Source organism: uncultured Aliivibrio sp. (genome assembly GCF_946479765.1).
In the GTDB taxonomy this organism is placed as follows: Bacteria; Pseudomonadota; Gammaproteobacteria; order Enterobacterales; family Vibrionaceae; genus Aliivibrio.
Genome location: NZ_CAMLHO010000013.1, coordinates 1 through 57671, shown reverse-complemented (window position 1 = coordinate 57671; position 57671 = coordinate 1). Strand labels below are relative to the sequence as shown.

General features: G+C 39.0%; 54 protein-coding genes, 1 pseudogene and 1 riboswitch (1 of these 56 running past the window's edge). Of the genes and pseudogenes, 32 read left to right on the top strand and 23 right to left on the bottom strand.

The genetic code is table 11. The features are described 5' to 3' along the window. On the top strand, positions 1–103 hold the end of the coding sequence (locus Q1K78_RS07130) for a tetratricopeptide repeat protein (RefSeq protein WP_300176003.1). Its footprint begins 1061 nt before the window's first position; only the last 103 of its 1164 coding nucleotides appear in the window; its start codon lies off the left edge, out of view; its stop codon occupies positions 101–103. A gap of 63 nt (positions 104–166) precedes the next feature. Here the strand turns inward: Q1K78_RS07130 and Q1K78_RS07125 are convergent, their stop codons facing one another. Further along, a complete protein-coding gene (locus Q1K78_RS07125) occupies positions 167–1051 on the bottom strand; it encodes an endonuclease/exonuclease/phosphatase family protein (protein WP_300176000.1) in 885 nt (294 codons plus the stop codon). 239 nt (positions 1052–1290) lie between these two features. Between Q1K78_RS07125 and nrdD the strand changes: the two genes are divergently transcribed. The 4 genes from nrdD (at position 1291) to Q1K78_RS07105 (ending at position 5910) form a co-directional block, all read left to right on the top strand. After that, positions 1291–3411, top strand: coding sequence for an anaerobic ribonucleoside-triphosphate reductase (nrdD, locus tag Q1K78_RS07120; protein WP_300175997.1), 2121 nt, complete (start codon positions 1291–1293; stop codon positions 3409–3411). Then, on the top strand, positions 3411–3881 hold the full coding sequence (gene nrdG / locus Q1K78_RS07115) for an anaerobic ribonucleoside-triphosphate reductase-activating protein (protein ID WP_300175994.1): 471 nt from the start codon (positions 3411–3413) through the stop codon (positions 3879–3881). The genes nrdD and nrdG overlap by 1 nt, the downstream gene beginning before the upstream one ends. A gap of 90 nt (positions 3882–3971) precedes the next feature. Next, positions 3972–5159 (top strand): amino acid aminotransferase, encoded by a 1188-nt coding sequence (locus Q1K78_RS07110; RefSeq protein WP_300175991.1) that lies wholly within the window; start codon positions 3972–3974, stop codon positions 5157–5159. A gap of 70 nt (positions 5160–5229) precedes the next feature. Then, the gene (locus Q1K78_RS07105) at positions 5230–5910 is read left to right on the top strand and encodes a RimK/LysX family protein (RefSeq protein WP_300175988.1); all 681 of its coding nucleotides are present in this window, start codon (positions 5230–5232) and stop codon (positions 5908–5910) included. Between the two features lie 134 nt (positions 5911–6044). Here Q1K78_RS07105 and Q1K78_RS07100 read toward each other — a convergent pair whose 3' ends face one another. The 3 genes from Q1K78_RS07100 to Q1K78_RS07090 form a co-directional block, all read right to left on the bottom strand. Further along, positions 6045–7454, bottom strand: coding sequence for a lytic transglycosylase F (locus Q1K78_RS07100; RefSeq protein ID WP_300176072.1), 1410 nt, complete (start codon positions 7452–7454; stop codon positions 6045–6047). Between the two features lie 251 nt (positions 7455–7705). Next, positions 7706–8245 (bottom strand): hypothetical protein, encoded by a 540-nt coding sequence (locus Q1K78_RS07095; RefSeq protein WP_300175984.1) that lies wholly within the window; start codon positions 8243–8245, stop codon positions 7706–7708. An 82-nt stretch (positions 8246–8327) separates the two neighbouring features. Further along, entirely contained in the window at positions 8328–8702 is a 375-nt protein-coding gene (locus Q1K78_RS07090) for a YgiW/YdeI family stress tolerance OB fold protein (RefSeq protein WP_300175981.1), read from the bottom strand. 222 nt (positions 8703–8924) lie between these two features. On the opposite strand from Q1K78_RS07090, the gene Q1K78_RS07085 reads away from it, so the two are divergent. From Q1K78_RS07085 to yjjG, 5 genes are read left to right on the top strand one after another with little or no spacing between them, the layout of a single operon-like run. Next, the gene (locus tag Q1K78_RS07085; protein ID WP_300175978.1) at positions 8925–10412 is read left to right on the top strand and encodes a cobyric acid synthase; all 1488 of its coding nucleotides are present in this window, start codon (positions 8925–8927) and stop codon (positions 10410–10412) included. A gap of 14 nt (positions 10413–10426) precedes the next feature. After that, positions 10427–11161, top strand: coding sequence for a molybdate ABC transporter substrate-binding protein (modA, locus tag Q1K78_RS07080; protein WP_300175976.1), 735 nt, complete (start codon positions 10427–10429; stop codon positions 11159–11161). Then, entirely contained in the window at positions 11161–11850 is a 690-nt protein-coding gene (gene modB / locus Q1K78_RS07075) for a molybdate ABC transporter permease subunit (RefSeq protein ID WP_300175973.1), read from the top strand. Before modA ends, modB begins: the two co-directional genes overlap by 1 nt. Positions 11851–11853: 3 nt before the next feature. After that, positions 11854–12948 carry a molybdenum ABC transporter ATP-binding protein ModC gene (gene modC / locus Q1K78_RS07070; protein WP_300175970.1) on the top strand — a complete coding sequence of 365 codons (1095 nt, stop codon included), beginning with the start codon at positions 11854–11856 and terminating at the stop codon, positions 12946–12948. Positions 12949–12994: 46 nt separating this feature from the next. After that, the gene (gene yjjG / locus Q1K78_RS07065) at positions 12995–13675 is read left to right on the top strand and encodes a pyrimidine 5'-nucleotidase (RefSeq protein WP_300175967.1); all 681 of its coding nucleotides are present in this window, start codon (positions 12995–12997) and stop codon (positions 13673–13675) included. Positions 13676–13744: 69 nt separating this feature from the next. Here the strand turns inward: yjjG and Q1K78_RS07060 are convergent, their stop codons facing one another. Both Q1K78_RS07060 and Q1K78_RS07055 read right to left on the bottom strand, forming a co-directional pair. Continuing rightward, positions 13745–13933 carry a DUF2986 domain-containing protein gene (locus Q1K78_RS07060; protein WP_300175964.1) on the bottom strand — a complete coding sequence of 63 codons (189 nt, stop codon included), beginning with the start codon at positions 13931–13933 and terminating at the stop codon, positions 13745–13747. A gap of 4 nt (positions 13934–13937) precedes the next feature. Beyond that, positions 13938–14456, bottom strand: a complete 519-nt coding sequence (locus tag Q1K78_RS07055) for a DUF2058 domain-containing protein (RefSeq protein ID WP_300175961.1) — start codon at positions 14454–14456, stop codon at positions 13938–13940. A gap of 87 nt (positions 14457–14543) precedes the next feature. Here Q1K78_RS07055 and Q1K78_RS07050 point away from each other — a divergent pair, with 87 nt between their 5' ends. From Q1K78_RS07050 to Q1K78_RS07025, 6 genes are all read left to right on the top strand, one after another. Continuing rightward, on the top strand, positions 14544–14852 hold the full coding sequence (locus tag Q1K78_RS07050) for a DUF1289 domain-containing protein (protein WP_300175958.1): 309 nt from the start codon (positions 14544–14546) through the stop codon (positions 14850–14852). 329 nt (positions 14853–15181) lie between these two features. Next, positions 15182–15358, top strand: a complete 177-nt coding sequence (gene torE, locus Q1K78_RS07045) for a trimethylamine N-oxide reductase system protein TorE (RefSeq protein WP_060992256.1) — start codon at positions 15182–15184, stop codon at positions 15356–15358. A gap of 57 nt (positions 15359–15415) precedes the next feature. Beyond that, the gene (torC, locus tag Q1K78_RS07040) at positions 15416–16594 is read left to right on the top strand and encodes a pentaheme c-type cytochrome TorC (protein WP_300175954.1); all 1179 of its coding nucleotides are present in this window, start codon (positions 15416–15418) and stop codon (positions 16592–16594) included. Between the two features lie 23 nt (positions 16595–16617). Beyond that, complete coding sequence (gene torA / locus Q1K78_RS07035) at positions 16618–19080, top strand: trimethylamine-N-oxide reductase TorA (RefSeq protein ID WP_300175951.1); 2463 nt, start codon at positions 16618–16620, stop codon at positions 19078–19080. A gap of 310 nt (positions 19081–19390) precedes the next feature. Further along, a complete protein-coding gene (locus Q1K78_RS07030) occupies positions 19391–21298 on the top strand; it encodes a methyl-accepting chemotaxis protein (protein WP_300175948.1) in 1908 nt (635 codons plus the stop codon). Between the two features lie 185 nt (positions 21299–21483). Further along, positions 21484–23223 carry an alpha-galactosidase gene (locus tag Q1K78_RS07025; protein WP_300175945.1) on the top strand — a complete coding sequence of 580 codons (1740 nt, stop codon included), beginning with the start codon at positions 21484–21486 and terminating at the stop codon, positions 23221–23223. A 77-nt stretch (positions 23224–23300) separates the two neighbouring features. Here the strand turns inward: Q1K78_RS07025 and Q1K78_RS07020 are convergent, their stop codons facing one another. The 6 genes from Q1K78_RS07020 to pspF all read right to left on the bottom strand — a co-directional run bounded on the left by Q1K78_RS07020 (position 23301) and on the right by pspF (position 29684). Continuing rightward, positions 23301–24125, bottom strand: a complete 825-nt coding sequence (locus Q1K78_RS07020) for an ATP-binding cassette domain-containing protein (protein WP_300175942.1) — start codon at positions 24123–24125, stop codon at positions 23301–23303. After that, on the bottom strand, positions 24109–25122 hold the full coding sequence (locus Q1K78_RS07015) for an oligopeptide/dipeptide ABC transporter ATP-binding protein (protein WP_300175939.1): 1014 nt from the start codon (positions 25120–25122) through the stop codon (positions 24109–24111). Before Q1K78_RS07015 ends, Q1K78_RS07020 begins: the two co-directional genes overlap by 17 nt. Next, positions 25122–26009 (bottom strand): putrescine export ABC transporter permease SapC, encoded by an 888-nt coding sequence (sapC, locus tag Q1K78_RS07010; protein ID WP_300175936.1) that lies wholly within the window; start codon positions 26007–26009, stop codon positions 25122–25124. Before sapC ends, Q1K78_RS07015 begins: the two co-directional genes overlap by 1 nt. Further along, a complete protein-coding gene (locus Q1K78_RS07005; protein WP_300175933.1) occupies positions 25996–26958 on the bottom strand; it encodes an ABC transporter permease subunit in 963 nt (320 codons plus the stop codon). The genes sapC and Q1K78_RS07005 overlap by 14 nt, the downstream gene beginning before the upstream one ends. Next, a complete protein-coding gene (gene sapA / locus Q1K78_RS07000; RefSeq protein ID WP_300175930.1) occupies positions 26958–28583 on the bottom strand; it encodes an ABC transporter substrate-binding protein SapA in 1626 nt (541 codons plus the stop codon). The genes Q1K78_RS07005 and sapA overlap by 1 nt, the downstream gene beginning before the upstream one ends. 84 nt (positions 28584–28667) lie before the next feature. Further along, on the bottom strand, positions 28668–29684 hold the full coding sequence (pspF, locus tag Q1K78_RS06995; protein ID WP_300176069.1) for a phage shock protein operon transcriptional activator: 1017 nt from the start codon (positions 29682–29684) through the stop codon (positions 28668–28670). Between the two features lie 207 nt (positions 29685–29891). On the opposite strand from pspF, the gene pspA reads away from it, so the two are divergent. The 12 genes from pspA to thiE all read left to right on the top strand — a co-directional run bounded on the left by pspA (position 29892) and on the right by thiE (position 39669). Then, positions 29892–30557 (top strand): phage shock protein PspA, encoded by a 666-nt coding sequence (pspA, locus tag Q1K78_RS06990; protein ID WP_012551814.1) that lies wholly within the window; start codon positions 29892–29894, stop codon positions 30555–30557. Between the two features lie 46 nt (positions 30558–30603). Then, positions 30604–30828, top strand: a complete 225-nt coding sequence (pspB, locus tag Q1K78_RS06985) for an envelope stress response membrane protein PspB (RefSeq protein WP_012551815.1) — start codon at positions 30604–30606, stop codon at positions 30826–30828. Further along, positions 30828–31214 carry an envelope stress response membrane protein PspC gene (pspC, locus tag Q1K78_RS06980; protein WP_012551816.1) on the top strand — a complete coding sequence of 129 codons (387 nt, stop codon included), beginning with the start codon at positions 30828–30830 and terminating at the stop codon, positions 31212–31214. Before pspB ends, pspC begins: the two co-directional genes overlap by 1 nt. Before the next feature lie 135 nt (positions 31215–31349). After that, positions 31350–32747 carry a YcjX family protein gene (locus Q1K78_RS06975; protein WP_300175909.1) on the top strand — a complete coding sequence of 466 codons (1398 nt, stop codon included), beginning with the start codon at positions 31350–31352 and terminating at the stop codon, positions 32745–32747. Beyond that, on the top strand, positions 32744–33781 hold the full coding sequence (locus Q1K78_RS06970) for a YcjF family protein (RefSeq protein ID WP_300175906.1): 1038 nt from the start codon (positions 32744–32746) through the stop codon (positions 33779–33781). Before Q1K78_RS06975 ends, Q1K78_RS06970 begins: the two co-directional genes overlap by 4 nt. 62 nt (positions 33782–33843) lie before the next feature. Next, positions 33844–33941, top strand: a riboswitch (TPP riboswitch). Positions 33942–34041: 100 nt separating this feature from the next. Next, on the top strand, positions 34042–34896 hold the full coding sequence (gene thiD / locus Q1K78_RS06965; RefSeq protein WP_300175903.1) for a bifunctional hydroxymethylpyrimidine kinase/phosphomethylpyrimidine kinase: 855 nt from the start codon (positions 34042–34044) through the stop codon (positions 34894–34896). Beyond that, on the top strand, positions 34896–35669 hold the full coding sequence (locus Q1K78_RS06960) for an ABC transporter ATP-binding protein (protein WP_300175900.1): 774 nt from the start codon (positions 34896–34898) through the stop codon (positions 35667–35669). Before thiD ends, Q1K78_RS06960 begins: the two co-directional genes overlap by 1 nt. A 55-nt stretch (positions 35670–35724) precedes the next feature. Next, positions 35725–36480 carry an ABC transporter permease gene (locus Q1K78_RS06955; protein ID WP_300176066.1) on the top strand — a complete coding sequence of 252 codons (756 nt, stop codon included), beginning with the start codon at positions 35725–35727 and terminating at the stop codon, positions 36478–36480. Positions 36481–36508: 28 nt separating this feature from the next. Next, on the top strand, positions 36509–37456 hold the full coding sequence (locus tag Q1K78_RS06950; protein WP_300175898.1) for an ABC transporter substrate-binding protein: 948 nt from the start codon (positions 36509–36511) through the stop codon (positions 37454–37456). A gap of 34 nt (positions 37457–37490) precedes the next feature. After that, positions 37491–38153, top strand: coding sequence for a thiaminase II (gene tenA, locus Q1K78_RS06945; protein ID WP_060992276.1), 663 nt, complete (start codon positions 37491–37493; stop codon positions 38151–38153). 54 nt (positions 38154–38207) lie between these two features. Then, positions 38208–39011, top strand: coding sequence for a hydroxyethylthiazole kinase (thiM, locus tag Q1K78_RS06940; RefSeq protein ID WP_300175893.1), 804 nt, complete (start codon positions 38208–38210; stop codon positions 39009–39011). A 10-nt stretch (positions 39012–39021) separates the two neighbouring features. Continuing rightward, entirely contained in the window at positions 39022–39669 is a 648-nt protein-coding gene (gene thiE / locus Q1K78_RS06935; protein WP_300175890.1) for a thiamine phosphate synthase, read from the top strand. A gap of 173 nt (positions 39670–39842) precedes the next feature. On the opposite strand, the gene Q1K78_RS06930 is transcribed toward thiE, so the two are convergent. Genes Q1K78_RS06930 through Q1K78_RS06915 form a run of 4 tightly spaced genes read right to left on the bottom strand, consistent with a single transcriptional unit; the run spans position 39843 to position 43605 of the window. Further along, positions 39843–40571, bottom strand: a complete 729-nt coding sequence (locus Q1K78_RS06930; protein WP_300175887.1) for a DsbA family protein — start codon at positions 40569–40571, stop codon at positions 39843–39845. A 9-nt stretch (positions 40572–40580) separates the two neighbouring features. Next, positions 40581–41117, bottom strand: a complete 537-nt coding sequence (locus tag Q1K78_RS06925; RefSeq protein ID WP_300175884.1) for a protein disulfide oxidoreductase — start codon at positions 41115–41117, stop codon at positions 40581–40583. Continuing rightward, positions 41117–43225: a protein-disulfide reductase DsbD domain-containing protein gene (locus Q1K78_RS06920; RefSeq protein WP_300175881.1), complete on the bottom strand. Its 2109-nt coding sequence runs from the start codon at positions 43223–43225 to the stop codon at positions 41117–41119. Before Q1K78_RS06920 ends, Q1K78_RS06925 begins: the two co-directional genes overlap by 1 nt. Positions 43226–43278: 53 nt before the next feature. Beyond that, positions 43279–43605 (bottom strand): hypothetical protein, encoded by a 327-nt coding sequence (locus tag Q1K78_RS06915; RefSeq protein WP_300175878.1) that lies wholly within the window; start codon positions 43603–43605, stop codon positions 43279–43281. Between the two features lie 268 nt (positions 43606–43873). On the opposite strand from Q1K78_RS06915, the gene Q1K78_RS06910 reads away from it, so the two are divergent. Beyond that, entirely contained in the window at positions 43874–45535 is a 1662-nt protein-coding gene (locus Q1K78_RS06910; protein ID WP_300175875.1) for a methyl-accepting chemotaxis protein, read from the top strand. A 104-nt stretch (positions 45536–45639) separates the two neighbouring features. Here the strand turns inward: Q1K78_RS06910 and Q1K78_RS06905 are convergent, their stop codons facing one another. Then, positions 45640–46338: a metal-dependent hydrolase gene (locus Q1K78_RS06905; RefSeq protein WP_300175872.1), complete on the bottom strand. Its 699-nt coding sequence runs from the start codon at positions 46336–46338 to the stop codon at positions 45640–45642. Positions 46339–46394: 56 nt separating this feature from the next. Between Q1K78_RS06905 and Q1K78_RS06900 the strand changes: the two genes are divergently transcribed. Next, entirely contained in the window at positions 46395–46565 is a 171-nt protein-coding gene (locus Q1K78_RS06900) for a hypothetical protein (RefSeq protein ID WP_300175869.1), read from the top strand. A gap of 193 nt (positions 46566–46758) precedes the next feature. Here the strand turns inward: Q1K78_RS06900 and Q1K78_RS06895 are convergent. Then, positions 46759–46989: pseudogene (locus Q1K78_RS06895) on the bottom strand (OmpA family protein); the annotation flags it as partial. Between the two features lie 97 nt (positions 46990–47086). Beyond that, positions 47087–47554: a MarR family transcriptional regulator gene (locus Q1K78_RS06890; protein ID WP_300175866.1), complete on the bottom strand. Its 468-nt coding sequence runs from the start codon at positions 47552–47554 to the stop codon at positions 47087–47089. Between the two features lie 149 nt (positions 47555–47703). On the opposite strand from Q1K78_RS06890, the gene Q1K78_RS06885 reads away from it, so the two are divergent. Then, positions 47704–48126, top strand: a complete 423-nt coding sequence (locus Q1K78_RS06885) for an organic hydroperoxide resistance protein (protein ID WP_300175863.1) — start codon at positions 47704–47706, stop codon at positions 48124–48126. A gap of 37 nt (positions 48127–48163) precedes the next feature. After that, on the top strand, positions 48164–48559 hold the full coding sequence (locus Q1K78_RS06880; RefSeq protein ID WP_065600407.1) for a DoxX family protein: 396 nt from the start codon (positions 48164–48166) through the stop codon (positions 48557–48559). Between the two features lie 106 nt (positions 48560–48665). On the opposite strand, the gene ygjK is transcribed toward Q1K78_RS06880, so the two are convergent. The 4 genes from ygjK to Q1K78_RS06860 form a co-directional block, all read right to left on the bottom strand. Then, positions 48666–51047 (bottom strand): alpha-glucosidase, encoded by a 2382-nt coding sequence (gene ygjK, locus Q1K78_RS06875; RefSeq protein ID WP_300175856.1) that lies wholly within the window; start codon positions 51045–51047, stop codon positions 48666–48668. A gap of 231 nt (positions 51048–51278) precedes the next feature. Further along, positions 51279–52700 (bottom strand): amino acid permease, encoded by a 1422-nt coding sequence (locus tag Q1K78_RS06870; protein WP_300175853.1) that lies wholly within the window; start codon positions 52698–52700, stop codon positions 51279–51281. A 303-nt stretch (positions 52701–53003) separates the two neighbouring features. After that, complete coding sequence (locus Q1K78_RS06865) at positions 53004–55913, bottom strand: HD domain-containing phosphohydrolase (protein WP_300175850.1); 2910 nt, start codon at positions 55911–55913, stop codon at positions 53004–53006. 161 nt (positions 55914–56074) lie between these two features. Further along, a complete protein-coding gene (locus tag Q1K78_RS06860) occupies positions 56075–57502 on the bottom strand; it encodes an amino acid permease (RefSeq protein WP_300175847.1) in 1428 nt (475 codons plus the stop codon). Positions 57503–57671 lie beyond the last annotated feature (169 nt).

The following is a 57671-nucleotide window of genomic DNA, read 5'->3' as shown; positions in this document are numbered from 1 at the left end:
AGAGAAGTCTTCAGAGGAAGAACACACACAAGCGACTAAAGAAGAAAAGAAAGAGAATGTGAATTTTAGTCAAACAAGAATGGACGGTGGTGCTAAATTTTAACGGCCCGTTTTTTGTGTATTTAGTTTAGATTAGGAAGGAGCACAGTTGGTGCTCCTTTTTTATTTAGTTATATTTAAAAATAACAGGGCAGTGATCGGTCAGTTGGTATTTTTTCACATCAGCTTGTTGGAAAACTTGCTGAGTTACAGTAAATCGTTTCTCAATATCGTTAGTTATGCCATGATCTATTAAGCGAGTATATGTTTTATATTTAGGCCAATCTCGCTTCCATTGTTTAACGGTACAATTTCCTTTTGTGCTCTTGGTTAATAGTATTGGCGCCTCTGTCGTCTGCTTCTTGATGTTTTTCCATAACCAACTTCTAGGATGCGCTAGGGTATGGTTAAAATCTCCCAAAACTAAATAAGTGTCGTTATTTTCTTCGCGTGCATTTATCCAATCAGTTAATTCTTTCGTTTGTGTCTTTAATGTTTCGCAAGCATAGTTATTTTTCTTTTGCCCGAGACATCCTGATTTTAAATGCACAGAAAGAAGGTGAAGAGGCTGCTCATCAACGGTAGCAATCACATAAGTAGCGTAGCGTAATTTACTGCTTTTTTTATTCGGTAGAAGAGATAAATCTCTAGGGTCAGTCACTGGAATTGAGTGATGAATAGCAAATCCTGTGTACTGATTAATATCAGTAAACTGCTTTTTTGGATTTGTAGATCGGTCAGAAAGGAAAATGCGGTAGTCACTTCCCACCACTTTTAGTATCGCTTCTCTCGAATCGACTTCTTGAAATGCTAGAATTTGGCTGTTGGATTGAGAAAAATAAACATTCAGCTGAGAAAAATCGTGTTGGTTTCTTTCTGATGGTCGAAATTTTTCAGAAGGATTAAGTGTTAACCATTCCAAATTCCATGTGGATAATGTGACAGCGTAGCTTGAAAATGAGCTAAAAATAAGTATACAAAAGCTAAGTAAGTGAGTAATTCGTTGATTCATAAGTCCTCCTGAAATCGCAAGCAGTTTAATTAAAAAATTCAAAGATAGCACACAAAAAAATGTTTCATTTTCATACATTGCAACGATTTTGAGAACAAGTTAAAGCAGTGGCGAAACTAGAATCACCCTCAGATTTAACTTGATCTAGATCAAAGCTTTTTATCGGCAGATCGAGCTTAATACACCACATCTTGTGTTAGCGAGCCTAATGCACCCACTATTTAGTATTTGGAGCCACTGTGAACATAACTGTAATCAAACGAGATGGAAGTCGTGCAACCTACCAGAATTCTCGTATTATTGATGCTATAAAAGGCGCGTCAGAGCAGGTAACACCTGAGGTTGAGAGTTATGCGCAGTTAGTGGCTCATGCGGTTGAAGTTGCTTTAAAAGGGCAAGAAGAAGTGGGTATTCGCCAGATCCAAGATTTGGTTGAAAATGAATTAATGCAAGGACCACACAAAGTGTTAGCGCGTGCCTATATTGAGTATCGCCATGACCGTGACATTGCTCGTGAAAAAATCAGTGTACTAAATAAAGAAATTAGCGGCCTGATTGAACAAAGTAATGCTGAATTATTGAATGAAAACGCCAATAAAGACGGCAAAGTTATCCCAACACAGCGTGATTTACTGGCGGGTATTGTGGCTAAGCACTACGCGACGCGTCATATTTTACCGCGTGATATCGTTCAAGCGCATGAACGTGGCGAGATCCATTACCACGATTTAGATTACGCCCCGTTCTTCCCAATGTTCAACTGTATGCTGATTGACTTAAAAGGCATGTTAACAGGTGGCTTTAAAATGGGTAATGCGGAAATCGATACGCCAAAATCCATTGCCACAGCGACAGCCGTAACTGCGCAAATCATTGCTCAAGTTGCAAGTCATATCTACGGTGGAACTACGATTAACCGTATTGATGAAATTCTTGCACCTTATGTAACGGTTAGTTACGAAAAAGCGAAGAAATTGGCTGAGAAATGGAACATTGCGGATGCTGAGGCGTTTGCTCAAGCACAAACAGAAAAAGAATGTTATGACGCATTCCAATCTCTTGAGTACGAAGTAAACACATTACATACCGCGAACGGACAAACACCTTTTGTTACGTTTGGTTTTGGTTTAGGCACAAGCTGGGAATCAAAATTAATTCAACGTTCTATTTTAGCAAACCGTATTGCTGGTTTAGGTAAAAACCGTAAAACAGCGGTATTTCCAAAATTAGTCTTCGCTATTCGTGATGGTTTGAACCATAAAAAATCGGATCCTCATTACGACATTAAAGAACTTGCGCTTGAATGTGCTACAAAACGTATGTATCCAGACATTCTTAACTACGACAAAGTGGTTGAAGTGACGGGGTCATTCAAAACGCCAATGGGGTGTCGCAGCTTCTTAGACGTTTATGAAGAAAACGGTGAACAAATTCATGATGGTCGTAATAACATTGGTGTTATCAGCTTAAATCTTCCTCGCGTTGCGATTGAAGCGAAAGGTGATGTGACTGCATTCTACAAATTGCTTGATGAGCGTCTACTTCTTTGTCGTCGCGCATTAGAAACGCGTATTTCTCGTCTAGAAGGCGTGAAGGCTCGTGTCGCTCCTATCCTCTATATGGAAGGTGCATGTGGTGTTCGTCTGAAACCAGATGATGACATTATTAATATCTTTAAAAATGGCCGAGCTTCTGTATCACTAGGTTACATTGGTGTACATGAAACAATTGAAGCATTGTTCGGTAGTGATGACCACTTATATGATAATGCTGAACTTCAAGCAAAAGCGTTAGAAATTATTCAATACCTAAAAGATGCTGTAGAAGTATGGACAAAAGAAACAGGCTTTGGCTTTAGTCTTTATGGCACACCAAGCGAAAACTTATGCTCACGTTTCTGTAAGCTAGATAACACACTATTTGGTGTTATTGATAAAGTGACAGACAAAGGGTACTACACCAACAGTTTCCACCTTGATGTTCAAAAAGTAGTAAATCCATACGACAAAATTGATTTTGAAATGCCATACCCAGAGATCTCAAGTGGTGGTTTCATTTGTTATGGTGAATTCCCTAACATGCAACGCAACATTGAAGCGTTAGAAAACGTATGGGATTACAGCTACAGCCGTGTGCCTTATTATGGAACAAATACACCAATTGATGAGTGTTACGAGTGTGGTTATACCGGTGAGTTTGAGTGTACAAGCAAAGGTTTTACATGCCCTAAATGTGGCAACCATGACTCGACTAAAGTGTCAGTAACACGTCGTGTTTGTGGTTACTTAGGCAGCCCAGATGCGCGCCCATTTAACTTTGGTAAGCAAGAAGAAGTCCAACGTCGAGTGAAGCATTTATAATGAATTATCACGTCTATCATTCGATTGATGTGATTAACGGACCGGGTACGCGTTGTACCCTGTTTGTTGCTGGTTGTGAGCACAACTGCAAAGGGTGCTACAACAAAGCCACATTAAATCCAAATTCAGGACATCCTTTCTGTCAGCAGTTAGAAGATAAGATCATTGCTGATTTGAACGATACGCGTATTTATCGTCGAGGTTTGTCGTTATCTGGTGGTGATCCCCTGCACCCAATGAATTGTGCAGCAGTACTTAAATTAGTCAAACGCGTTAAGTCTGAATGTAAAAATAAAGACATTTGGATGTGGACAGGTTACGAATTAAACGAGCTTAACGAGACACAAAAAGAGATAGTGGCTCTGATTGATACACTCATTGATGGTCGTTTTGAGCAAGATAAAGCCGATCCGTCATTGGAGTGGCGTGGTTCGAGCAATCAAATTATTCATACAATTAATGTATTGTAAGAAAAATGTGAAAAATTAAACAATAAACCGTGATATTTTCCTGTCTGAATGGTAATTTAAATGCATTACAGATCATAAGGATATGAAAATATGCTGCAAAATATAGCGACTCCTGCTAAAGATCCCATTCTTTCTCTTTCTATTGAATACCGTGCTGACGATCGTGACAACAAAGTCGATCTCGGCATTGGTGTTTACCGTAATGACCAAGGTCAAACTCCAATCATGAAAGCGGTGAGTGATTCAGCAAAAGCCATTGCTGCTGAGCAAACCACAAAAGCGTATGTTGGCCTTGCTGGCTGTGAAGTCTTTAACCAAAGCATGGTTGATCTTCTTCTGCGTGATACCTCTGCATATGAGCGTGTTTCTGCTATTCAAACGCCCGGTGCCAGTGGCGCATTGCGTATGATTGCTGACCTAATTAAATCAACAGAGCCAGGCGCTACGGTTTGGATAAGTAACCCAAGCTACATTAATCATCAACCAGTAATGGAAGCAGCAGGTTTAAAGGTTAAGCATTACACTTATTTCAATCCTGCAACAAAGCAAGTAGATAGTGCCGCTATGATGGCAGATCTAGCCAAAGCTGGACCCAAAGACATAATCTTACTGCACGGTTGCTGTCATAATCCAACAGGAGCGGATATTCGTCTGTCTGATTGGATAGCAATTACTGAGTTGGCGTTGAAAAATGGCTTTATTCCTTTTGTTGATATTGCCTATCAAGGTTTTGGTGATGGCCTAGAGGCTGATGCCGCCGGCTTACGCTTTATGGCTGATCGTGTTCCTCAAATGTTTATTGCAACTTCGTGTTCTAAAAACTTTGGCTTGTACCGCGAACGTACTGGTGCGGCGATGGTAATTGCTGCCAATATTGAAATTGCGATGAATGCAAAAGCTAAATTACTGCAAATGGCACGAGCAACGTACACGATGCCACCCGATCACGGTGCGGCCATTGTCGGACGAATCTTAAACGATGCGGCATTAACATTATCATGGCGTACCGAGTTAGATGAGATGCAAAAACGTTTACTTGGTTTACGTTCGAATCTTTGTGCAGCGCTGCGTGATGAAACGCAATCGACTCAGTTTGATTTTATTGAACAACATAAAGGCATGTTTTCTGTGATTGGCTTCAATGGCGATCAAATGGCAGTATTAAAATCTGAACATGGAATTTATGCGGTAGGGGACGGTCGTATTAATATTGCTGGAATGCAAGAGCAGCATATTGATTATATTGCAAAATCCGTTGCCTCTGTTGCAAATCAGTAACAGAATTTTTTGAGATAGTTACTATACTAATAGAATGAATCATTACAGATAATACAGTAAAGGAAAACGCATGAAGATAACAAAAAAATGGTCAACGTTACTTTTACCTATTTTACTTGCTGGTTGTATGTCGACAACAGCAACGACAACACCAGAAACAGGTACGACTGATAAGCCGGTTGTTGAGCAACCAGTAACACCAGAGACTAAGCCGGCAGTAAAACCAGAAACAAAGCCCGCGGTAAAGCCTGAGCAAAAACCACAAGTTGATCCTAAACCACCAGTGAAGAAGCCAATCGTCACAAATCTAAAAACCGCAGATGGCAAATTGATTTTAGGTGAAGAAGAGTGGATGTACATCAAGGCGATCAACCATAACGTGAAAGCTCGTATAGATACAGGAGCAACAACATCTTCAATCTCAGCCATTGATATTGAAATGTTTGAACGTGATGGAAAAGATTGGGTTAAATTTAAACTGGCTCATGGCGATAGTGTGACAAAAGAATTTGAATACCCCGTAGCTCGTATTGTCACTATTCGTCAATCAAGTACAGAAGAGCGTACTGATCGTCCTGTGATTGAAGCATGGGTACAAATTGGTGATTTGAAAGCAAGAACTGAATTTACGTTGAATGATCGAACGCATATGACATTTCCAGTGTTACTGGGTAGAACTTTTTTTCGTGATATAGCGGTTGTTGATGTAAGTAAGAAGTTTGTTCAACCAAAAGTGAAGTTAGCAAAATAGTCTCAATAAATCATGTTCAAATAAAAACGCCTAAATATCATATTTGGGCGTTTTAGTTTGGTGATTTAAATTGTTATTAACCTTATACCAATTTCAGCTATAAATAGAACATTTAATTAATGCCATCGGTATTACTAAAGTAACTTATAATTGGAGGCGTTTTGATGCTCCCTAAGTGATTGGAGTAACGCGATTTGCTTATAAATAACATAGTAGCGACTTATATTTTTAACATAGTGTACAGGCTCTTTGCTTACGTATTTTCGTGCCATAATTTCTACGTTATTGAACCAAATATTGGGATTATACCCATGCTTAACCGCCATTCTTCTCATTTTTCTTACATTAGCAGGACCAGCATTGTAAGCAGCTAGTGAAAAATACATTTGATTTTCTTTGGTTATTTCTGGTTTTAAGAAATAGCGCTTATGAACAAAACTCATGTATTTTACGCCAGCATGAATATTGGGTTCTAACTTTCTAAAATTCTGGATGTTTATGTAAGGCTCTTTTGCTGTTTTTGGTAAAACTTGCATGATACCAACTGCACCCATATGAGAAACAAGGTGGTTATTAAATCTTGATTCTTGATAAGCTTGCGCTGAAATCATTAACCAATCGAAATCGTACTCTTCAGCATATTGCTCAAATAAAACAGCAAGGTGATTAAATTGCTTAACCGTATCAGGGTTTAACGCATTTTTAAGCCATTTTGTATTATCAAGATACTTGTTATAAATAACATTACCTAAAAATGAGCCTTGTTTTATTTTTTTTGCGTATTGATTGATGGCCGATTTTAACTGAGGGCTATCTTTTCTCATTGCCCAGCCAATGTTGGCATTAGTGCGGATAGGAAGATCTTCATGAATAACGATATTATCCATTATTTTGGTCCATAATTGAGATTTATGGCTGTCAATTACGGTAATAGGTAGAATATCTTGGTTTATCATCTCCATTAGTTCGTAATCTTGTAAGTTCTCTTCTATAAATTGTATATGAATAGGAGGAATGCCATTAGAAGATAATTGCTTGTTAATCTGCTGTAAACTTTCAAAATAACTTGAACTGGCTCGAACCCAGACTTCCTCTCCTGATAAGTTTTCAAAAGAAGTAATTGTTGGTATCGATTTTGAAGTGACTAACCATTCTTGGCTGTTGCTTATGATTGGATCACTAAAATCAACGTATTTTAAGCGCTGTGGTGTAATGGTTAAGTTAGCGACTGCAACATCACCAAAACCAGCCTCGAGTGCATCAAGAAGATCATCTCTTGGTACGGGAATTATTTGAACATTGACGTTAATTTTATTCTTGTGGAGATGTAATTCAAAATGATGAAGGAACTCGGCAATAATCCCTTTTGGTTGTCCTTTTTCAATATAATAAAATCCAAGATCGGCAGAAACAAGAACGCGTACGGTTCCTTTTTTCTTTAATATATTAAGATCGCCGATATAGGGGACTTGTGTCAGAGGTGAAAGCTCAAGCGAGAAAGCGAGAGTGGGTAATAAGGTAAGCAATAAAACACATTTATGCATAAAACGCATGTCGAAATATCCTTTTTAACAATATTGCAACAAGTTAGTGTTAAAAGGAGGTGAAATCAAGTGTTTTTATAAGGATTAACCAAATTCCTATTAATAATGCAAAAAAGCCAGTGAAGAGCGTATAAATACACTGGCTGATTGACTATTCATGCTTACCTCATCCATTACCGTTTTGTACTGCATCTGATATTTGAAGTCGGTATGGTAGAGGTTGAAATATCATTTAACTGTATTTAGTCGAATTAGAATGTAAATCTAGCGGTCAATATCATTTGGCCACCATAAACGCCACCAAATTTAGCTTCAGTACCAACGGAAAGTTGCTCTGTTGAGTGGAATCGAAAATGAAGTCCCCCAATGTCTTTGTGAACATTACTGTTAAATAGCTGACCGTATTGAGCACCAACTTCGATCTGTTGCATTAACCAAACACGGAAACCAAAATTGACTTCGGTTAGCATTTCATCACCAAATTTATCACTGCTTTTGTTTTTTACATTATGCAGAAGGAGTTGACCATAAATGTCAGCAAATTCATTGACAGGGCCATTAAAGCCAATACCACCACTGACATCCCAATCGCCAGAAAATTTAGTATCTACCTTGGCAATAAGGTGAGAATTTTCAGTGAACTGTTGGTTAACTTGTACACCATAAGTTCCTGGACTTGTGCCAATACGAGTCTCAAAAAAAGTGTAAGGGAAGTTATTAGCCATTGCACTTGACGAAGTCAGAGCCGTCGCTAAAAGAAAGGATTTTTTGATGTACTTAATTGATTTCATAACGTAGTTAACCTGATATTCATAAATTTCATCTATGAAAAAGCCTGCAAAAAACAGGCCAGATTATTTATTTTTTTAATTTCTATAGTGTTTGTAAGCGTTCTACTTCAATCTCAGGGGTATTACCACCTTCATATTCACCAAAAATACGTATCTTTGTGGTTTCATTAATTGCGGTAGGTAGATAAATGTCATCATCCAATTCAATTTGGATTTCAGTTGTTCCATCAGAGAATACGTATTTATCTTTGCGGATATGACGAATAATATGGCCATCAACAGTTGCGTCTTGCTCTGTGAACATACTTGTATCTTTTAATAACTCAGCAACAGTCGTAGTGGTTACTGGACCTGTGTAATTAAACTGAGCGTGTTTGTTGTGGTCGCCATTATCAGCTAAAGCGATAGTTGGAGATAAGATTAGGGCAGCTGTAATTGCAATGATTGTCTTTTTCATAATAAATCCTTAATTCGGTTGATTAGGTAATGTTGTTCACTCTGTTTCGATAGCGCTATTAAAACAAAGGTTGGCTGAATCTATCGTGACTAATATATTCATATTCAATTCATCTAGATATTCAGTAGGGGGACGGAGAAATAAGCGGTGGGATAACTAGCCTCTTCACTGGGAACAATGCTAAGATTATCGACTTGATGTATAACGAAATTAGATGGAATTATGACCGCTTTATCCCCGTTAATGGTTCAAGGGACCACCTCTGATGCCGGTAAAACCGTACTTGTGGCAGGCTTATGCCGAGTACTTGCCAACAAAGGGATCCAAGTTGCCCCTTTTAAACCTCAAAATATGGCATTAAATAGTGCGGTAACGGAAGAGGGGGGAGAAATTGGTCGAGCTCAAGCTTTGCAAGCGGATGCGGCAAGGGTAAAGCCTCATGTTCATATGAATCCAATCCTATTGAAACCAAATACAGATATTGGTGCTCAGGTCATTGTTCAAGGTCAGGCAATCGAAACGATGGATGCATGGGGTTTTCAAGATTATAAAAAATTGGCCATGCCTTATGTTTTGGAATCCTTTTCTTATCTGACTGAGCATTATCAGTGCGTTGTTGTTGAAGGAGCGGGAAGTCCTGCTGAGATTAACTTACGTGAAAATGACATAGCTAATATGGGTTTTGCAGAAGCGGCCGATGTTCCAGTGATTATTGTTGCTGATATTGACCGTGGTGGTGTGTTTGCTCATCTCTATGGCACGCTGGCGTTATTGTCTGAATCTGAACAAGCGCGAGTAAAAGGGTTTGTAATTAACCGTTTTCGTGGTGATATCTCTTTATTAGTTCCAGGCCTAGAATGGTTAGAAGAAAAAACGGGCAAACCTGTATTAGGTGTTATTCCTTATCTGCATGGTTTAAATTTAGAGGCAGAAGATGCCATTAAAAGTGAGCAGCAAGAAAAGGGTAAGTTTGTCGTTAAAGTACCGGTGGTTACTCGCATTAGTAATCATACTGATTTTGACCCGTTACGATTACATCCAGAAATTGATCTTCAGTTTGTTGGAAAAGGGCAATCACTCTCTGGGGCTGATTTTATAATTCTTCCGGGCAGTAAATCGGTTCAAGCGGATTTGAATTATCTTAAATCTCAAGGGTGGGATAAAGATATTGAAAGACACCTTCGTTTTGGTGGCAAAGTGATGGGCATTTGTGGTGGCTATCAAATGTTAGGTGAACACCTTTCTGATCCTTTAGGTCTTGAGGGAGAGCCATCGACGATTAATGGGTTAGGTTATTTACCCATTTCGACTGAACTGAAAAAACAAAAACAACTCACCTTGGTTGATGGTGAATTAACGCTTCAGAATCAAATCACCGTGAAAGTAAAAGGGTATGAAATTCATGCAGGAGTAAGTACTCACTCTATTGCGAGTAAATCCCCCATCGTGATTAATAATGAATCGCTTGAAAGGCGAGATGGTACAGTAAATCAAGACGGGTCGATTTTTGGCACTTATCTGCATGGTATTTTTGATGAACCGCAAGCGTTTGAAGCTATTTTAACTTGGGCTGGTTTAAAAGAGAGTAAAGCGATAGATATGAAGGCGATTCAAGAAGAGGCCATTGAACGTATTGCGGCATCGATTGAAGAAAGTTTAGATTTATCTCAATTGTGGCCAAGTTTGTTTGAAAAGAAATCTACATATTAAGGATTGAATTAAATATGTCTCGAATTACGTTATTTTTTGTACTGCTGTTTAGCTCTTTGTCAGCATGGGCTAATGTTACTGTGTATGCTGCTTCATCGTTAACCAATGTGATGAACGATATTGTAGATGCGTATCAGGATGAAACGGGTGAAAGAGTCCGAGTTAGCTATGCTGGCTCCTCTTCATTAGCTCGACAAATTGCGAATGGTGCTCCTGCGGATATCTATCTTTCAGCCAATACCCAATGGATGGATTATTTGATTGAAAAAGATCATATTGAGACTGAGAGCAAAGTGGATTTATTGCGAAATAGTTTGGTATTAATTGCGTCTAAAACAACACCAAAAGAAAATTCGTGGCAGTGGTTTATTGGGCAAAAAGGGCTTCGGTTATCAATGGCAGATCCAAAACATGTACCTGCTGGTATCTATGGGAAACAAAGTTTAGAAAAACAGCATCGTTGGCCTGAAGTCAAAAATCATATCGCCTCAGGCAATAATGTTCGTTCTGCTTTATTGTTTGTCGAGCGTGATGAAGCACCATTAGGGATTGTTTATAAAACCGATGCACTTTTATCAACAGGTGTCACGATTGTTAAAGAATTCCCGACAGACTCTCACGATCCTATAATCTATCCTATGGCAATAGTAAAGAATAAAACCTCAGATAAAGTTTCGCGCTTTTATCAATATTTATTATCTGAAAAATCGAAAAATATATTTATTTCTTATGGGTTTACAACAATTTAATGATATTGACGGATTACGAAGTTGACGCCTTATTACTTAGTCTAAAAATTGCGGGTATTGCCGTCAGCTTTTCTTTACCTATTGGGATCTTGTTAGCCTGGGTGCTTGCTCGTTGTGAGTTTAAAGGAAAGGCGATACTCGATGGATTAATTCATCTGCCTTTAGTGTTACCCCCAGTTGTGATTGGATATTTGTTGCTTATCTCAATGGGGCGACAAGGTATTATTGGTAAATGGCTGTATGAATTATTTGGCTTAACCTTCAGTTTTAATTGGAAAGGCGCGGCGTTGGCCTCTGCGATTGTTGCGCTGCCATTAATGGTTCGTGCCATTCGTTTAGCTTTGGAATCGGTTGACCAAAAATTAGAACAAGCTGCAAGAACTCTAGGCGCTTCACGTACAAAAGTGTTTTCTACCATCACGCTTCCTTTAATGTTACCGGGTATTTTAACGGGGGCAGTATTGGCTTTTGCGCGTAGTTTAGGTGAGTTTGGTGCGACGATCAGCTTTGTATCGAATATAGAAGGTGAGACTCGAACACTTCCTCTTGCCATGTTTAGTTATATTGAGATCCCAGGGGCTGAAATGGAAGCGGCGCGTTTATGTGTTATTTCAATTATTGTCGCTTTAATATCTTTACTACTTTCAGAATGGTTAGCGCGTGCCAGTAAAAAAAGGTTACTGGGTTAATTTATGTTAGTTATTGATATAAAAAAACAATTGGGTGATTTAGACCTTGATGTTCAATTATCGCTTCCATCTTCTGGTATCAGTGCTGTTTTTGGTCGTTCTGGTGCAGGTAAGTCCTCATTAGCTAATTTGATTAGTGGATTAACATCACCAGATAAAGGACGAATTTCACTTAATAATACGGTGCTATTTGATTCGAAGAAAAAGATTTCATTGCCACCAGAGCAGCGACATATTGGCTATGTTTTTCAAGATGCACGTTTGTTCCCTCACTATAAAGTAGAAGGTAATTTACTGTATGGTTGCAATGGAAAAAGAACAAAACGTTTTAGTGATGTCGTGACATTACTCGATATTGAGCCTCTATTACAGCGTTACCCACATTCATTATCGGGTGGTGAAAAACAGAGAGTGGCGATTGGACGTGCAATTTTGTCTGAACCAGCATTGCTTATTATGGATGAGCCATTAGCGTCTTTGGATCTGCCAAGAAAACATGAAGTAATGCCGTATTTAGAGAGATTAGCGAAAGAGATCCAAACGCCGATTATTTATGTATCACACAGTTTAGATGAGATCCTACGATTGGCAGATCACATGGTATTGCTTAATGAAGGCTCGGTAAGCTTATCGGGAGATATTACTTCGGTGTGGGGATCTCCATTAATGCGTCCTTGGCTAAATGCGTCAGAGCATTCTGCGTTATTAGAAGGGACGATAACAGAGCTGCATTCAGAGCATCCGATGACGTTGGTGACATTAAAAAATTCTCAGCAAGGGATTTGGGTAAAATCACCCTGTGACTGCACTGAAGAAGGTCAGAGCATTCGTTTACGTATTCGAGCAAACGATGTGTCATTGATTAAACAACAGCCAGAGTTTAGTTCTATTCGAAATATTCTCCCAGTGGTTATTGAAAGTTTAACTGAAGATGAAGAAAACGACATGGTGGCGGTGAAATTGAATTTATCTGGGCATGTATTGTGGGCAAATATCACTCGCTGGGCAAAAGAAGATCTAGCGTTAGAGTTAGGTCAGCAATGGTTCGCACAAATTAAAGGTGTCAGCGTGACTCAATCAGATCTTTGTCCTAAGTGAAGATAAGAATCGCTTTGAATGACTAAATATTATTAAGGGAATAGAGATGAAGTACCAATGGATATTGTTTGATGCTGATGAAACACTTTTTCATTTTGATGCGTTTGCTGGTTTGCAACGTATGTTTTTAGGCTATGGCATTAACTTTAGTAAAGAGCAGTTTATTGAATATCAGTTGGTAAATAAACCGCTTTGGGTACAATATCAAGATAATGAAATTACGGCTCAGCAACTCCAAGAAACACGATTTGAAGAGTGGGCTAAAAAAGTAGGTGTTACGCCAAAAGCAATGAACAGTGCTTTTATGATGGCAATGGCTGAGATTTGTACGCCATTAGATGGTGCTAGAAAGTTGCTTGATTCATTGTTAGCGAACAATGTAAAAATGGGTATTATTACGAATGGATTTACTGAATTACAGAAGATCCGCTTAGAAAAAACGGAATTTAGTCACTATTTTGAATTGATCACCATTTCAGAGCAAGTCGGTGTTGCCAAACCGGACAAACGTATTTTTGAATATACGTTCTCGATGATGGGTGAGGTTGATTTATCTAAGGTGTTGATGGTAGGTGATAACCCCGGTTCAGATGTTCTTGGCGGCATGAATGCAGGGATTGATACCTGTTGGTTAAATGAAACCGGCCAAGCATGTCCTGAAGAAATTGAACCAACTTACGTGGTTAATTCATTAGCGGCATTACAGGCTGTATTAAAAAACAGCTAACTTAGCGTTATAAAAACCTCATCACTTAGAACAAATGATGAGGTTTTTTTGTATCAGTTAGTAATTAGATTACTCTTCTGATGGTGTTACTTGTTCTGTATTTTCAGATTCTGTTGCTGCTTGTTCAGCTTCAAGCGCCATTTTTTCACGATCAGCTTTACAGATGTACTTTGGCTTATTGTGTGCTCGGCTGTTTTTTGTTTGAGTTCTACGGTGTTTCTTTAAAAGAGTCTCTTTTATTTTGTTTTTACGGCTCATTGTATTACCACATTAAATCATCAGGAATAACGAATTCCGCATACGGATCGTCTTCATCTTGCGCATCTTCCGCTATTACGTTGTTAAGTACAACAACAGATTCATCGCGCAGAGTAATCTTATCAGCAACGCCGGCTGGGACCACTTCATAATCGTCATTAAAATGTACGATAGCTAAACGGCCAGCAACCAATTGAGTTTGCATGATTTTATCAACGTACATTTTTTTGACTAACGTACCATCAGTAAAATTATAACCAATGTCGCCATGAGAGCGACTCAGTTTATTGGCTGAGATAATTTGTTTAATTTGAGCGAGCAACTCTTTCTGATCTTTCTCCGCTTTGTGTTTCAAGCTTAGTTCTTTGTCTTTTTCAGCTTGAGCTGCTTTGTTTAATTCAACCGCTGCTTTTGCTTCACGATTTTGAACGCGAGATTTTTTTGAAGCTTTCTTTGCTTTTGCTACTTTGTTTTGGTTCACTAACCCAGCTTTTAGCATTTGCTCTTGTAAGCTTAGTGCCATAAATAATTCCTAATAATAACGATGTCGAATTCTGACGATTATCCCATGAGTTGTATGGGATTTAAAGGACAATAGAGAGAAGTAGAGATGAAAACACCTTGTATTGCGGCTTGTAAAAATGAAGACGGTATCTGTATTGGTTGTAAACGCACCATTACTGAAATAATTGAATGGAAATCAATGACCGATGATGAAAGAGAGAATGTAATGGATAGGCTGTCAGGGAAATTAGCCACTCATGCTTGCCCTGAATGCACAAAGTCTGTTCAGTGTGACATTAAAATGGGTAAAGAAACGTGTTGGTGTTTTAACGTTGAAACGCGAGATGTCGGTATTGTTTCTGAGAATGAAGAGTGTTTATGTCAACATTGTTTATCAAAGAAACCGATAGCGTGATAATTACATGCTACGCTATAAAATTAGGCTAATAAATTGATGTAGATCAATTGGCGGAGTGATTAAAGTGACCTATTCTTTAATGGTATTTAACATTGTTAACAATTACCGCATAAAATTAATCTGTCATAAGTGTTAATATTCGCACATATTATTTTTCAATTAAATACATGTCTGGATGAACGCAAAAAACTAGTAGATAAAAGGGTTTATCTTGAAAATTTAATTGAAGCACTATTTGTGAGGGATTAAAATCATGTCAGATAGGTTCGACAACTTGTTAACATTTTCTATATTCATAAAGTAGAAAGATAACTAGGAATAAAATTATGAGCAATGCAATAAAGCAAAACGATGGAGCTGAACGTTCATCTGAATGGAAAGCCTTTTTCTTCATCACGGTTGTTCTTTTCCCAATTTTAAGCGTGGGTGTGGTTGGTGCGTATGGTTTCTCTGTATGGTTAATGCAGGCGCTGTTTTTTGGTATGCCAGGTCACGGGGGTTGATTCTTTTAAGAATACAGCCGCTACAACAAATTAGAATTAGATAAAAGAGAAGCAATTATGATGTCATTACTTAAAAGAGCTTGGGCGGTTTTTGCTCGTCCGAGTGTACATATCAGCTTGGGTGTTTTAACCCTTGGTGGTTTCATTGCCGGTGTTATTTTCTGGGGTGGCTTTAACGTTGCGTTAGAAGCTACTAATACAGAAGAGTTTTGTATTAGTTGTCACGCAGATAATATTCAACCTGAATATGCAGGTACTATTCACGATAAAAACCGTTCAGGTGTTCGTGCTACCTGTCCTGATTGTCATGTTCCACATGAATGGACTTCTAAAATTGCTCGTAAGATGCAAGCAAGTAAAGAAGTATTCGCTCACGTATTCGGTTTTATCGATACGCCTGAGAAATTTGAAGAGCGTCGTATCGTTTTAGCCCAGCACGAATGGGACCGTTTTAGCGCTAACAAATCTCTTGAATGTCGTAACTGTCATGACTATGACGGTATGGATTTCTCTAAAATGCAACCTACAGCACGTATTCAAATGCAAGGCGCAAAAGAACGTGATCAAAGTTGTGTAGATTGTCATAAAGGTATTGCTCATAGCCTTCCTGCAAACATGGATAGCTCTGGCGGCATGGTGAGTGAACTGACTCAACTTGCAAGCAACACAAAATATGAAGATGGTCAAACTTACGTATCTGTTCGTCACCTTCCAATGTATGAAGATGAGAAACTAACTGTTGAAGCGGGCCTATTAAATCCTGCCTCTCAAGTCACTGTGCTTGAAGAGAAAGGCGATGCAATGAAAGTTGCGATTGAAGGTTGGCGTAAAGTTAAAGGCTTCGGTCGTGTTATCCAAGAAGATTTTGGTATGAACATTGCGGTTGGTGCTTTACTTAAAGATGCCGCTCAGAACGATGAAGTTGTTCAGAAATTTGAAACGAAAGAAGATGAGCTAACGGGTCTACCTTGGCAGCGTGTAACTGTGAGTCTATGGATGAAGAAAGAAGATTTCTTACCTGACTACACAACGGTTTGGCAGAAAGCTGAAGAGTCATACAAAACAAACTGTTCTGTATGTCATACTCAACCAGCTGAAGGTCACTTCGATTCAAATACATGGCCTGGTATGTTTGACGGTATGATGGCATTCGTTAACTTCGATACAGACAGCAAGTCACTTGTATTGAAATACCTACAAAAACACTCTTCAGATTTTTCTGACGAAAAACACTAAGAATTAATGGAGTAGATAGCATTATGTCTATTAGCAGAAGAAGTTTTCTAAAAGGTGTTGCAACAACAAGTGCAGTATCTCTAGTGGGTCCAAGCCTATTAATGTCTTCAAAAGCCACTGCCGCGGAAACTACGGGTACATGGCGTACGTCTGGTTCACATTGGGGTGCGTTCCGTGCGCACATCTATGGTGGCAAAGTACAAGAAATTACAGCATTAGAAATGGATAAGCATCCAACAGAAATGTTGAATGGTATCAAGGGTATTATTTACAGCCCAAGCCGTGTGCGTTACCCAATGGTTCGTCTGGATTGGTTGAAAAAACATAAGTACTCAACAGAGACTCGTGGTAACAACCGTTTTGTTCGTGTAACTTGGGATGAAGCGTTAGATTTATTCTACCGTGAACTTGAGCGAGTTCAAAAAGATTATGGTCCATGGGCATTGCATGCAGGTCAAACTGGTTGGAACCAAACAGGTTCTTTCCATAACTGTACAGCACATATGCAACGTGCGGTTGGTATGCATGGTAACTTCATCAAGAAAGTAGGTGACTACTCTACGGGTGCTGGCCAAACGATCATGCCTTACGTTCTTGGTTCAACAGAAGTATATGCACAAGGTACTTCTTGGTCTGAGATCATCGAGCATTCAGATAACATTATTTTATGGGCAACGGATCCAGTTAAAAACCTACAAGTAGGTTGGAACTGTGAAACTCATGAATCTTACGCATACCTTGAGCAACTAAAAGAAAAAGTGGCTGCGGGTAAAGTAAATGTGCTTTCTGTTGACCCAGTTAAAAACAAAACACAACGTTTCTTACAAAATGACCACATGTACTTGAATCCACAAACTGATGTGGCGTTCATGTTGGCTGTGGCTTACACTTTGTATACTGAGAACTTGTACGACAAAGCGTTCATCGATACTTACTGCCTAGGTTTTGATGAGTTTATGCAGTATGTTCTTGGTGAGACAAAAGACAAAGTAGTGAAAACTCCTGAGTGGGCTGCTGAGATCTGTGGCGTATCTCCTGAGCAAATTCGTGATTTCGCGAAGATGATGTCTACTGGTCGTACGCAGATCCTATTTGGTTGGTGTATCCAACGTCAACAACACGGTGAGCAGCCATACTGGATGGGCACGGTGCTATCTGCAATGACTGGCCAAATCGGTCTTGCTGGCGGCGGTGTATCTTACAGTCACCACTATTCAAGTGTTGGTGTACCTTCAACTGGTTTCGCTGGTCCTGGTGGTTTCCCACGCAACGTGGACCAAGGTCATGAGCCTAAGTGGAATAACAACGACTTCAATGGTTACAGCAATACTATTCCTGTAGCGCGTTGGATCGACTGTTTATTAGAACCAGGTAAAGAGATCCGTTATAACGGATCTAAAGTTGTACTGCCTGATTTTAAAATGATGGTTATTTCTGGTAACAACCCTTGGCATCACCACCAAGACCGTAACCGTATGAAGCAAGCGTTCCAAAAACTTCAAACGGTTGTAACGATTGATTTTGCTTGGACTGCAACGTGTCGTTTCTCTGACATCGTACTTCCAGCATGTACGCAATGGGAACGTAACGATATTGACCAATACGGTTCATACTCTGCTCGTGGCTTAATTGCAATGCATAAGCTTGTTGATCCTCTATACCAATCAAGATCTGATTTTGAGATCATGACTGAGCTGACTCGCCGCTTTGGTCGTAATAAAGAATATACTCGTGGTATGGATGAGATGGAGTGGGTTCGCTCATTATATGCAGAATGTCGCACAGCAAACGAAGGCAAATTTGAAATGCCTGAGTTTGATGTATTCTGGGAAAAAGGCGTTCTAGACTTCGGTGAAGGTAAACCATGGGTTCGTCACGCTGACTTCCGTAAAGATCCTGAAGTTAATGCATTAGGTACGCCTTCTGGTTTTATTGAAATCACAAGCCGTAAAATTGCACGTTTTGGCTACGAAGAATGTCAAGGTCACCCAATGTGGTTCGAGAAATCGGAACGTTCACACGGTGGTCCTGGCTCTAAGAAACACCCATTCTGGATGCAGTCTTGTCACCCTGATAAGCGTCTGCATTCACAAATGTGTGAATCTGAAGCGCTCCGTGCAACTTACGCTGTTCAAGGTCGTGAGCCTGTATATATTAACCCTCAAGATGCTAAAGAAAAAGGCATTAAAGATGGTGATTTAGTTCGAGTATTCAATGACCGTGGTCAGCTCCTTGCTGGTGCTGTTCTTACTGATAGCTACCCAAGTGGTGTTATTCGTATCGAAGAAGGTGCATGGTACGGTCCATTGAATGAAAAAGTGGGCGCAATCTGTACATACGGCGATCCAAATACACTAACGCAAGATATTCCATCGTCAGAGCTAGCTCAAGCAACATCAGCAAATACATGTTTGGTTGATTTTGAGAAGTTTACAGGTAAAGTTCCACCAGTCACTTCATTTGGCGGTCCAATTATTGTTGAGTAAGACAATAAAGTAACAAGTATTAAACAAAAAAAGCACCTATACTATAGGTGCTTTTTTTTCATATTATGTATATATTCTTATATTAAACTTAATAAACATATTGATCGATATTGGGTTATTTTTAAAAAGATAAATTTTTATTGAAATTATTTTTATTTTTCTATGAGAAAACTTAAAACTGTATTATTCTCGCCAAAAAATTGTTTTGATAAACCTTTTAGGTAGGTACAAGAATGCTGCAAAATTTTTACTTATAAATTTAAAAACAAAATATCAGATTTTAGTTCCAGTAGTAGTAACTATTATTGTCATGATGATTGCTATTCTACTTGTTAATTCTAAATTAGAATCGACTAATAAAAATGTACAAATTTCAGACTATAGAAGTATTCAATTACACAATATATCTGTCGCTGAATCTCGTCTACTTTATTTACGATTAAGCGTATCTGCGGGTTTTAATAATTATGATCTATTAAAATCGATTAATTTTGCAGGTATTACCTCCGAGTTGGATGCTAATTTTAATGGCATGGTAGAACAACAACGATTGCTACAACGCATGAATGCAGTAGTTAAAACACCAGAACAACTCCAATCTGAAACGGATTTATTGCTCTTGCAGTTAGATACCTATAAAAAGTATGCAGAAGATATTTCTATATTTCACGATAAAAAAATAAATGAATGGGGGAACTCATTATATTTGACAAAACCAATTCAGCAAGCGAGTCAATTGATCTTCTCATCAGAAGATGAGGCATCAAAGCAATATTGGGGTGAAGTAGTTGCTGAAATGTACAATAAGGCTGGTAGTATTGAAATTCAGATGACGTCTTTGTTCAATGATGATTTATATACATCGGTAAGTAAAACACCGAGAATTGATATTGTTAAGCGAGATTTTGAATCATTAGATAAACTTATTGCCCCATTAGGTCATAAGAAAGCAAAAGATATTTTACTTTCAGCATTTAAAATACAGTCAAATATGAATTTAGTTCTATGGAATGCGACTGAAAATATCAACAAAAATAAGAAGGCATTAATTGATCTTGGTAACCTTGTTTACCAAGAATTAAATGATGAAAAAGTACGTTTAACAGAAATTAACATGAAAATCTCAGAACAGAACATGAGATTCATAGCAGAAAGTCAAACATTACTATTAACGGCTATTTTTATTACCATGATTATTTCATTATTTATTGGTATATTTATTGCTAGAATAGTCACCAGACCAATTTTGATCCTTCAAGAGCAAATGTCTGACATTTCCAATGGTCGTTTAGATTCATTGAATAACCAATTAAGCGACAATGAAATTGGTGAGTTATGTAAAAATACAGACAGTACCGTTATTCGTCTACAAGAAATGATCAGAAATTTGCGTAATGTAGGTGAAGAAGTGTCTTCTTCTTCGACAGAATTGGCCGCAATTATGGTGCAAAGTGAAGTGAATTCTTCAGATCAAAAATCTCAAGTAGATTTAATTGCGACGGCAATCACTGAATTGGCTGCTTCAGCAAACCAAGTCGATGCATCAGCGAATCAAGCAGACATGAAAGCAAGAGAAGTGCTTGGAATGAGTCGTGATGGGGCGAAATCTGCTTCTGAAGGGGTTAAATTAAGTCAAAATCTTGCGATTCAAATGGATGCTACATCAAGCGAAGTGATGATCCTTAAAGATCAAACCGACCGTATTAGTGAAGTGATCACTGTTATTGATTCTATTTCAGAGCAGACTAACTTATTAGCGCTTAATGCAGCCATTGAAGCAGCACGTGCTGGTGAAAGTGGTAGAGGTTTTGCTGTTGTTGCAGATGAAGTGCGTGTTCTTGCGGCTAAGACTCAGCAATCGACACAGAATATTCAAAATATTATTAATGAGCTACAACAGAAATCATTAAATGTAGTTGATTCTGTTAATCAGTCGATAGAGATGATTAATCAAACTGCACAGATGAGCCTTGATACTAATAACCAACTGTTAAATATTTCTGATTCGATTGAAAGTATTTCTCAAACAAACTCAGAAATGGCAACCGCTGCTAACGAGCAAAGTAGAGCGATTGAATCTATCAGTGAAAACGTAAATGTGATTACTGAGAGTATTAATCAGAATGTCGAAGGCATTAGAGAGTCAACTCAGGCAAGCCAACATTTATCTGAACTTTCTGAAAATCAAAGAGAACAATTATTGTTCTTTAAAGTATAAGTAGAGTAATTTAGTATACCAGGTCAGTATCAATGATAACTGACTTGGTATTTTTAATGTATTAATCCCTCCCTGAACACTCGTCCTTCATCTGTTATTGTTGCTTGTATCTTGAATCGTAGTATTCTATGTAAATTACATAGTTAGCTGATTCATTTTGTACAAAAACCAGCAATAGGAAGCGCATGATGAACCCATTATTTTTATTATGTGGACAGGAAACCATTCCTGTTCAAACTGATTTAGTCTATGAGTTAGAATATGATCAAATTACCATGCGTTTTGCTGGTATTCATAATTCTCTAATTAATGATCACTATCTTATCTTACAATTTCCCACACAGTTAGAACACGATGCTAAAATTTTAGGTGATGGCTTTCAAATGCTGGCTCAAACTACGGGTCAGGTTGATACACCAAAAGACTTAGGTCGCTGTCCAGATAATAGTGCCAGTTATCGTCTGTATTCAGAGAATGCAAAAAAACGATTTTATAACTATTTAGTCATTGAGCAATCAGATGGCTTTATCTTATTTGGTTTTACTTCTTGTCACCGTTTTTCTGGATATTTCGAGATCCATCAATACCAAGGTGAAATGAATGTAATGGCATTTTTGGATGGCGAGCATACACATCCAAAGGACTGGGCCAACAATCAAATGGAAGCGTTAACCGTTATTAAAGCGAATTCACTGACTGAAATTTATGAGCTTTATGCCGCAAAAATACAGCAAAATCATCCAATTAGAGCAGGGGTAAAACAAGATGCACCGGTAGGTTGGTGCTCATGGTATGCCTATTATTCTGATGTGACAGAGCAAAATGTATTAGATAATGTCGATGTTATGTGTGATGAACAAAAAGAGCTTGAATGGGTATTGCTTGATGATGGCTATCAAGCGTTCATGGGTGATTGGTTAACACCGTCAGATAAATTTCCTAATGGTATTGAAAGTTTACTTCGTGCAATTAAAGAAAAAGGGAAAAAACCAGCAATTTGGATTGCACCGTTTATTGCTCAGCCAGAATCAGAGTTATTTAAAAATCACCCTGATTGGTTTGTTCGTAATGACAATGGTGATCTATTAAAAGCTGAGGACATTACCTATGGTGGCTGGCGTTGTACTCCTTGGTATATTCTTGATACTTCAAAACAAGCGGTTCAAATCCATTTAACGGAAGTGATCCGCACTATGAGAGAAGAGTGGGGAGTTGAGCTTTTTAAGTTAGATGCTAATTATTGGGGAGCTTTAAAAGGTACTCGAGTTCAATCTGGAATTACCGGTGTTGAAGCCTATCGTTTAGGCATGCAAGCTATCATTAATGGTTCTGGAGACGCTCTCATTCTTGGTTGCAACGCACCGATGTGGCCATCTCTTGGTCTTGTAGATGCAATGCGAATCTCTGATGATGTTGAACGAAACCCTGAACGATTTGAACAAATTGCTCAAGAGACGTTCTATCGCAGTTGGCAACATCGTAAATTATGGCAAATAGATCCAGATTGCTTAACGTTAACGTCTTTGCCTAATCAGGGTACGGAAAGAAAATATTATGAATTTCATCGTAATGTAATTTTGGCTTCTGGTGGATTAGCACTATCGGGTGATCCATTGTCTGAATTAAATAGCTTCGCTAAAAAAACATGGAAGAATTTACTTTCTCGTCTTCGATTAACACAGGACTCTGCGCAATTTAAGTCATTATCTAACCGTCACTGTACTTTACGATTAAATCATCAGCATGAACTTCATTGTATCTTTAATTATGAAGATGAACCGATGGAGCACACATTAGTGGCTGATCAACCGTCAATCTGGCGTGATTTTTGGAGTGGTGAGCAGCTAAACGAAGAGCCAATGCAAATGTTATTGCTTACATTAGAGGGTAGATTAAGTAGTCGAGCTATTTTGGTTTCAATCTAATAATCATCTTCTCTCTATCTCTTGTCTATTAATAAAGAGATAGAGATCGGACAATATTTATCTATGTTTAAAAGCGATTAACACTCAATTTTAGGTGTTGCTGCACTGATTCGTTGTTTTCTATCATGCGTTGGTGCATCAAAATGACTTGCTAGTAAACGCTGTGTAATAGAGTGTTGAGGATTCGCAAAAATTTCTTGAGTTATTCCTTTTTCTACTACTTCTCCTTCATGCATCACCATTACTTTATCGGTAATATGCTTTACCACCCCAATGTGCTGAGATACGTAAATGAATGAGATAGCCATTTCTTGTTGAAGTTCTAAGAACAAGTTAATGATCTGAGAGCGCATAGCCATATCTAAGCCATTCAAGGCTTCATCTGCCACAATGATAGAAGGTTGCAATATTAATGCTCTTGCCAAACTGACACGTTGTTTTTGTCCTGTTGCTAGCATTTGAGGGTAGAAGTAAGCATGTTCCGGTAATAAACCTACACGTTGGAGAGTATCTTTTACTCGTCGTTCTCGTGCATCTTGAGACATGCTGGTATTACGCTTTAATGGACCTTCTAAGGTTCGTCCGATTTGAATTCGAGGATTCAATGAAGAGTTAGGATCCTGAAAAATCATACGGATCAGTTTACAACGTGTTTTAAAATCTTTGTAATCGAGAACTTCCCCATTTACTTTTATGATGCCAGAGGTTGGCTCAACAACGCCTGCTAACATGCGTGCCAATGTAGACTTTCCTGAACCATTAGCACCAATAAACCCAAGAGTTTGTCCGGCTTCTAAAGAAAAACTAACAGGCTTTACTGCCTCTTTAATTTGCTTACGAAACAGGCCTGTACGGAATACGTAGTCTTTTTTAAGATCAATAACTTCAAGAAGCGCAGTCATTTTTCTTCTCCTCAAAATTTAATGGGAAATGGCAGCTAAATTTATGGTCTTTCACTTTTCGGCCTTCAGGAACTTGAACACATTTACGTTGGGCGTAAGGGCACCGAGGCCCTAGACGACAACCAATAGGTAAATGCTGTAATGGAGGAATAGTTCCGGGCAAAGACTCTAGTTTGGCTTTATGAGGGATCCCATCCTTGCTAAAATCAGGCATCGCACGTAATAACGCGTTGGTATAGGGATGCTTTGGTGCCTCAAGGATCTCTTTACGACTAGCAGATTCGACCGATTGTCCGCAGTACATAACAGTAATTCTATCTACCCATTGAGTTAAGGTAATTAAATCATGGCTAATTAACAAAATCGTCGTGTTGTTAACTTGATTCATACGGCTCAATAAACGGAATATTTGTGATTGTGTCACCGCATCCAACTCATCTGTTGGTTCATCAGCGATCAAAATACGTGGTTTATTGGCAATCGCCATTGCGATCATTACTTTTTGACATTCACCATCTGTAAGCTCATAGGGGTAGCATTTCATGATGTGTTTATGATCTTTAATGCCGACTTTATGCAGCAGTGCGATCGCGCCTTTAGTACGCCAGTTCCAACGTTGCCACCAATTACCAGTAAAGTATTTTGATGGGATAGCTTCTTTTAGTTGGTTACCGACTTGCTCAGAAGGGTCGAGACAAGTTGATGGTTCTTGGAAGATCATTGCCATTTCACGGCCAATAACACGACGTCGCTCTTTTGGAGACAAAGCAAGTAAGTCGATATTACCTAAGCGCATTCTGTCTGCGCTTATCTTCCAGTTATCTTTGGTGATCCCTAAAATAGCTTTTGCTACTAAAGATTTACCTGAACCTGATTCACCTACCAGACCTCGAATTTCACCTTCATTCAGAGTTAAGCTCATGCGGTCTACCGCTTTTACCATTCCCTGAGGCGTTTCTAGCTCAATGGTTAAATGGCGAATATCTAATAATGGCATTATTCTGTCCCCGCATTTAATGCGCGCTGAATTCCATCACCCACTAAGTTAATGATAATAACTGTAAAAGTAATGACGATACCTGGCAGTGTTACTGTCCAAGGTGCAATGTATATTAACTCTATTGAGTCACCTAAAATTGCCCCCCACTCAGAGCTTGGTGCCTGTGCGCCTAACCCAAGAAAACCTAATGCAGTAATATCTAAAATAGCGACAGAGATAGCTAACGTCATTTCAGCCACAATAATAGCTAGGATATTGGGTAGCACCGAGTTCCATAATAGATAGAAATCATTAGCACCATCTAGACGAGCAGCAAGAATGTAGTCTTTTTCAACTTCATTATGAACCGCAGTATAAACTGCTCGAATAAAACGAGGGATAAGAGCGAGCCAAATCGCTAATAAGATATTGAATTCACCAAAGCCTAAAAACGCAACAAAGATAATAGCCAGTAATAATGAGGGAATGGATAAGATCGTATCTAACAGGTGATTTAAGATACTTGATAGTAATCCCTTCGTCATACCGGCAAAAATACCGATAGTACAACCCACAATACCAGAGAATAGAGCAACCACGACGGCGTAGCCAAAGGTAAGTTGTGAGCCAATAAGAAGTCGAGATAGGATATCTCGCCCTAAGTCATCAGTACCTAAGAAAAAGGCAACGTCGCCTTCAGAGTTCCAAGAAGGCGGCATTAATAGATTTTCTGATTGCCATTGTGGTTCGTATGGGCTTAACCATGGAGAGGCTATCGTAATAATAATAATGAGTAACAAACACCAAAAACCGAACATGGCTAGCGAATTAGCACGGTAACTCAGCCAGAAACGCTCCATTTGAGTCGGAATATGTTCTTCTTGGTAAACACTATTTGAGAGCATAGAATTCTTTCCTTACTAACGGGTTTACAGCAGCACCTAATAAATCCGACAAAATATTAGCCAATAGAATAAATGAAGCCACCGTAATTACGCCAGCTTGTATTGCAACAAAATCTTGATTAATGATGGCATCCAGTAGCCAACGTCCGACACCCGGCCAATTAAAAATGGATTCAGTGACGATTGCTGCTGTAAATAAACCGGAGAGTTGAATACCTAATTTAGGAATAATGGGTGGTAAGGCATTACGAATAATATGTTTCACCATGATCTCAAATTTTGATAATCCTTTCGTGTGGGCAACTTTAATGTAGTTTTGAGTGATTACGGTTGCAACTGACGATCGCATTAAACGAATAACTTCAGTCATTGGGGCAATGGATAGAACCAAAGTAGGCAAAACAAGGTGTTGGATAATATTCTCTAGCATTTCAGCACGATATGGCGATTTAGAAGCCAATACGTCGATGAATACAAATCCTGTTTTTGCATCAAATTCATACAATAAACTATAACGACCAGAGACTGGTGTTATGCCTAATTTTAAACTGAAAAACATCAGTAAGATTAATGCAATCCAAAAGAGTGGCATTGAATAACCGAGTAATGCAATTGAAGATACGATGGTATCGGTAGGCTTACCTTGACGCATACCTGCAATAGTGCCGAGTGGAGTCCCAATGATTAAGGCGATAAAGAATGCAAAGAAGCAAAGCTCTATCGTGGCAGGAAAAACACGCAGAATTTCATCAAGCATGTTTACTCCATATTGATTCATTCCTAAATTACCGTTCGCTAATTGACCTAAATAGGTGAACCAACCTGAGATAAAAGAGGTCTGAGACCAAACGGAATTATCATCAAGACGTAAAATACTAAAACCGATCAAAGTAAGGATCAATAGTGTAATAATGAATAGGTTAAAACGTCGAATCGTATATATCCACATTATTTGTCCTCCTTAATTCTCGTAACATTGTTGAAAGGGTAAGTATTAAATGGGCTTAATATAAATCCTTGCAATGATGATTGATTTGCTTGGTATTTTACCCCATGAGCGAGTGGGATAACCGGTAATTCTTCACTCAGAAGATTTTGAATTTGGCGATATAAGTTCATACGATAGCGCGGTTGGCTCGTTTCTTTTGCTAGATCCAATAGTAAATCAAACTCTTCATTACACCAGTTAGCAACACCAAACCCTGCTTGTTTTGCGTTACAAGAGAGTAGGGGTCTGAGTATAGAATCGGGGTCTGAACTGTTGGCATTCCAACCTGTAAGGACTAAATCAATGTCATTATTTTCTAATTCATTACGGCTTAATAAGTCACTGGTAATCAGGGTTAGATTGACGCCTATTTTTGAAAAATCACTCTGTATTATCTCTGCTGATTTTTTAGGACTTGGGTTGTAAGAGTTATTATCTAAAGGAACCCACATGGTTAGTTCTAATGGTGCTTTAACTCCTGCTTCTCGTAATAAACCCTTAGCATAATTCAAATCATAACGAATAAATGAGCTGTCATCACCATAAGCCCAAGAGGCTGGTGGTAAAATTGATTTGGCTTCGATACCAGAATTATAGTAAACAGAATTAATTAAACTTGAGCGATCAATCGAAAAACTGAGAGCTTTACGAATACGTTGGTCCTGTAATTCAGGTTTTTGAGTGTTTACAGCAATAAAAGCAACGTTGGTTGCCGTTTGTGAGTACAGCGTGAGATTATCATTCTCTATAATAATAGGTAGTTGGCTTGAAATTGGGTTAACAACGACATCACATTCTTGACGTAATAATTTAGCAAGAGATCCTGTTCCACCGTTCGATATATCAAAAACTACTTGCGACATTTTTACCGGACCTTGCCAATAGTTATCATGCCGTTTTAAGCGAACCAATTCACTTTTTTGAAATTGATCAAGTTTGAATGGTCCTGTGCCAACAGGTTTAATGTCGATTAATTCTTTTTCATCAATAGAAACGAGCTTTTGAGAATATTCTAATGAATGGATAACCGCGTATGAGGTAGAAAGGGCAGATAAGAAGGTATTATCAGGTGAAGATAATACAAATTGAACGGTGTTGTTATCAATCGCCTTAATTGATTTGACCATGCGAGAAAAATTTATACTATCAAACCAAGGGTAGTGACCTGTATTTACCGTATGATAAGGATTCTCTGGATTGATAACACGATCGAAACTGAACACAACATCATTGGCGTTCATTGCTCTTGTCGGAGTAAAGAGTTCAGTTGATTGAAAATCGACATCTGGTTGTAATGTGAAGGTATAAACCATACCTGTCTTATCTACTTCCCAAGATTTGGCTAAATTAGGTGAAGGCAATTGTGAGATTGGGTCAATAATTAATAAGCGGTCATAAATTTGAGCACTAATGGCTTCAAGAATACTGTTTTCATCAGAAATCTGTGGGTTAAAAAATTCCACACTTCCTGATTCACAGTAGATGAATCCTGTTTCCTGAATAGTCTGTTTGATCCCCGCATCATAGCAACCAGTAAGATTAAATAATCCCGTGGCAGCAATGAGTATGCGCGTAATAATCTTCATAATGACCGCAGCTTTTATCAATTTTGATTAATGAACCTGTCATTTTATACCCAAGTGACTGGTTCTGCACTTAAATATCTAAGATTATCCTTTGTTTGTGTCTAAGATTTGATGCTTTTTTAATAATCCTCGAAATTGATGATAGGTTATGCCTAATTTTTCAGCCGCTTTTCGTTGATGATGCTGTGTTTCAAGTAATGCTTGCTCTAATAGATTTCTTTCTTGTTCAATTTGAAACTGTTTCAAATTCAAAGGCAATATTACGGTTTGAGTTTGTTCCTCTTGAGTATTGAGTATAGTAGAGGTGGGCGTCTTCACCTGTTCATTTTCCCAAGGAGAGATAAAAGGATTAAGTTGGAGCGATTCAATTTGTGCTTCTTCATGATTGTGCTTAAACACAGCGCGCTCGATGCAATTTCTTAATTCACGAACATTACCCGGCCAGTCATAATCTAAAATTTGATGCTGAGCGTAGCGGGAAAAACCAGCAAAGTATGCCAAGTTCATTTCTTGGCACATCTTGATGGCAAAGTGTTCTGCAAGAAGGAGTACGTCTTGCTCGCGGTATCGTAGAGGGGGCAAATGAATCACATCAAAAGAGAGCCTATCTAATAAATCGGCTCTGAATTTCTTTTCTGTCACCATTTCTTGTGGATTTTGGTTGGTTGCACAAATCAAGCGCACGTCTGTTCTGAGGGTTTGAGACCCACCAACACGTTCATATTCACCGTATTCAATAACACGCAACAATTTCTCTTGTACCGTTAATGGAGCAGTTGTGAGTTCATCTAAAAATAGAGAACCGCCATCGGCTCGTTCAAATCGACCTTGATGACGTTGTTTTGCGCCAGTAAAAGCCCCCGCATCATGACCAAATAATTCAGAATCTAATGTGCCTGAACTGAGTGCTGCGCAGTTCAAACTAATCAAGGGTTCGTCCCATCGTTTGGATAAAAAGTGAAGACGTTGTGCTATTAACTCTTTACCCGTTCCTCGTTCACCAAGAATTAAAATAGGTCTGTCAATGCCTGCAAGTTGGGAGGCATGATCCAATGACGATAAAAACGCATCAGATTCACCAATTAAACTGTCTTTTCTCATCATTGACCTCATGATTGTTTGGTTAAATTGACCATTAAATGGTTAGTTTAATCATTGCTTAATTTTCATGAGAGGTCAATATTTTGTAACCTATTGATTTGTAATAGGTGAAAAGTTGGCATGTATTGTGTAATAGTCATAGCAAGTTTAACAACACTGAATTTAGATAACGAAGTCGCGTTATCATTTATTAAAAAGGAATCAATTATGGGTATTTTTTCACGCTTTGCAGACATCGTTAATGCTAACGTTACTTCATTATTGGATAAGGCTGAAAATCCAGAAAAAATGATCCGTTTGATCATTCAAGAAATGGAAGACACGTTAGTTGAAGTTCGTACCGCATCAGCAAAATCTATTGCGGATAAAAAAGAACTGACACGTAAAATTGGATCAATTGAAGCACAAGTCACCGATTGGCAAGAAAAGGCGAGCTTAGCGTTAATTAAACAACGTGAAGATTTGGCTCGTTCGGCGTTGATAGAAAAACAGAAAGTTCAGGATGTATTATCAAGCTTAAAAACAGAATTTATTCTTGTTGAAGAGTGCATTGAGAAGTTAACCACAGAATTAACCGAATTAGAGACTAAACTGACAGAAACACGTGCTCGTCAACAAGCGTTAGTGATCCGTCAACAAACAGCGCAACATCGCAATGAGATTAAAGGGCACACTCATTCTGGTAAAACAGAGCGAGCAATGGCAAAGTTTGAGCAATATGAGCGTCGCATTGATGAGCTAGATGCAAAAGCAGATACGTACTCAATGGGCAAAGCGAACTCGTTAGAGCAAGAATTTGCAGAGCTTCAAGCGCAAGATGAAATTGAAAAAGAGTTAGAGCGTCTAAAAGAACAAATGAAAAAAGACGCATAAATAGAAACAAGTATTGATTGAAGTTGAATTACTTAAGGAGAAAACAATGAGCGGCTTTTTTGCTTTCCCATTGGTTATATTTTTTATTTTCGTTGCACCGTTATGGCTGTTTTTACATTACCGAAGCAAAGGTAAAACAGCGCAAGGTCTGTCGCATGAAGACACGCAGTTACTTAAAACAATGACAGAGCGTGCGGATAAAATGCAGCGTCGTGTTGAAACGTTAGAGAAAATTTTAGATGCAGAATCCCCGAGTTGGAGGGAGCGCTAATGTCAAAAGAACTGTATAGAGATACTCGAAATGGAAAAATTGGTGGCGTCTGTGCAGGCATTGCTCAGTACTTTGGTATTGAACCTTGGATAGTACGTATATTAGTCGTCTCAGCAGCCTTATTTAGTGCTGGTTTTCTGGTGATGTTAGCCTACTTTGCGGCGGTATTATTCTTAGATAAAGCGCCGGCTGAAATGTATTACCGAGCTGAAGAAAGCCGTGAGCACACCGTTAAAAGTAAACCGTGGCAAGCGGGTCAATCGCCATCAGAAGTAATTAAGCGTGTGGATAAAGACATGGCGAGAATGGAAGAGAAAATTCGTCGAATGGAAGGCTATGTTACGTCTTCTGAATACAAGGTTCGCCGTGAATTTCGAAACCTATAATTGGATTAATTAACAAGAGCAGTCAATAACTTATGTAGATTGATATGACACATAGGATTACTATCTTGTTCATGGGGGGTTCAGAATCAGTTCTGTACACTCCATTTGTTGTTTATAGAAAAGAGAGAAATATGAATGAGCAGATTAACCAAAGAAATGAATAAATTAGTTAGCCGTAGTATGGATCGCCACGTCAAGTTGGCGGTTACAGGGCTATCGCGTGCAGGTAAGACGGCATTTATTACCTCTTTAGTTAATCAATGCTTACATGCCGCATCAAGTGATAAGTTACCTTTGTTATCCGTGACCCGTGAAGGGCGAATGATTGGTGCGAAACGCATACCGCAATCAAATCTTTCTATTCCTAGTTTTACTTATGACGAAGGAATGGACTCACTACTTTCTGAGCCTCCAACATGGCCAGAGCCAACACGCGATGTGAGTGAGTTACGTTTAGCGATAAAATTTAAACCAAAGTCGGGTTTCTTAAAGCATTTACAAGACAGTGCGACCTTGTATGTGGATATTGTCGATTATCCGGGCGAGTGGTTATTGGATTTACCGCTTTTGGATATGGATTATTTAGAGTGGTCTAAACAGCAGCAATCGAGCCTTACGGGTCATCGTAAAATGCTGTCTGAAGCTTGGTTGCAAGAAGCGAAGAAACTCGATCCCTTGGCGCCTGTTGATGAAAAGCAAATAGCTCATATTTCTGAGCTATTTACACAATATCTTCATGATTGTAAGGATTCTCAGGGATTACATTGGGTTCAGCCGGGCCGTTTTGTATTACCTGGAGAGCTAGCAGGTGCGCCGGTATTGCAATTTTTCCCATTTATGTTTCTGCATAAATACACAGAAGAAGAGTTAGCAAAAGCGAGTAAAGATTCAAATATTTCGGCATTAAAAAAACGGTATAAACATTATCAGCAACACGTAGTGAAGCAGTTTTATAACGAACACTTTAGACATTTTGATCGTCAAATCGTACTGGTCGATTGTTTACAGCCATTAAATGCAGGTGAACAATCATTTAACGATATGCGCCAAGCGGTTGATCAACTGATGCACAGCTTTCAATATGGTAAAAGCTCAATGCTTAAGCGTTTGTTTTCACCAAAAATTGATAAGGTGTTGTTTGCGGCAACCAAGGCTGATCATGTGACACCAGAGCAGCATCCAAATATGGTGTCCTTGTTACAACAAATGATCCACCAAACATGGCAAGAAACGGCGTATGAAGGTATCAAGATGGAGTGCATGAGTATTGCGTCTATTCAAGCGACTACGGCGGGAATGATTGATGAAAATGGTGAGCTATTTTCTGCTATTTCAGGAGTAAGCTCTGAGCAGCAGCCATTAATGATGTTTCCGGGCGAAGTGCCAAAACGTATACCAAGTAAAGCCTACTGGGAAACAAAACCGTTTAACTTTATGAGTTTTCAACCGTTGCACAATGAGAATGACAAACCGCTGCAACACATCCGAATGGATAAGGCGATGCAGTTCTTGCTAGGAGATAAATTAGTATGAGTGAGTTAAAAAAACAGCGTATCTTTCAAGCCTCGTCTCAAGAACTGGAGCAAGATAGCGAAACCCTTGATAACCTGCAAACTCAAAAGCTATTTGAAGAGAGTGTTAAATTTGTTCCTCAAGCTATCGAAGAGGAGGAACTTGATGGTGTGGATATTGAAACGCCATTAATCAAAAAGAAAACCCATTGGAGTATTAAAACTCTGATTGGTGGTTTCCTTGGTTTAACGGTGTGGCAAAGTGTTGATCATGTCATTACTGCAATCCAATCGGCTGATTTTCTGTCATTAGGCTGGGCTGGGTTAATTAGCCTTGCAGCAATCATGGGGGTTACTGCTATTGGTCGTGAATTATGGACATTGCGTAAACTTAAAAACCGAGCTGAAATTCAACATCAAGTAACTGAATTGGTTGAAGGCAATGGTATTGGTCAGGCAAAACCGTTCTGTGAAGCATTAGCTAAGAAAGGAGCGACGGCGAATACGGCAGAATATACGCGCTGGAAGAACAGTATCGAATCGCATCATAATAACGCTGAAGTATTTGAAATGTATGACAGCATGGTGGTTTCAGAGCAAGATAAACGAGCAAAAGCATTAATTAGTAAACACGCAGGTGAATCAGCATTGATGGTGGCATTAAGTCCATTAGCTGTGGTGGATATGTTATTAGTAGCGTGGCGTAATATTCGATTAATCGAACAAGTTTCTCAAGTTTATGGGGTAGAGCTTGGCTATTGGGGACGTTTGCGTTTATTTAAAATGGTTTTGCAAAACATGGCGTTTGCAGGAGCAACTGAAATGGTGACGGATGTTGGTGTTGATATGCTATCTACTGGCCTTGCCGGTAAATTATCAACCAGAGCAGCACAGGGGTTAGGGATTGGTTTATTAACGGCACGTTTTGGATTAAGAACCATGAATCTAATGCGTCCATTGCCATGGCAAGTAGGTGAAGCGCCTAAGCTTTCTGATATGCGTAAAACGATAGTTGCTCAATTAGCATCCAAATTGAGTTCTCAAGATAAGAATTAACTAATACAGTTATCATTCTCATAAAAAGCATACTATTTACAAATCGATTAGTGATAGTATGACGCCATTAGTCGGGGAGCCAATAGGCTGAGATCGCAATAGCGAACCCGTTGAACCTGATTCAGTTAGTACTGACGTAGGGAACTAATGGTCTTCTTGAAACGATCTCTCTGATCGATTTCTTTTAATGAGATAGCACCTACTCGGTATCTTTATCTCATGTGACTGTTTTTCCTGACCGTTAGTTAGGGAAAATAAGTATGCCTTCGTTACACACTACCGCACTTTTATCGACATTATCTTCTACCACACCGATTGTATTAACCATTGCTGGCTCTGACAGTGGCGGCGGTGCTGGCATCCAAGCCGATATCAAAGCGATTTCTGCAACCGGCAGTTATGCGTGCTCGGTGATTACAGCCCTAACCGCTCAAAATACGCAAGGCGTGATGGGCATTTATCCAATCAGCAGTGAATTTGTTGAGCAGCAACTGGATGCTGTTTTTTCTGATTTGAATGTTATCGCCGTTAAAGTCGGCATGTTAAGTGATTCTGATATCATCTGCTCTGTTGCGAAAAAAATAAAACAATACTCACCTCGCTACCTTGTGGTTGACCCTGTTATGGTCGCAACCAGTGGTGATCTTCTTCTGCAATCCTCTGCTATTGAAAGCCTTAAATCCGAACTGCTTCCCCTTGCCGATGTTATCACGCCAAACCTCCCTGAAGCGGCGGCACTCATTAACGCTAAAGTACCCGAAAGCGAAGCTGAAATGACGGCAATGATTGATGAACTTCGTCAATTAGGTGCTAAATCAGTCTTACTGAAAGGCGGGCATTTAGAAAAGGATGAAAACAGTACCGATTTACTGATTTTATCTGATTCCATAGAACGTTTATCGACACCCCGAATTGAAACTCGCAATACACACGGCACGGGCTGTACATTATCGTCAGCGATTGCTTCGTATTTAGCGCAAGGTCATGAATTACTGGCTGCGGTGGCGTTAGGTAAGCAATACATTACTCAAGCCATTATCCATGCCGATGAGCTGAATATTGGTAAAGGTCATGGCCCTGTGAATCACTTTTTTGCTTTACATACTCCAGAGTAATGGGGATGAATAATCGCATTGGTGCCGTCATTTCTAATGGGGCGTTACAATATAAAGACAGCGAACACCCTATTATTTTCAATCTAAATATGACGATTCCTAAAGGAAAATGGACAGCTATATTAGGCAAAAGTGGTTGTGGAAAAACGTCGATATTGCGTTATCTCGCCGGATTATTGACCGACAAAGTGGTGTGGTCAGGGGATGTTTCGATTGATGGCATAGATGCATTAGAAGGCAATATTGCGTACATGGCGCAACAAGATTTATTGATGCCGTGGCTAAACGTAATAGATAACGTCTGCTTTGCCGATAAGTTTGCAACGAACTCCCGCTTTAATTCAACCAAACCGAATTCGGATAAACATAGAGCGCATGAACTTTTAGAGTTAGTTGGGCTGAAAGGGCATGAGCTTGCGATGCCGTCACAATTATCGGGCGGGATGCGCCAGCGTGTGGCGTTAGCTCGAACATTAATGCAAGACAAACCAATGGTATTAATGGATGAACCTTTTTCCGCATTAGATGCCGTCACTCGTTATCGTCTGCAAGATCTTGCTGCTCAAGTGCTAGCAGATAAAACCGTTTTATTGATCACGCATGATCCACAAGAAGCGTTAAGACTGAGTGATGCGGTTTATATCATGCAAGGACAACCTGCTTCAGCGGTCTCTTTACCTGTTCCTAGTACGCAGATACCTCGAAAGATTGATGCTGAGCTAGCTGCACTTCAACAACAGATAATTGATACCTTAGAGGTCGATTATGTCTAAATCATTCCTTATAAATTCGACATCAGCAACGATAGGAAAGGTAACGCCAAAACCAATGCTACAAAGCGTGAAATCCATGATAAGAATCTTAATCAGTGTGGTTGTTATTCTGGGATTATGGCAATTCATCGTAATAGTTTTTGCTTTACCAAGCTTCATTTTACCTAGTCCATTGGCTGTCTTTACTAAATTAATACAACGATATGATGTGCTACTTGCTCATTCATGGATAACGGCTCAAGAGATCTTGCTTGGTCTTGGTTTAGGCCTTTCTATGGGGTTGTTATTTGCGCTTCAAATGCTGTTGTTTGATCCACTTCGCCGTTGGTTATTGCCAATTTTAATTGCGAGCCAAGCGATCCCTGTTTTTGCTATCGCGCCGATTCTGATGTTGTGGTTGGGTTATGGCATCGCATCAAAAGTAGTTATGGCGGCATTAATTATCTTTTTCCCTGTGACTACCTGTTGTTATGACGGGCTGCGAAATACCCCAAGTGGTTATCTTGATTTAGCCCATACGATGGGGGCATCAAAATGGCAATTATTAAAATACGTTCGCTTACCTGCGGCTTTACCTGCCTTAGCGTCTGGGATTCGTGTTGCTGTTGTTGTCGCGCCTATTGGTGCGGTGGTTGGTGAATGGGTAGGGTCAAGCGAAGGGCTGGGTTATTTAATGCTGCAAGCGAATGCTCGAATGATGATAGATGAGATGTTTGCTGCGTTATTTATTCTCGCGGCGCTATCCGTTAGCTTGTATTTTCTTGCGGATGTATTGATTAAAAAACTCATACCGTGGCAACACGATAAATAAATTCATAATAAAAAAGGACTCAACGATAATGAATAAAATGGTAATTAAAGGGGCGGTGGCTCTTCTTATTTCAAGCTACTCCATGATGGCAAGCGCGGAAGATAAAGCGATGACATTAATGTTGGATTGGTTTGTAAATCCGAACCATGGGCCAGTGGTTATCGCACAACAAAAAGGCTATTTCAAAGAGGAAGGCCTAAATGTGACGATTCAAGAACCCGCCGATCCAAGCATGCCGGCGAAATTAGTGGCGGCAAATAACATTGATTTAGCCATTTCTTACCAAACCAGTTTAACGATTGATGTAGCGGCAGGTTTACCGTTAATTCGTTCGGCAACCCTTATCGCCACGCCATTAAATACCTTAATGGTACTTGATAACGGCAAGATAAATTCTTTAGCTGATTTGAAAGGCAAGAAGATTGGTATTGCGATTGCGGGTAATGAAGACGCTACGATAGGAACGATGCTAAATACAGAAGGTGTTGATTTCTCTGAGGTTAAAATCATCAATGTAGGCTGGGCATTATCGTCGTCTTTAGCTTCAGGAAAAGTGGATGCTATTTGGGGTGGATTACGTAATTTTGAAACCAATCAATTGGCATTAAAAGGCTATAAAGCGAAATCGTTTTTCCCAGAAGAGCATGGTGTGCCGTCGTATGATGAGCTTGTTTTTGTTGCGAATGCCAAAACATACGATGCCGATGCGCTAAAGAAATTTAATCACGCTATCGAAAAAGCGACACAATTTATTGTGAATCACCCTGATGAATCGTGGAAAACCTTTGTTTCTTACGCGCCAGACACTCTAAACAATGAATTAAATAAACGCGCATGGAATGACACGTTAACGCGTTTTGCTTTACGCCCATCAGCGGTTGATTTAGAACGCTACAATCGTTTCTCTGAGTTTATGTTCAAGCATAAGATCATAAAAACACAACCTAAAGCTCAAGATTTTGTGCCGGTGTTGTAATCCATTTTTCCTGTTTATTTTTTAGAGAATCAGTATGAATCATCAAGACTTAATTCAAGCGTGTCAAAACGAGTGGACCGAATACACTGAGCACAGCTTCGTTCAACAATTAGCGCTTGGAGAATTAGCGCATTCGTCATTTCTACATTATTTAAAACAAGATTTTCTGTTTTTAAAGCAGTACACCAGAGCGTATGCCTTAGCGATTTATAAAGCGAGAACGTTAGCGGAAATGCGAATGGCGTTACCGAGTGTACAAGCATTATTGAGTTCAGAAATTGCACACCATGTGACTTATTGTGGTGAATGGGGCGTGTCAGAAGTAGAGATGGAAGCAGAGCCAGAGGCCTTTGGCACGGTAGCTTACACTCGATTCGTATTAGATACCGGTATGTCTGGTGATGTCATTGATTTATACGCAGCATTAGCACCGTGTTCGATTGGTTATGGTGTGATTGGCGCGCAGCTACTAGCAAGAGAATCAACTAAGCTTGAAGGCAATCCGTATGCGAATTGGATCAAGATGTATGGTGGTGAAGAGTTTCAATCAGGCGTACAAAAAAGCATTACACAGCTAGATGAATTGCTTGTCGATATCGACCTTGATAGCCAGCGTGGGCAGCGTTTGTGTCATATTTTTAAAACGGCGACTCGTATGGAAGTGGCGTTTTGGCAGCAAGGATTAGATGAAGCCTAATTGTTGATGATTAGTACTCAATTAATGAATAAGCGAACGAATTAAGGAAGAAAAATGACGGTCATGAACACGCAAAAGATTATTGACGCATTAGCGATATTACGTGAGAAAAAGCCATTAGTTGTGAATATTACCAACTACGTCGTGATGAATAACACTGCGAATGCTTTATTGGCGCTAGGTGCTTCACCAATCATGGCGCACAGCCAACAAGAAATGGCAGAGATGATGAGTTTCTCTGGTGCGTTGGTGATCAACATCGGTACATTAGACAGTGTATGGACACCAAGAATGCATTTCGCGGTAGAGCAAGCAAACCTTAATAATAAAGTGGTGGTGCTTGATCCTGTGGGCTGTGGTGCAAGTCAACTTCGTACCCAAACCGCGCGTCAAATTGCAGAAGCCGCGAATACACTGATTATTCGAGGCAACGCTTCTGAAATCATCGCATTAGCTGGTGAGAACGCGCAGAGCAAAGGCGTAGATGCATTAGACAGCAGTGATTCTGCATTAGGTGCGGCTTGTTACGTCGCGCAGCAGTATCAATGCAGCGTCGTTATTTCGGGTGAAACTGATTACGTTGTCACGAAAGAAGCGCAGTACCAATTGAATAATGGCCATGCGATGATGCCTTTTGTTACGGGGATGGGTTGTACACATACCGCATTAACAGGTGCTTTTGCCGCAATAGGTGAGCATTCAGGGGTTGCAGCTACGGCTATTTTAGGCGTTGCAGGTGAAATCGCCGCAGAGCAATCAGCTGGCCCAGGTAGCTTGCAAATGAATTTACTGGATGTGCTTTATCAGTTAGATGAAGAAACACTCACACGTCGTTTGAAATTAACGATTAATGCATAGGTTTCGTAATATGAATAGCCCTTATACCTTGTATTTAGTGACCGACGATCAACAAGACATTGATACGTTGTGCCACGTTGTTGCAGAGGCAATAAAAGGCGGCGTAACCATGGTGCAGATCCGTGAAAAACATGGTGATGTACGTGCTTTTATTGAACGCTCATTGGCGATAAAAAAAGTATTAAAAGACAGTGGTGTACCATTAATTATAAATGATCGTGTTGATGTGGCATTAGCGGTGCAAGCGGATGGGGTTCATTTAGGTCAATCGGATATGCCTGCAAACCTTGCTCGTCAATTGATAGGCCCTGATATGATTTTAGGGCTGTCTGTTGAAAATGAAACGCAGTTGCGTGAAGCGCAAGACCTGCCAGTTGATTACCTTGGTATCAGTGCGATATTTTCTACGCCAACTAAGACTAATATTATTAAAGAGTGGGGCATTGACGGTTTAACAAAAGCGGTTAAAGAAAGCAAACTTCCTCTTGTAGCTATAGGTGGCATTAACGAAACGAACATTAAGCAGATAGCAGATACTCAAGTGGATGGGATTGCTTTAGTGTCGGCAATTTGCCATGCAACATCGCCAAAGCAGGCAAGTGAAGGGTTGCTTGTTTTAATTCATTTAAATAAAAATAGATCGGTCATTTGTAAATAGGATTGGTAGTACTAGTGATGAGGTGTTGATTAATGCCATTATTTCCATTGATCATGGAATTAGCGGTTGTAGCTGAAGGGATTGAAATTGATCTCGTTGAGCCTTCTTCATGTAGCAGAGAATATTAATAATAAGTAGCCATGTCTTTTGGATCATGGCTACTTCGATTTATATTACTTTAACTGTGCTTTTATCGTTGCTTCTAATTGGTCTTGTGGAATAAAACCAGGAATAATTTCATTACCAATGATTAAGCTTGGTGTTCCTCTAAGTCCAAGTTGGCTAAAGATCTTTTCATTTTTTTCAACCAGCTCTGATTTTTTAGGATTTGGTGTTAATTCTTTTTGGGTCTGAGTTAAATCTGCAATTTTCATTACTGATGTGCTGTCATGTCGTGATGGTTTTGCCATCATCAAACGGTGAACCTCGGCAAATTTAGAACGGTCATTTTCCCATACATTTAATGCGTACCATGCTGTATTGGTTTTTAGCCCTGGGATCATACGTTGTTGGAATGGAAGTAGAATATTTACAACGCGGATCTCTGGATGTTTTTTAATTACTTCAACTAATCCAGATTCTAAGCGCTTACAATAAGGGCAGTTATAATCAGTAAAATTGATGATGATTAACTTAGGGTTTTCAGCGCCAAAATAGGGTTGCTGTGGGTTGTTATATAAATAATCGTGGTTGGTTTTTAAGATAGAGTCTAATGATTTTTGTCCATCAAGATATTGATTTAAGTTGGTATGTAAACCTTCAATTAACTCTGGATTTTGACGTAATAAACTGGTGATCTCAGTTAATTGTTGTTCTTGAACTGCTGTAACGCTCTGTGCGGAAATTAGCGGGGATAAAAGCAGAGTTGCTGTAATTGTTGCTGATATTAGTAGTGATTTCATGAGATAACCTTAAGCGAAAAATAAACGTAGCCACAGACCAAATGGAGTCGTAGCACCGGTTGTAATAGAAGATACTTTGCCATTACTAATAATGACAACTGAAGGGGTCGCAGTAACTCCCCATTCTTTACTTATCTGCCCTGTTGAATCATTGATTACCGGAAACTCGTAGTCCTTGTAATTCATGAAGTGTGACAGTCGCTTATTATCACCAGAGGTAATAGCAACAGACACGACTTGATGATTATTTGCCAACCAAGAGACGCTAGGGCTAACAACGTTGCAAATAGGACACCATGTACCCCAGAAATACAGTAAAACAGGTTCACTGTGACTCATTTTTTCTATATCAACCCAGTCTCCACTGATCGTATTTATTGATAACTCTGGTATTGATTCTGATGGCATATCTTTACTGCGCCAAAAATCGATAGCGGAGACAAGTAAGATAATGAAGAAAGCAAATTTTGCTATTTCTTTAATAAATTTGATCACGTCTTTTTTGGAGTTCTTTGGTTTTTTTTCATTAATCGAGCCCTGAGTCATTATGGTGTTCTCCCAGCATATTCCATGGCTTGAATAATCTCATCACTGCTTAATAACACGGACAGTGGTAATCCTTGCGGTGCGTTCGGCCCATAAACTACATTCAAGGGAACTCCAAATCGTTGATGACTTTTTAAGTAATTGGTAATTTTATCGCTTGGATGTGTCCAGTCACCTTTCATGGTAATGACGTTATCTTGCTGTAATGCTGAATACACAGGATCTTGCAAAATCACACCAATCTTATTGGCCTTACAAGTAATACACCAATCAGCCGTTACATCGACAAAAACCGTTTTTCCTTGTTTAACGTATTGATCAATGGCGTGCTCATTTAATGGTTGCCAAGCAAGGTTATCTTCAATTGGTGTAGCCCAGTGTTTGGTGGTCATGCTACCAACAATTAGCGCAGCGCTACTTGCAAACACAATGACTGCAATAATTGCGATCACGGTGTTTTTACCTTGTGTTTTGCCTATTTGATACAGTAAGTAAGTGCTGAGTAATAACCCAATAATAGTTGCTGATAATCCACCAATAAATGGTGTAAGCAAACTCAGTAGCCATAATGTAGTGATTAACATCATGAGGCCAAAAATGAGTTTGACTTTATTCATCCACATGCCCGGTTTTGGCATAAACGATACAAGGAGAGGGAATAAAGCAAAAACCAACCAAGGTAGCGCCATACCTAAACCTAAGAAAGTGAATATCATCAACATTTCCAGGGTACTTGCTCCTAATGCAAAGGCAACCGCGGTACCCAGAAATGGCGCACTGCATGGGGTTGCGAGTAAGGTTGCAAACATCCCTTGCACAAAATGCCCAAGTGCGGAATCGTTGCCCTTATTTGCAAGAGAGGTAGAGAATCGACTTGGTAATTGAATTTCAAATACACCAAATAAATTAGCCGTGAATAAGGCGGTTATTGTGACCATAAAACCAATGAAAATAGGGTTTTGGAACTGAATTCCCCAACCAATAGCACTGCCTGTGAACTTTAAGATAAGTAACCCTGCTGCTAATAACCAAAATGAGGTTAATATTCCAGCGGCAGAGGCAAAAAACTGCAAGCGAATTGAGCGTTTACTCGCTTGAGAAGACGCCACCATGCTGTTCAGTTTCATGCCTAATACGGGCAATACACACGGCATAATATTAAGGATTAAACCACCAAGTAACGCAAAGCCTATCATTGTTAATAAGCTTGTTGATGTCGTTTGTACAAAAGGCTTGTCATTGATAACAGCCTTCAGCTCATGAGAGAAAAGGGCATCAGACACGGTAATCGAAATAGGTTTGCCGACTAAGTCTGTTTCGCCTAACCAGTTCGTCACCTTATAAGTCGCGGTTACGTCGCTACCATTAATGTCTATTGATGGTTGGGAAAAATAGTCATCGGTAATTTCGCTGCCATCAATGAGGATCTGTGGTTTATCCCAACCCGCATCTTGGCGTAATTTAACGTGTAATTGTTGCGATACCTTATCAAAAGAGGCGGCCACTATGGTAATGGAATCACTTGCTGTTGGTACGTTTGAAAACCCTTGTTGGTACAAATGTTGAGCGTCTGCATCCGTTTCAATGTCTGTGAGATTGATAGGAGGTAATTCCAGATCATACTCAGTTAGGACACAAATATTGGTACAAGTTGGTAGGGTCAACTTACCTAAGAAACTAACGGGTTTGGTAATATCACCAACGGTTAGCTCCATAGGGAAAACAACATCGTGCTTGTAGCCAAGCGTCATTAAGCCTGATTGCTCATAATAAGCAGGGGTAGGCCAATGCCAATCTAAATTAGAAAGGTTGGTTGATTTACTCCAATCGAGTACCGGTGAAACGCCTGCCTCACCAGGTGATCGCCAATAGGTTTTCCATTCACCACCAAGTTTTACCTCGAGTAAACCTCGGGCTTGATTGTTCTCTTCATCGACTTCACCGGTCAGCATAAAGCGAACTTGTGCCGGTGGATGATCAGGGTGAGTTAACCAGCCTGTTGTAATGGGTTGTGCAGATACCGAAAATGCCGACAACAAGAGTGTTGACGTTAAAAGAATAGCTAAACGTAATACGCTCACTATTTTAACTGATTGAATTTTAAACACAGTGTTACTCCGAAAATAATTATATAAAAAAGATATAAGTACTTACGGTATGTTTATTCTTGAAAAGTACAGAAGGCCAAATGCCGCCGCACACCATAAGAGGTGATAGGCTCGGTGAAGAAATACGTTGTTCCTGCTTGTTTAAGAATTGCCGCGATAATGATTAAGGCTAAGATAAACATAGGAATAGCAAAATCGAGATGTACAGTGTGCGCGTTGACTAAATGTTCACTGTTATGGCATTGAGAAACATCATCATCAGGAGTTTGAGAGGTTGATTGCTGTTGTAATTTCTCAGTAGCGTCTGGATGAGGTGTTAGTGGGCAAGATGAAGAGAGACCTAAATTTTGAGAAAAGCAGACCATTAGCACAATACTCACTAATATTAGTGACCATGAAGCGAGGTGTTGACGCTTGTATTGGAGTAATGAGAATCTCAAAGAAACTAGCCTTATCTTAAATGATAACTATTGTCAGTATTCTATGGATTAAAATAGAAAGGTCAATGACGTGCTCACTTTAATTTAGCTTCTTTAATATATCTTCGAATAAGTGGCATGAAAATTGATGCGTGTTATTGGTGGAAATAATGATTTTTTGGCGAACAATGTATCTCAAGATTATCTTGAGTCTTTTAGAGGAAATAATATGAATTTATCAATAAAAGCGAGATTGTATTTACTTGCAATTTTACCGATCATTTTGACATCAGTATTGATTATGGCTATGACTTATAAAGAAGCTGGTGAATTAAACCAAGTTCAAATGGACATGACTCGTTCGCAAATGATGAAAATGAAGCGAGTGGAACTTAAATCTTATTTAGATATTGTATCGTCAGAATTAAAACACCTCGAAAAACAAGGTGAAACAAAAGAACAAGTCCTTGAGTCGTTAAAGTTAGTTAAATTTGCAGATACTGGGTATTTATTTGGTTTTCAATCAAATGGTGTTCGTATTTTACAAGGGAATACGAGTGATATTGGTCATAATATGTGGAACGCGCAAGATAAAAAAGGCAATTACTTCATTCAAGATATGATTGCAGCAGCAAAAAATAGCACTGGATATGTCACATATTACTACCCTAAATTGAATGAAACGGTCGCATTGCCAAAATTAGCTTATAACGTATATTTTCCTCAGTGGGATTTAATTGTTGGTACGGGTTTCTATACCGATGATGTAGATGCCGTTATTCATGAGATGAAAGTATTGAGTGATAAACAGTTATTAGATAGCGTTCAAGTTATTGTTTTATTTACATTACTTATCATGATTGTGGTTGCTGTACTTGGTTCGTTTATTAATAAAAGCATTATGACACCAATCCAGCAGTTCGATGCGTCAATTAAATCATTTGCTTCTGGTGATGCAGATTTAACTGCCCGTATGCCTGATTTTTCGGTTCCAGAATTCAACCAGTTAAGTAAGAATTTCAACCTGTTTGTCAGTTCGTTACACCAAATTATTAGTAATGTGTCTTTAGTTAGCCAAGAAGTGGTTGCTGAAACAAAAAATATGTCAGAACGTTCCGCTCAAGTTAATGTTGTTGTGACAAATCAACGTTCAGAGACTGAGCAAATTGCAACAGCAATGACTGAGTTAACAATGTCATCTCATGAGATTTCATCGAATGCGGAACAAGCGGCTAACTCCGCACAAGATGCAGACAAGAATGCACAAGTGGCGATGCGTACCGTTAACGAAGCATCTGAGTCAGTAAAAACATTAGCAGCAGAGCTAGATGAAGCAAGTAATGTTATCTCGAAACTAGAAGGTGATGTACAAAATATTGCAAGTACCTTATCGGTAATTCAAGATATTGCTGAGCAAACAAATTTATTGGCTTTAAATGCGGCGATTGAAGCGGCAAGGGCGGGTGAACAAGGGCGTGGTTTTGCCGTTGTTGCTGATGAAGTTCGTAAGCTGGCAAGCCGTACTCAAGAAAGTACTGCACAGATCCACCAACGTATTGAGGCGTTGAAGTCAGGATCTGATTCAGCAGTTCAAGTAATGGCTGCCAGTAAGAACTTTAGTACATTAACGGTAAATAAAGCGGTAGCTGCTTCTGAGTCATTAGGTCAAATTCTAGTGTCAGTAAATACCATTATGGAAATGAACTCATTAATTGCGACAGCAACACAAGAACAAAGCCTTGTTGGGCAGGAGATTTCAGAGCGAATTGTATCGGTATCAGATCAAAGTTCTGAGTCTGCTGAACTAGCTAGTCAAAATAGAGCTGGTGGTGTGTTGTTGAGCCAGAAAGCCAATGAATTGTCTGAGTTGGTAGAACGCTTTACTTTATAGATAATACAATGCCAACGTGATAAATAATAAAAATAAAGCACAAGATCATTTCGTTCTTGTGCTTTTTTATCAGGTGCTATAAAGATTAATTGATTATAGATTTATTACCATAATTTGAAAAATTGCCAGTCACTCAATGTAGCCAGTGTAGATTCAATCGGAGGAGCTAACCAAAAAAGAACGGCGGTAATGATAAGGAAAAAACTCGATAAAGTAAGATTAGAGAAATCAGTTAATTTTAATGCAGATCCAAAAGATCGTTTTATACGAATATTTGCGAGATCCACGCTGTGCATCTCATCTAATAATAAATGAATTAACCCACCACCAAAGACAAACATACCAGAAAGCCAACCAATTAAATCTGCGCCTTGTAGCTTAGTATTTAAAATGAACATGGTGATGTTTGTTGTTAGTAACCCACAAAATAAAAGAAATAACAGTGAATGACATATCCCACGATGGATGGTTTGCCATTCAAAGACATTACGAATACCGTATTTGATAAAAATATGAATGACGACAGGCAGACCTATTAAAAGTAAAAATTGCCTTTCATTAATGGCATCACTGGTAAAGTAGCGGATACTGAGTAAGACAATACAAATAGTGAAAAGGTTAAAGATAATATCTAAAGAGGTAGAATTATCTGAATCAATATCGGGTAATAGTCCACCAATTGTACCTAAAAACCAAAGCCATAATGCGGTGTTTAGTTCAATGTGGTTTGCTGAGAGTAAAGCTGCAGAAGCTACGCCTGAGATTAAAGCTGCGCTGTTAAAATGAGTACTAAAATTTGCCATAGGTTTTTAAAGAATTCTTTTGTAAGATATATGCTGAATTAATAGAGAAAATAATCATGTTTAAAATATTTGCATTACTGTTCATCGCGTTAGGTATTTACATTGGAATGAATTACGGCGATGAAGTTCAAAGTGTGATGGATTCAGATACCTTTGAGAAAGTACAAGACACCTTAGTTGATGGTAAAGATCTAGTGCTTGAAAAAATAGAAGGTGCGGTTCAATAATTAAATAGAACCAAACTACTTAGCAATTAAGGTGTTTGCCTTAAAATAAAAATCCCCCTTGATGACTAGCATCTTGGGGGATTTTTTAATTCTATAACAGTAAATATTGAAAACCAACAAATAACTGTGATTATGTACAGTTATTTGATTTTTTTATCAATATAGATGCTTATTTAAGCGGTAGGATAGTGATTTATACACGGCGGTTACACGCACGGCCTTGTGATGTTGAGTTATCACAAACAGGGTAACGTTCACCGTAACCATGAGCATTAACACGACCTGCGGCTACTTTTTGTTTAATCAGGTAAGTACGTACTGATTCAGCGCGTTGCTCAGATAGGGTTTGGTTTTTAGTATCATTGCCAGAGCTATCAGTATGGCCATCAATTTGAAGGGTTGTATCTGGGTACTCAAAAATCAATGTATTAAGAAATTCTTTATGGATAGAAATACCTATAATTGTGTGAAATAGGTTATCTTATTATTTAGGTGGGGATAAGGAATTTACTGGTCTCAAATTACTTTTCGAGGTTGGCCAGTAGCTTTTCACAAGTGGCTTTTAATTGCTGTAATTCTTCAATTTCTAACTGGCTTTTACAGAAAATACTATTAGGAACCGACAAGGCGCGCTCTTTTAATTCACGGCCTTGGTGGGTTAGAAAAACCAGTCGAATGCGTTCATCTTCGTTACTTCGCTCTCTTGTGATGAAGCCTTTTACTTCTAAACGTTTCAGTAAAGGTGTCAGCGTACCGGAATCAAGATGAAGGTCATGACCGAGATCTTTTACATTAATGCCATTTTTTTCCCAAATAACCATCATTGTTAGATATTGAGAGTAGGTAAGATCAAGTTCACTTAATAATGGACGATACGCTCTGATCATCGCATTCGATGCGCTATAAAGAGAGAAGCATACTTGATTTTTAAGTAACAATTGAGGTGCTTCCACTTCATTTTTACCGTGTTTCTCAGTTGAATTCGTCATTTTAACACCCTTATTAAAAATAGATTGCGCACAATATACTTGTATTTTGTCTTCGGATCGACTTATACTTATTGAAATTCAATTGTGCGCAATCTAATTGTTGGCAATTAAAGTAATTAATTATCGTATTTAATTTAAAGGACATCATTATGACGACGTTATACACAACAACAGCAACGGCTTCAGCAGGACGTAATGGTCAAGTAACGACTGACGATAACATGCTTGATCTTGCTCTAAGCTACCCTAAAGAAATGGGCGGAACAGGGGAAGCAACGAACCCTGAGCAATTGTTTGCGGCAGGGTATTCTGCGTGTTTCTCAAATGCGATTATTCACGTAGCACGTGAAATGAAAATTAAATTAACGCAAGCACCTGTAACGGCTGAAGTGGGCATTGGTCCAAATGAAACGGGTGGTTTTGCACTCACGGTTGCACTGGCTGTTACGTTAGATCTAGACGATGAACAAGCGCAGCAATTAGTAAAGACAGCACACCAAGTCTGCCCATACTCGAATGCAGTTAAAGGCAATATTGATGTGAAACTGTCAGTAAATGGCGTTGTACTATAATTGATTCAATGAGCTGACGTTATAAAGGATAAATAACATGAATACGCTGTTTTTAACGGTTGGGCGAGTCTTACTTGCGTTGTACTTTTTAGTACCTGGGATCATGAAATTTGTGTCATGGGATATGCACATCCAATTAATGGAAAAGCATAATATGCCATTTGTGCCTGTCCTATTAGGACTTGCGGGTATCTTCCAAATAGGTGCTGCCGTTTTACTAATAGCAAATCGTTTTACGTGGATAGTCGCCTTATTATTGGCAGGGTTAGTGTTGGTTATTAATGTGTCGTTGCATGATTTCTGGAATTATTCAGGATTGGAAGGCGCACATGAGATGCAGAATTTCATTAAGAACTTGGGTATTTTTGCTGGTTTATTGGTACTTTCAGGCCACGCAATGCCTGAGTGTTGCAAAGAAAAAGCCAAATCGTAATAACGATATAAAACAATCTCAAATTAAAATAGTAAAAAAGGGATATGACGTTAATCATATCCCTTTTTGTTGTCTGTTATTTAAGATGTGCTAAGTAAAGCGTTTATTATTTTTCTGCGGTGAAGAAATCGTTATACAGCATGTAAAGATGAGCAGAACTCCAAGAGAAGTTTGGTGCACCTTGCTGATCGCCAGTTAGTGGGTTGTAGTTTTCACGGATTGGACCGTCACCAACTAGACCATCAGCGTGATCAAAGAATGCACCTGCCATTTCAACCGCATCGTCACGATAGCCGTAGCTTTCCATACCTTTTAGGCCAAAGTAAAATTGGTCAACCCAAACACGTCCGCGCCAATAGATATCAGGACCAAATGCAGGACTAGATAGTGCTGCCGTACCTAGTGGAATATAAGTATTGAATTCAGAGGTATCCTTCATTACTTTAACAACAGCGTCAGCATTTGCTTGGGTTGCGGCTTTATTGAAGAGTGGTGACCAACCTTCAGGGCCTTTGCCACGCTCAATAATTGGCTTACCTGCACAGCCGTTTGCTAATGGTTTGTCTTCAATACGGATATCGTAGAAGAAGCCAGTACCTTCATCAAACATACAAGTGTTGATGTAACTTGCTAACTTATCGGCTTTTTCACGGAACTCTTTTGCATCAGTATCTTTACCTAGGATATCAGCCATTTGAGCTAGATATTGGTTGTCACTGAACATGTAGCTTGCTTGGTCAACAGACTCTTGCAGTAGAGAATAGCCTAAAAGTGTGCCATCTTTATCTAGATTTTGTGCGAACTTCACTTCCCAATCCGAGCGTTTACCACCATTTGCAACATAAGCGTCTAATTGATCTTTATCTATAAAACCAAAGGCTGCCGCATCATCACGACCTGATTCCCAAGACGCTGCTGTTTGTGCCGGGATCTCAATGTGGTCATAGTTACCAGATTTTATGATCTCTTGGTATTTATCTAAGCCTGCAAGTTCTTCTTTCTTGTCTCCACGTTCAACCGTAAATAGCATATCGCCATTATCTGTATTGTGTGCCTTATCACGTGAAGCACCATACTCAGGAACACCGTTACCATTGTTATCACGATTACGTAACCACCAATCATGATAAGCAACCAATTTAGGGTACATTTCTTCTAACCACGCTTTATCATCAGTGGTTTTGTACACTTCCATTACTGCCCATGCAGCAAGACTTGGTTTTGTGTTTCGCTCATTCCAGTTACCACCGTCACCGCCACGTTCAGGGCTTGTGTTGTAGGCTAATAAATCAGGAATAAAACCAGCATCCCAAGGGCGAACGGTATCATCTGCTTGAATTTGATACGCAAACATAGCGCGAATATTATCTTTGGCTACTTCTGGGTTAAAGTGTGCCATTGCATACGCTTGCTTCCATGTATCCCAAGGCCATGTTTGGTTACCTGAGAACCAACGAGCTGTTACAGATGGTGTTACTGAATCAAACTCCATTGCACCAGCCGCACCACGCCAGTTACCATTAAGCGTTTCCATTGCTTTTACTGCAACGCGCTCTTGTTCAGGGGTTGCATTTGGGTTGGTTAAGCCTTTATCAAGGTATTCTTCCCAACGTTTTTCAGTCGCAACTAAGTATTGATTCGGATTTGCTAAAATGTCTGTGATTTTAGCTTGCTCTGCTTGGTTCTCTTCAGCGGTTAATACATGGGAATACGTAGTATAAATTGTGGTGGATTGCTCAATGTTTGCTTTAGAGGTAAAGCTTAAACCATTAACGGTAGTCGCCGTAGGAATTGATTTATGAACTTGGTACTCAGAGTCGCCTGATGTTAATAGAGACCAAGTAGCACGAACCTCACCAAAAGTGACTTTTAGGCCATCATCTGTTGCTTCAATTTGACGATCATAATCAGGGTATGCTTCAGCAATCGTTTTATCTGATTGAGATTTTTCTTCTTTTGCGTGATTTCCTTCGATTAGCTCACCATCCCAAACAAGCTCAACAGGTGAGTTGGTTGTGATTTTAGTTTCAACTAAAGAAGTGCGGTTTGTTGCAAAGCGCAGTGTCATTTCTACTTTTACGCCATCAGAGCTTAATACTTGCACTAATGCACCAGGAAGGCTGTATGCTTCCATAGTAAATTCAACTTTCTTGCCATCTTTAAATACACTTAGGCGATCGAAATTATTTGCCATGAAATTAATGTATTCTTCGGTCAGTAGAGCCGTTCCTGGGAAACCACCCATACCATCATCGTTGTCTGGTAGTAGATGGCCGTGCCAAGAGCCCATGTCAAAGAATGGGTTAAAACGTTGGTGATCATCAAAATCGTAATCACGCATATATTCAGGGGAACCCGTGCGATCAATCACGTCTTTAAATTGTGCCGCTTTAAGCTCAGTAGAGTTAAGGTCTGTAGGTGATGTTTGTGCGCAACCCACAGCGAAAAGGGCAGTAGCAACAGCAAGTGCAGAGAGTTTTAAGTTCATAATTAAATTCTTATAATTGATTTAGTAAAGGTTTAGTAAATTTAACTTTGTGCATGGTATTAATAAATAGAGTGACTGTCCGTGAACTCAGTCTCATTTAATAAGGTGATATAAAGATGGAGTGTGATTCAGTTGGCATAACGAAAGTAGATATTAAAAAGGCACTGAGGGGGATCAGTGCCTTTTGCTTTAGGGTACGGTACAGAAACTAAATGCTAATTTGATTTCTACCTATTTTACCGTTGCTGTTTTTAGTTCAGCATTCTTAGCTTGTTTCTTTTCAAAGCGAGAGATCCACCACCATGCAATGGCAGAGAATACAGCGGTCATAAACACGTTAATAAAGAAGGCCTTAACTAAATCAACACCGGTTGGGAATGCTGATGCAGTCATACTTACGACAAAGATAGCAATAAGAACAGACACCACACTCATACCAAACTTACGAGAACCCATGCGGAAATCTCGTGGTGTATCATCATACTTAAGACGGAAAACAAAGTAAGCAACCATAATAAAGATCGGCGGTAGCATTGCGGTACCAGCAGTTAGGTTGATAGCGGTGTTCATCATTTCTTGTACTGATTCAGAACCAAAGCCATTCACGATTAACATTACAACAACGAAAGCAAACTGCCACCAAGCGGCGCGAACAGGAACACCGTGTTCATTTAGTTCAGTTGTTTTCTCACCGTAAATGCCTTTTGGAATTTCAGAGAAGTGAATTTTAACCGGAGCCGCTGTCCACATCATCATCGAGCCGAACATGGCGATGAATAGAACGATACCAACAAAGCGACCAACTAATGATTCAGAGACATTGAAGTACTGAGCCATACCCGTAAATATTTCAACCATACCACCTGCATAAGTCAACGATTCACGAGGTACAAATACGTTCACTAACAGGGAGCCTACCGCATACATTGCACCGATAAGAACACCTGCGGCGATGATGACTTTGATGAAGGTCTTTTGACCACCTTTAACATCTTTCAAGTAGGCTGCGGCAGTTTCTGCACCACCGGCTGCTTGGAAGATCCAACACATAATACCTAGAGTTGCCCAGTTAATGGTTGGTGTCATTGCTTCTAGAGTGATTGGTTCTGCTGGAACGTGATCGCCACCCAATGCCATTAGCGCGCCAATGACGTAAATACCAAACAATGCGAACACACCGTATGCCACTAACTCTGAAATTTTACCTAACCAAGAAGCGCCTTTTGTCGATATGTGAGTTGCCCCTGCAAACAAAACAATCGAAATAATAGAGGTCACCATTGGTGAGAAGCTGTATTCATAACCCAGCATTGCATAAGACGCATAAGCGATAACGTTAGGCAATAGAGAGATAAACCAAAATAGGTTAACAAACCAATAAAGGAAAGAACCCAAGTAAGCGGCTTTAGTGCCTAATGGTTTTTTTAGCCAATCGTACATGCCTGATTCTGAATCTTTGTTTGCAGACACAAATTCAGAGATGATAAATACGAATGGAATGAAGTAAACAAGGGTAGCAAGCAAAAAAATGGGCGCAGAACTCAGCCCCAATTCGATATTATTATTCACAATGTTGCGGACATTAAAGACCGCGGCGAGGGTCATAGACAGTAAAGCAAATTTTCCTATTGTCCCTCGTAAAGAATCAGACATAGTAATGGTATCCCTATAGTTATGTTTGCAGATTATTCTAATTAATAGTTTTAGGTAACTTTTAGTAAAATTATAGTAATTAAATTTACTAAAAGTTACTGTGAGTTCTGTCATTAAACCGGGAATAAAAAAACAGCAAACTGTGATGGGGATCTACGCTAGCACAGAGAATAGTGATCCGTAGAAAAATAAAAGAAATAACTTTGCACCCATATTTATAGGTGCAAAGAAGTGAGACATAGGAAGTACGGAAGGTTATTTGGATTGTCGTGCTCAATAAACCAGAAAGTAGCGCTAATACGACTAGCTTAGGTAGTTATTAATATCAACGTCATCACACTGTTCTGGGTTTAAGTGTATTTCTGCGTATTTGAGATAAAGACCAGAGGTTAAAAATAAATTAAATAAGGCTTTATCTATGTGTTTATCTTTAACCATGAAGCTCATGATTTTTAAAGATTCCGTTAATGTTTTTGCTTTCTTATATGGTCGATCGTGGCTGGTTAGGGCTTCAAAAATATCAGCAATAGCCATTGCTCGTGCGGTGAGTGGCATTTCTTCTGCTTTTAGTCCCATAGGGTAACCAGTGCCATCGACTTTTTCATGATGGCCACCTGCTATTTTTGGAACATCCTTCATCGTTTTTGGAAATGGGAGAGCTTCCAGCATTTTAATGGTCTGAATAATATGGTCATTTATTGTGAATCGCTCTTCATTATTTAACGTACCGCGCTGAATCGATAGATTATAGGCTTCACCAATATTATTTGTGTATTCTGGAGGTTGTAATGTAAAGCGTGGATCTTGATCTGTATTGGTTGTTCTCGGAATTAAGTGAGATTGATTGTCTTGTAAGAGAGTAACCGTTAAGGGAACTCGGATGTTATTTGAGTTATTCAGGCGTGCTTTTTCTTCCCATGCCAGACCAAGGCTATTATCTAGTGTCTGTACCCAGGTTTGTTGACCAATTTCCTGAATTTTTTCAGCGTCTTGCTCTGATAAAAACTCATCACCCACATTTACCCTCGCAATAAGAGCAAATTCTTCATCTAATCGTTGCCATTCTTGTTCCAATTCTTCTCTATACTCATCAGGCAGTGTGTTGTTGAACACTTGTTTCCATTGTTTTATTTCAGCATCACGTTTTAATACTTCAAATCTTGTTCTTATTTCATGAATTCGATTGTAAATAGTCTCTAATTTTGTTGCTTTATCAACGACGTATTCTGGTGTGGTTATTTTACCGCAATCATGTAACCACGAAGCAATTCTTAACTCTTCTTGTTGTGTTGAACTCAGTTTAAAATCGTTAAAGGGTGGAGTGGAAGAATCACTCGCCACTTGCGCAAGCCATTGGGTTAATAAAGGCACTTTCTGACAATGGTTTCCAGTATAAGGAGACTTTGTATCTATCGAACTTGCCATTATTTGAATAAAAGAGTCGAGTAAATTCTTTTGATTTTGTTGCATTTTTCTTCCATCGAGAGCAATCGCGGTATAATTCACTAAGGATTCAAAGTAGTGAAATTGAGTATGACGAATGTATTCACTATTTTTCACATCAAATACTAATACCATTGCCCCTATGGTTTGTTTTTCTCTAGAAAATAAAGGAAAGGTGATAGACCATATTTGTTCACTGTTTAAACCCAATTTACCCTGTTCTTGTTTGTCGAGCAGATTAATATTCAGGTTTTCAAAGGGTTTCTTTTTGATCATTATGTGGTCAATGGTTTTTGCTATTTTTTCATCATTTAGAGCAAAGCTTTCTAATTGACTAATGTCTTCATTTTGTGTGGTGGCTCTCCATGCAAATTGAGGCTCTATGTGCGTTTCTGCATCATTAACAAGGTAAAGATAAGCAGCGTTTGCTTTTGTTGCTTCGGCAGTACTGCGGCCAATGAGTTTTATTAATTCATCAAAATCATTTTCTTTTGATATTGAGTTCGTTAGATTGAAGTAATTTTCTATCGCTGATCTCATACCAGAAATAGAGTGAGTAAGATTTGCTATTTCAAGTATCTTGGTTGGTGTGTGATCGATAGATGAAAAATCAAATGTGGATATTAACCGTGCTTGCTCTGTGGCCTGTTGGATCGGCTTTGATATTCTTTGTGATATAAAATAAACACAAGGAATGGACAACATCAGGATAACGAAAGACCACAAAATAGTTTGTTGTCGAATAAGGTAAGCACTCGCTAATAATTCGGACTCTTTTACCGTAATTAATAGGTTTAATGTTCGCTCTTCATTAATTGGAACCGAAAAAATCTTCCCATACCAATTTTCTTCATTATGTTGATACCGTTGAATTTTTTGGTCTAAATTGATGTGTTTAATAGAACTTAATACCTCATTGTTAAATAAGTCCTTTAAATTAATAATTTTACTTTCTTCTTTTTTAATTAAAGCGAGGCTAGGGGCGTTACTTGTGTAAACGATATTCTCTTCATCATAAAGCACTCTAAGAGACGAGGGGTAGATAGTCGTACTTTTTAATACGTGGTTAATTTTGTCCATTAAAATATCGGCACTTACAACGACATTATTTGCCGATTTCTTATGGATGGATAAACCAAATTGTTGCAATCCTGGAAAGTAACGAGGTTTGGATAAGACGACATTTTCTTTGGTCGAATTTTTAAACCAATTCTCATGTCTTGGGTCATATTGGCGTTCATTAAGTTCATTTGAACTGATAAAACGCGCCTGTTCATCGTAGAAGAAAGCAGAGGTTTTATTTTCGAGAGATGAGTTGTTATGAATAAAAAAATAGTAGGTACTCTCTGGTGCGTTTAGTCTTTTTCTAAATAAAGAATTACCTAATATACCAACCCCAAACCAATCGCCATTTGGAAAGGTAATACGATAAGTTGAAACGTGTTTATGTAAATCTAATAGCATCGCTAATTCGGTAAAGTAAGCGTTGCGCTGTTCTAATGTTTTGGTGTGGACGATCTCTCTCTTGGTGAGCTTAGAGATTGCGTTAAATACAGGTCGGTATTCACTTCTTATTAAGTTACTTGTTTCGGTTGATACTCGGGAAAAAATGCTTGATGACGCCTCAAGCAAAAGGTGATTAATACCTTTGTTGGTTATGTATATTTGTACCGAACAGATGACGACGATCATTACCGTAAACAGCGTTGAAATATGAATATGCAGTGGAAATATTAGTTTGTTTTTTATTTTTATTCTTAGGGAGTTCATAACGCACCATTGATTTTTATTATCTAGAATAAACGTAGTTTACAAATAGGGAAAAATCGATGGCGAATAACGGATAAAGTATTAATTAAAATAAAAAAACCGAGAGTGTGATTACTCTCGTTTTTTTTCTGTTTAGTTTTATTTAATTAAAAAACCATGAATTATTGAACAGAAGGTTTTGCCTCTTCAATTCGTTCTTCTTTGCTTAATGATTGTTCATACTTGTTGTATTTCCACCAAGCATAGCCAAGGAAGATAACAATACCACCGACGTTATAGAAGATGATTGTCATGATGTCGCCACCTGTAGGGAAGGTTGACGCAAAGAACCCAACCGTAAAAATACCAATTAGAATTGAAACTACTGTGATACCAGTGAAGCGAGAGCCCATTTTAAAATCACGCTCTAGGTGGTCCAATTTTATACGTAAATTTAAGTACGCAATCATGATAAACAGAGGTGGTAGCATAGACGCTGCGGCTGTCATGTTAATGATGGTGCTCATTAAATCTTGTACTGTGTCAGACGCTAATGTTGGGATAAACATCAGTGGAATAACGATTAAGAATTGAATCCATGCAGCACGTACTGGCACGCCTTCTTTGTTTAGTGCGACAGTCTTTTCACCAAAAATACCTTTTGGAATTTCAGAGAAGAAGATTTTAACAGGTGTTGCTGTCCACATTAGTAGTGAACCAAGCATAGCGGTGAATGATACGATACCAACAAAGCGGTTCATGATAATTTCAGACAGACCAAAGTGTCTTGCCATGCCTTCAAATACTTGAACAGAGCCGCCTGTAAATTTAAGCTCTTCACGAGAGACAAACACATTAGCAACGACTGAACCGACAGAATAAAGCACACCGATAAAGATACCTGCAATGATGATCACTTTAACGAACGATTTGTGACCGCCTTTGATGTCGTTTACATAAACCGCAACCGATTCTGCACCGCCTGCCGCCATGAATATCCATGTGATTACACCAAGGAATGCCCAGTTAAATGTTGGAGTCATTGCTTCAATAGTGATTGGGTCTGCTGGTTCAATACCACCAAGAAGTGCACCACCTGATAGAAGAATGTATGACAAAGTGAGTAGTAACATTAACGATGAAGTGATAGAGGTTATTGGCCCTAACAGTTTTGCACCATTGTTTGATACGTGCGTTGCTACTGCAAAGAGTAGGGTACTTAATACCGCCGTAGTGAGTGGCGTAAATATGTACTCGAACCCTAAGAAAGCGTAAGACGCATAAGCGATAATTCTTGGCAGTAAAGAGGTAAAGAAAAATAGGTTAACGAACCAATACGTATAGGCCGTGATGAATGCCCAACGGCCACCTAATGAGCTTTTTACCCATGCGTAAACGCCAGCTTCAGAGCTTTTATTTAAGGATACAAATTCAGCTACTATTAAACAGAATGGAACAAAATAGAGTAGAGTAGCAAGAAAGAACATCGGGGCGGAAGATAAGCCAATTTCGATGTTATTGTTAATGATATTATTGAAGCTATAAACTGCTGCAAAGGTCATAGACAGCAAGGCGAACTTGCCTATGGTGCCTCGTGTTGATGTAGACATAAGGTACTCCGATGAATCACATATTGTAGGTATGATGGGAGAGATTTGGTTGCGATTTGCGATCCAATCTCTCCCTATTATTTGGCTCTGAATATATTTTCAGATGCCGTTTATTATTGGTTTTCTATTGCTTATTTATTCAGGAAGTAACCGTCTTCGATAGTGACTT

What these genes read in the sequence shown, in the direction of transcription:
- modC (WP_300175970.1), top strand. Translation starts at nt 11,854, where the DNA reads ATGTTAGTTATTGATATAAAAAAACAATTGGGTGATTTAGACCTTGAT.
- torC (WP_300175954.1), top strand. Translation starts at nt 15,416, where the DNA reads ATGATGTCATTACTTAAAAGAGCTTGGGCGGTTTTTGCTCGTCCGAGT.
- Q1K78_RS07015 (WP_300175939.1), bottom strand. Translation starts at nt 25,122, where the DNA reads ATGCCATTATTAGATATTCGCCATTTAACCATTGAGCTAGAAACGCCT.
- Q1K78_RS06950 (WP_300175898.1), top strand. Translation starts at nt 36,509, where the DNA reads ATGAATAAAATGGTAATTAAAGGGGCGGTGGCTCTTCTTATTTCAAGC.
- modA (WP_300175976.1), top strand. Translation starts at nt 10,427, where the DNA reads ATGTCTCGAATTACGTTATTTTTTGTACTGCTGTTTAGCTCTTTGTCA.
- Q1K78_RS07020 (WP_300175942.1), bottom strand. Translation starts at nt 24,125, where the DNA reads ATGACTGCGCTTCTTGAAGTTATTGATCTTAAAAAAGACTACGTATTC.
- thiE (WP_300175890.1), top strand. Translation starts at nt 39,022, where the DNA reads ATGAATAGCCCTTATACCTTGTATTTAGTGACCGACGATCAACAAGAC.
- ygjK (WP_300175856.1), bottom strand. Translation starts at nt 51,047, where the DNA reads ATGAACTTAAAACTCTCTGCACTTGCTGTTGCTACTGCCCTTTTCGCT.
- Q1K78_RS07105 (WP_300175988.1), top strand. Translation starts at nt 5,230, where the DNA reads ATGAAGATAACAAAAAAATGGTCAACGTTACTTTTACCTATTTTACTT.
- Q1K78_RS07090 (WP_300175981.1), bottom strand. Translation starts at nt 8,702, where the DNA reads ATGAAAAAGACAATCATTGCAATTACAGCTGCCCTAATCTTATCTCCA.
- Q1K78_RS06910 (WP_300175875.1), top strand. Translation starts at nt 43,874, where the DNA reads ATGAATTTATCAATAAAAGCGAGATTGTATTTACTTGCAATTTTACCG.
- Q1K78_RS07100 (WP_300176072.1), bottom strand. Translation starts at nt 7,454, where the DNA reads ATGCATAAATGTGTTTTATTGCTTACCTTATTACCCACTCTCGCTTTC.
- Q1K78_RS06880 (WP_065600407.1), top strand. Translation starts at nt 48,164, where the DNA reads ATGAATACGCTGTTTTTAACGGTTGGGCGAGTCTTACTTGCGTTGTAC.
- thiD (WP_300175903.1), top strand. Translation starts at nt 34,042, where the DNA reads ATGCCTTCGTTACACACTACCGCACTTTTATCGACATTATCTTCTACC.
- Q1K78_RS06870 (WP_300175853.1), bottom strand. Translation starts at nt 52,700, where the DNA reads ATGTCTGATTCTTTACGAGGGACAATAGGAAAATTTGCTTTACTGTCT.
- Q1K78_RS06860 (WP_300175847.1), bottom strand. Translation starts at nt 57,502, where the DNA reads ATGTCTACATCAACACGAGGCACCATAGGCAAGTTCGCCTTGCTGTCT.
- Q1K78_RS06865 (WP_300175850.1), bottom strand. Translation starts at nt 55,913, where the DNA reads ATGAACTCCCTAAGAATAAAAATAAAAAACAAACTAATATTTCCACTG.
- yjjG (WP_300175967.1), top strand. Translation starts at nt 12,995, where the DNA reads ATGAAGTACCAATGGATATTGTTTGATGCTGATGAAACACTTTTTCAT.
- torE (WP_060992256.1), top strand. Translation starts at nt 15,182, where the DNA reads ATGAGCAATGCAATAAAGCAAAACGATGGAGCTGAACGTTCATCTGAA.
- Q1K78_RS06955 (WP_300176066.1), top strand. Translation starts at nt 35,725, where the DNA reads ATGCTACAAAGCGTGAAATCCATGATAAGAATCTTAATCAGTGTGGTT.
- Q1K78_RS06900 (WP_300175869.1), top strand. Translation starts at nt 46,395, where the DNA reads ATGTTTAAAATATTTGCATTACTGTTCATCGCGTTAGGTATTTACATT.
- Q1K78_RS07025 (WP_300175945.1), top strand. Translation starts at nt 21,484, where the DNA reads ATGATGAACCCATTATTTTTATTATGTGGACAGGAAACCATTCCTGTT.
- Q1K78_RS06885 (WP_300175863.1), top strand. Translation starts at nt 47,704, where the DNA reads ATGACGACGTTATACACAACAACAGCAACGGCTTCAGCAGGACGTAAT.
- Q1K78_RS06925 (WP_300175884.1), bottom strand. Translation starts at nt 41,117, where the DNA reads ATGACTCAGGGCTCGATTAATGAAAAAAAACCAAAGAACTCCAAAAAA.
- Q1K78_RS07095 (WP_300175984.1), bottom strand. Translation starts at nt 8,245, where the DNA reads ATGAAATCAATTAAGTACATCAAAAAATCCTTTCTTTTAGCGACGGCT.
- thiM (WP_300175893.1), top strand. Translation starts at nt 38,208, where the DNA reads ATGACGGTCATGAACACGCAAAAGATTATTGACGCATTAGCGATATTA.
- tenA (WP_060992276.1), top strand. Translation starts at nt 37,491, where the DNA reads ATGAATCATCAAGACTTAATTCAAGCGTGTCAAAACGAGTGGACCGAA.
- pspC (WP_012551816.1), top strand. Translation starts at nt 30,828, where the DNA reads ATGTCAAAAGAACTGTATAGAGATACTCGAAATGGAAAAATTGGTGGC.
- Q1K78_RS07085 (WP_300175978.1), top strand. Translation starts at nt 8,925, where the DNA reads ATGACCGCTTTATCCCCGTTAATGGTTCAAGGGACCACCTCTGATGCC.
- pspA (WP_012551814.1), top strand. Translation starts at nt 29,892, where the DNA reads ATGGGTATTTTTTCACGCTTTGCAGACATCGTTAATGCTAACGTTACT.
- Q1K78_RS07005 (WP_300175933.1), bottom strand. Translation starts at nt 26,958, where the DNA reads ATGTGGATATATACGATTCGACGTTTTAACCTATTCATTATTACACTA.
- nrdG (WP_300175994.1), top strand. Translation starts at nt 3,411, where the DNA reads ATGAATTATCACGTCTATCATTCGATTGATGTGATTAACGGACCGGGT.
- Q1K78_RS06930 (WP_300175887.1), bottom strand. Translation starts at nt 40,571, where the DNA reads ATGAAATCACTACTAATATCAGCAACAATTACAGCAACTCTGCTTTTA.
- Q1K78_RS07055 (WP_300175961.1), bottom strand. Translation starts at nt 14,456, where the DNA reads ATGGCACTAAGCTTACAAGAGCAAATGCTAAAAGCTGGGTTAGTGAAC.
- modB (WP_300175973.1), top strand. Translation starts at nt 11,161, where the DNA reads ATGATATTGACGGATTACGAAGTTGACGCCTTATTACTTAGTCTAAAA.
- Q1K78_RS06890 (WP_300175866.1), bottom strand. Translation starts at nt 47,554, where the DNA reads ATGACGAATTCAACTGAGAAACACGGTAAAAATGAAGTGGAAGCACCT.
- Q1K78_RS07110 (WP_300175991.1), top strand. Translation starts at nt 3,972, where the DNA reads ATGCTGCAAAATATAGCGACTCCTGCTAAAGATCCCATTCTTTCTCTT.
- Q1K78_RS06970 (WP_300175906.1), top strand. Translation starts at nt 32,744, where the DNA reads ATGAGTGAGTTAAAAAAACAGCGTATCTTTCAAGCCTCGTCTCAAGAA.
- Q1K78_RS07050 (WP_300175958.1), top strand. Translation starts at nt 14,544, where the DNA reads ATGAAAACACCTTGTATTGCGGCTTGTAAAAATGAAGACGGTATCTGT.
- Q1K78_RS06975 (WP_300175909.1), top strand. Translation starts at nt 31,350, where the DNA reads ATGAGCAGATTAACCAAAGAAATGAATAAATTAGTTAGCCGTAGTATG.
- sapC (WP_300175936.1), bottom strand. Translation starts at nt 26,009, where the DNA reads ATGCTCTCAAATAGTGTTTACCAAGAAGAACATATTCCGACTCAAATG.
- torA (WP_300175951.1), top strand. Translation starts at nt 16,618, where the DNA reads ATGTCTATTAGCAGAAGAAGTTTTCTAAAAGGTGTTGCAACAACAAGT.
- Q1K78_RS07060 (WP_300175964.1), bottom strand. Translation starts at nt 13,933, where the DNA reads ATGAGCCGTAAAAACAAAATAAAAGAGACTCTTTTAAAGAAACACCGT.
- Q1K78_RS07125 (WP_300176000.1), bottom strand. Translation starts at nt 1,051, where the DNA reads ATGAATCAACGAATTACTCACTTACTTAGCTTTTGTATACTTATTTTT.
- Q1K78_RS06960 (WP_300175900.1), top strand. Translation starts at nt 34,896, where the DNA reads ATGGGGATGAATAATCGCATTGGTGCCGTCATTTCTAATGGGGCGTTA.
- Q1K78_RS07030 (WP_300175948.1), top strand. Translation starts at nt 19,391, where the DNA reads ATGATGATTGCTATTCTACTTGTTAATTCTAAATTAGAATCGACTAAT.
- sapA (WP_300175930.1), bottom strand. Translation starts at nt 28,583, where the DNA reads ATGAAGATTATTACGCGCATACTCATTGCTGCCACGGGATTATTTAAT.
- pspB (WP_012551815.1), top strand. Translation starts at nt 30,604, where the DNA reads ATGAGCGGCTTTTTTGCTTTCCCATTGGTTATATTTTTTATTTTCGTT.
- Q1K78_RS06905 (WP_300175872.1), bottom strand. Translation starts at nt 46,338, where the DNA reads ATGGCAAATTTTAGTACTCATTTTAACAGCGCAGCTTTAATCTCAGGC.
- pspF (WP_300176069.1), bottom strand. Translation starts at nt 29,684, where the DNA reads ATGAGAAAAGACAGTTTAATTGGTGAATCTGATGCGTTTTTATCGTCA.